The organism is Clostridium sp. KNHs214, assembly GCF_000744935.1.
Classification (GTDB): Bacteria; Bacillota; Clostridia; order Clostridiales; family Clostridiaceae; genus Haloimpatiens.
Window position 1 is genome coordinate 749,730 of the sequence record NZ_JQMW01000009.1, and the last position, 57,671, is coordinate 807,400.

Below are 57,671 nucleotides of genomic sequence, written 5' to 3' on the forward strand. Positions count from 1 at the left end.
AACTACACTTGATAAGATTGATGAATATGCTAGGGAATTTGAAAATGAAGATGAAGAGGACATGAAGAAAACAAACTTTAAGGAAATGTTTTATGCCGAAGCTAGAAAAGAATTTTTGAATTTTAGTAAAGAAATAGGAATTGATTATATTTATTGTGTGGATATGATAATAAAATATACTTATAAAACAAATGATTTAAAAATGGCTTTTATGTGGAATGTGTTTGGAGCTGCTATAATTAATAATTTAAATAGAAATATTAATAAACCTTTAGACAAGGGATATATGATGTGTAATGAATGTGGTAAAAGAGTTAAAAGAGAAACAAATAATCAAATTAGATGTAAAGCGTGTTCTAAAAAACAGAAAAATAATTCTAAAAAAGTGCTGAAAACGGCTTAATATCAACGTTTGCGAGGGTTTTAATTCAAAAAATAAATATTTACAAACCCTTACAAACATTATAAATATAAGGAAAATTACACTTTTAGAAATTCGTAAGATGGAAAGGGAGGGAGACCTCGTAATAAATCAGTAAGGTTAGAGAACTTACATTAGAGTAGGGTATTTATTATCCTACTCTTAAATGTGTAGTTTCTTTTATATTTTTTTAACATAAAGTAGTATAAACTTTAAGTATAACATATTACAATATAATATGTCAATACCTAATTTATAAATAATTTAAAAATAAAATAAAAATAATAGGAGGTATGTAAAATGACAAATGTAAGTCAATTTTTAGGAAAGGTAGAAGAGGTAGTAAATGAATATATTTATGAGGATTGTTTGAAGTTAGATTTAGAAGCAAACAACAATAAAATTCATTTAAGTATCATTGGAGAATGTGACAATAATGAAACAGAAATATTAGAAGAATACATGTGGGACATAGAAGAGGAAGCAACCAAAGAGGAAATTTTAAAACAAATAATTTATTGCTTTTATGATACGGAAATTAACTGGAGAAATACATATATAAATGGATGGAAAGCTTTTACAAAAAGAAAAATAAAAAGTATGTGTATTTGGAATGGAAGAGATAATGTAGAAAAAGTAAGAACTATAGAAAAAGAATTAATGGAAAGATATACAATTACAGAAAGATATAAGAATCAAGTTAATTATTATAAGAATTTTATAAGAGCTTTGTATGAAGCTAAAAATAAATTAATAGGAGAGGTGGCTTAATTATGGAAAATATAGAGAATAACAAAATGTATCAGGCTATCGTGGAATTAAGGACAAAAGGAAGTTTACAGGAACAGGCAAAAGAATTAAGAGAATTGGAAAAATTATATAAAAATTTATGGTATGAAACAGAGAACGAAATATATAAGAATAAACTAGATAATGTAAGATTAGAAATGTGTGAATTGAATAGTAAAGTACAAGAACATATCAAAGTGTTTGATGAACTTATAGAAATACAAGCCATGGATGTAGAGGTATTTTTAAATACTTTTGATATGAAGTGGGAAGAATGGGATGAAAATGAGGATTGTTATAATAATTTATTAGGTAGTAATACAGATATTGGACATTGTTTAAGAACGGCTTTAATTCATAGTGAGAAATTAATTAAGGAAATGATGTAGTAAGTACATATAAAAACCTGTTCCAGACAACATTAAGCCTTTATATTTACTACTAATATGGTTGTCTATTAGTAGAAGAATAAATATATTGTAGAGGTTTACAGGTATGCCCTCTTATTTTTTTGCAAAGGTTAAAGAAAATAAAATAATTATATATTGATATGGGACTCCACATCCCAATATTTTTGAGTATATAGAGTCTATCAGTTTGGGAGCTGGTAGGCTTTATTATGTTCAAAAAAGTGGAGTTTGATATGAGTATATAAGAGATTATTACTCAAAAATATAAAATGTGGAAAGGAAGTATGTAAAATGAAAAATGAATTAATGGTATTAAACATGACAGAAAAAGGAATGACAATTAAATCTACAGATTTGGTAGAAATTATTAACAAATTTAGAGAGGTTGAAGGTGGAAAAGCTGAACTAAGACATGATAGTTTTATGACTAAGATTAAAAAAGAATTAGAAACATTGAAATTACTTGGATTAGGAGGACAACAAAATTTTTTGGAGTCCTATTATATCAATAAACAAAATAAAAAACAACCATGTTTTGCACTAAATCGTGATGGAATGTTACAGATGTTAAATAGCGAGAGTACATATTGTAGATATAAGACAATAGAATATATAAATAAATTAGAACAGGATAATAAACAATTAGAAAATGACAAAGAAGAATTACATCAAATAGCTTTATCTTCTAAAGAACAAAAGAAAAGAAAATATGAAGCTGATAAAGTTTTATATGGTTGGAAGTCAATAAGAAGTTTATTAGAAAATTGTACATATAAAAATATAGAAGATACAGTTAATAATATAATAGATTTTCATGTCAATGTTTTGAAGAAAAATGACAGAGCTTATAGTTATAAAGATATGAGAAAGACAGAATATAAACAAGCTATAAGAGATAGAGTGTTTAACATATTAGAAGATATATATAATAAAACACTAGACGGAACTTTACGTTCAGTTGTGGGAGAATTAAGAGTTAATAATAGACAAAATGTAATAGAAACTAAGAATAGAAGTCATTCACATAAGATTACAGAATTAGAAAATAAAATAGAAAAGGTGTGTCCCACCAGAGAGTAGTTTTATTACATTAGATGTGCATCCATTTTCAAATAATTACATGTATACATATAATACTGATGGTACATATAAAACAAACGCTTATAGAAGTTGGATAAGGAATTTCCCAACAGAAGAAGTACCTTCCAGAGAAGATTATGAAATATGGGAAGGAATAGATTTTAATAAACCTATTGAATTATTTATAACTTATGTGTGTAAAGATGGATTTGATATAAGAAACTTCGATAAAGCTACAATAGACCAAATATTTAACCGATGTTTAGAAGTTGATGATAATATAGTTGAATCTGTACATAGTGAAAAAGTAGGAAGTTGTAATAATTATGAAGATGGTAAGATTTCATTTTTTATTAGGAATTTATAAAATAATATCTCAATATATATTATACATCAATGGTTAGGAGATGTCAACAAAAAATAAAAAATAATTTATAAAAATAATGGTTTTTTTGAAAATGTAATAATAATTAATTGTAAAAATTAAATTAATAGGAGGAGATAAAATATGAAAATGAAAGTGTGTGGAATTTATGGAGTTGAGGACGTAAAAACTGGAAATATATATGTAGGACGAACAGGTGATATAGGTAAAAGGTGGAGTAATCATTCATCTTTCTTAAAATCTGGAGTATATAGATATAAAGAATTACAAGAAGCTTATAACAATGATTGTAAGAGAATTAAGTATACTATATTAGAAGAATGTAACAAAAGTGAGTTACAAGAAAGAGAAGATTGGTGGATTAAATACATAGAGAAAATTGACGGTTGGACAGTAATAAACAAACAAAAACACGGTGGAAATCATGGTGGAAGTAAAGTTAAGGATACAAGTAAAATGTGTAAAGCTCAACAAGGGGAAAATAATGGACATTGTACTAAGTTATGTGAGAGTGATGTAAAAGAAATAAAAAAATTATTAAAAAAAGGTGTAAGTCAAAAAGAATTAGCTCGACAATATAATGTTAGTCCTACACATATCAATAATATATATAAAGGTAAACGTTGGGGAAGTGTAAAAATAGAAGAAAAAAGTGCATCTACGCCAATAGACACACTAGAAAAAATTTATATGTAAATTACATTAATTTAATTATTAAATATTATATCAAAATTACAGAAAAATATACATAGCGGGATAGAAATATTTAGAGGTGTTACCGTAAAAGTAACACCTCTTATTAAAACTGGAGGTGAAAAGGTGTTTGATAGAGAAAATTACATATATACAACAAGTTTAAATAAAGCAGCTTATGTTGGATTTGTAAATAATATATACATAGAGCAAAAGAGAATAGAAGGAATTATATATTTTCTAATACCAAAAACTAAAGAAAATATAGAAGAAGCAAATAAATATTATGATTCAGTTCATGAAAAAAAAGAACTATGTGTAGATATAATTGGATATAACAGATATATAAAAATGTTAAAGGATGATAATAGAAAATTAAGATTAGAAGAACAACAATAAAATAAAATGAAAGGTGGTAATTATAAATGGAGAATATATTAGAAAGATGTAATGAAATTGATAGGAGTTTAGATAAAATAGAAAGACAAATACATAGAGGAATAAAACAATATGAATATGAAGAGAAAATGGAAGATTTTAGAAAAATAGAAAAGTTACTTCAAGAAAAGTTAGATGATATGCACGAGATTTGGAGATTAAAGGATGAGATTAGCAGATTACAAAATATACTAATAGACAATAATATTAAGTTTAGATAGAAAGGTGATGTTTGTGAATGATAAGGATATAAACTATAAATATGAAGATTTAAAATTTGAATTAAATTGTTATAAAATATTATGTTATTCTATGTTAATAATGTTAATAACATTAAATATTATTTAAATAACAATTAAGAAGGATGGTAAATGATATGAAAGATAATAAAATGAAAGTATTTTTAGGTGGAACATGTAATGAAAGTTTATGGAGAAATGACTTAATTAAATTATTAAAAATAGATTATTTTAATCCAGTAGTTGAAGATTGGACAGAGGAATGTATGGCTGAAGAACGAAAGCAAAGGAAGGAATGTGACTATTGTTTATATACTATAACTCCTAAAATGATGGGAGTTTATAGTATTGCAGAGGTGGTGGACGATAGTAACAAAAGACCAAACAAAACTATATTTTGCTTACTTGAAACAGATGATAATGATATATTTACAAAGAGTCAGGTTTATTCTTTAAATCAAGTTGGAAAAATGGTAGAGAGAAATGGTGGAAAGTATTTTAATTCACTGAAAGAAGTGGCAAACTATTTAAATAACAATTAATAAAATTATTAAAATTATTAAATTTAGAGAATAGAAGGATTTGTATGGTTTATATAGAATATTACAGTATTACAATGTATTTGTTTGGATATGTTGTAAAATATTCTATTTGGAGAGAGGTGTAGAATATAAATGCCTTCATTTAACAATTTGGATGATTTAATGAGATATGTAAGAAATAATAAAAAAGAAGTTATAGGTGAATATATCGAAGGGGAAGTAATAGAGCGTGAATGTCCTCATTGCAAGGAAAAAACACAAATTGAAATACTTGAAGATGGAAATGGTAAATGTAAGAAATGTAATAATAAAATTGATATTACGTGGAATTAAAAGAATAAAATTATAATGGAGATGACAATATGAATTTTTATAATTTAGATATTGATTACGAAAAGTTTTTAAAAAATTTTAAGGGTGTAGATATTAATAAATCAAGCGAAGTAGATATTCTTAAAGCTATTGCTTATGAAAAAAATAATAACGTAGATGAAGAATTGTGGAAAGATTTTAATGAATTAATAAAAAATAATAAAGAGGAAATTATTAAAATGCTTAGAATAGAAGCTGCTATGAAAATATCAAAAGAACATTTTAAATAGTAATTATTAGAGTATCTGAAAAGGTACTCTTTTTATTTTGTGTAAATATAAGTATTAATGAGTAAGGATTTGTGATGAACAATCACCACCTTGCTCTTTTTTAATGTAAAAAATTAATTGAGAGTGAGGGATTTTATGGGGAAAATAACTATAGATTTAAAAGATAATATCTTTAATAATTCAAATGATTTTCCAAAAGAAAAAGATTTACAAAATTATTTAGATATTAACATGAAAAGTTTTGTTAGTGATATTTTGAATTTAGACTACAAAAATCATGAACGTGAAAGTTTTATTATTAATAAAAGGTTTGGAGGTAATAAACCTAGAATTGATTTTTTAATTAATTTAAAAAATAATGAATGTGTATTAATAGAATGTAAAAATCCTAAAAATAAACATAGAGAAATTATATCAGCATTAGGACAAATTTTAGATTATATATTATTAGCAGAAAAAGCAGGTAAAAAAATCAAAGATACATATTTAGTAACAAGTAAAATTAATCAAACTGCGTTAGATATAATTGATAGATTTAAATTACCTATAAAAGTATGCTTAATAAATAAAGAAAATTTGATGATATGTAACAATTAAATATGAAAGTGAGGTGAATAAAATGGCAAGCAAAATTGTAAAAGATAATATAAAAAGCAAATTAAACGATAAGCAGAAATTATTTTGTGTAGAGTATTTAAAAGATTTGAATATTACACAAGCTTATAAAAGAGTTTACAATTGTGCTGAAGAAGAAGCAAGTGCATCTGGTAGTAGACTGTTAGGAAATGTTAATATCAAGAAGTACATAAACGATTTATTAGAAGAATATAAGGATAACTGTGATATTACTATAGGTGAAATAGTAGATAATATAAAAAAAATAGCATTAGACGATGAAGCACGACATTCTGATAAATTAAAAGCACTGGAATTATTAGCACGATATAAACAAATGTTTATAGAAAAGAAAGAATTAACTATAAATGATAATAGTAATAAGTTATCTGAGGAAGATATAAACAAACAATTAGAAGAATTAGGTGTTAATGTAGAAGATAATAACACTAAATAAAAGAAAGATTTTAATGTGAATAATACCCTTTTATACTTGAATTTTATATATTCATGGTTTATACTATAAATATAAGTGAATAATACCCTGTAATATGTATTTTAGGGTAAAAAGTATAAAAGAGGTGTTAGTTTATGAGTAAAAGAAAAATACCAGAATTTTTAACAGAAGAAGAACAACAACAACTAATTAATATATTTAATGTAAGATACTTTAATAGTTATAGAAATAAAGTAATGATACAGTTATTTTTAAATACTGGATTGAGATTATCTGAAATGATTAATCTGAAATGGAAACACATTAATTTAGCTACAGGACAGTTAAAGGTGGTACAAGGTAAAGGTAATAAAGATAGAATAGTATGGATAGGAGAAGATATACTTGAAATACTAAGAGAATACAGGATTAAACAGAACGATAAGCTAGGTGTATGTGAATATGTATTTGTAACTAATACCAAGAAACAATTAGATGATAGAGGTATTAGAAGAATGATAGATACATATGCAACTAAAGCTGGTATAACTAAACATATAAGCCCACACACATTAAGGCACACATATGCAACGGATTTATTAAGAGATACAAAGAATATAAGACTAGTACAGAAAGCTTTAGGACATAGCGATTTAAGTACAACAATGATATACACACATATAGTTGATGATGAATATGAGGATGCATTAAAGAATTTTAGAAGGTAGATAAATAAGTCTATCTTCTTTTTTTATGTGTAGATATGGGGGTACATTCAATATGGGGAGAATTACCCTATATAAAAGCTAACAAAAAAATTTTCAAATTTTCAAAAGTATTCAAGGGAGGTGGTATGGATTGGATGAGTTAGCACGAAAACGTAAAATATTAGAATTATTGAAGCAAAAAGCTATATTAGAATCTAGAGAATCATTTTGGACATTCTGTAAAACCATTGCACCAGATTTCTATAAAGAAGACCGTACATATTTAAAAAATCTATGTAACACTTTACAAAAAATTTACGAAGGTAAATTAATTAATACTAAAACCAACAAACCATACCGTAATTTAGCTTTAAGTTTACCTCCACGACATGGTAAATCACGTACAATAGGCTTATTTACGGCTTGGTGTCTAGGAATAAATAAATCCAATTCCATAATGACCGCTTCATACAACGAATCTATCGGTACTATATTTTCTAGGAATTGTAGAGATTTAATTTCTGAAACTAAAAGTAGCAACAAAATAATTTATTCTAATATATTCCCAGACACAGTTATTAAAAAGGGTAATAGTGCCGTCAATGATTGGACTATAGAGGGAGGATATAATTCATATTATGGTGGAGGTTTTGGTTCAAGTTTTACTGGTAGAGGTTGTAATTTATTAATTATAGATGACCCCATCAAAAATGCTGAAGAAGCTTTAAACGATAATGTTTTAGAAAGTATATATACACAATATACAGATACTTTAATGAGTAGAGTTGAGGGTGATGGAATAACAATAATAATACAAACTAGGTGGAATAAGAAAGACTTAATAGGAAGAGTTTTAAGTAATGATAAAGATAATTGGTATGAAGTAAATCTAAAAGCATGTGACGAAACACGTAAGCAAGATAAAATGTTATGTTCTTCAATATTGAATTATGAAAAATACTTGATGCTTAAAAAGTCCATGTCAGATTTAATATTTATGGCGAATTATAACCAAATTTGCATAGACATGAAGGGTGCATTGTATCAAAACTTAAATAAATATGAAAATATACCTAAAGATGATAAGGGTAATAGCTTATTCGAATCTATAGTTTGCTTTGTAGATACTGCCGATACAGGAAAAGACTATCTTTGTGCTATCGTGGCAGGTATTTATAATCATCAACTTTACATTTTAGATGTTGTTTATACGCAAGAAAGAATGGAAATTACTGAAGGTTTAGTAACAGATTTACTATATGAAAATAAAGTTAATGTATGTATAGTTGAAGCTAATAATGGAGGTAAAGGTTTTGCACGTAGATTACAAGATTTACTTATAGAAAAATATAATACAAACCATACAGTTATTAAATGGAAACAACAAACTAAAAATAAACAAACTAGAATACTAATGGCTTCTAGTTGGATAGAGGAAAATGTATTATTTCCTAAAAACGTAAAAGAAAGATTTGAGGAATTTTGGGAACATATAATTACATTTTCTAAGGACGGAAAAAATAAACATGATGATGCTGAAGACTGTTTAACTGCTTTGTGTGAAAATTTTGGAGATGGCTGCAAACCAATAAATAAAGCAACAAGTATTAAAATACCAGGGATTTAGGAAGGGAGTGAAAGAATGATAGATAATATAAAAATAACTATGGATATTAAAGATAATGATATTACTACAGAATTAATAAATAAATTATTAAAAATACATGATCCTATAGTTAATGATAGATTTAAAAAATTAGATGATTGCTACAGGGGAAAACATGAAATTTTAAAAAGAACAATAGATGATGCGGACAAACCCAATAATAAACCTGTATCAAATTTTTGTTCTTACATAACAGATACATTAACAGGATTCTTTGTCGGTAAACCAATATCTTATACTTCTAATAATAAAGAATATCTTACTATATTAGAAGAAATATTTAAGGATAACGATGAGCAAACAGAAAACCATGATTTGGCACACAAGTCTAGTATAAAAGGACAAAGTTTTGAATTAGTATACTTGGATGAAGAAGGTAAAATATGTTTTGATTGCTTAGACACAGATAGTGTAATTATGATTTACGATACAACTATTAAAAATATACCTTGTGCCGCTATGAGATATTATAAAATACATAATTATATAGATGATAAAGATATTATAAAAATTGATATATATACTAAAACAAATATATATCATTACACAAAAAATGAAGATACTATAACATTTGATTGTGGAGAAGAACACTATTTCAAAGAAGTACCTATCGTAGAGTTTCCTAATAATCGTTATCGTCGAGGGGATTTTGAAAATATAATAACATTGAATGATATGTATAATAAAAACTTCGCAGATATAAGCAATGATATAGAATATTTTTCTAATGCTTATTTGATTTTGGAGAATATGAGTGGTACTACTGAGGATGATATAAAAATTATGAATAACAATAGAACTATTTTAACCTCTGAGAATGGAAAAGCTTATTTTCTTACTAAACAATTAAATGACCAAGTAGTTAATAATCATAGGAATAACTTGGCTGAAGATATACACAAGATGTCATATGTGCCAGACTTGTCAAAGGAAATTAATTCTAATGTATCTGGTAGTGCATTAAAAACTAAAATGTTTACTGCATCAGACATAATAATTAATAAGGAAAGAAAATTTTATAAGGGAATACAAACTAGGATTAGATTGATAACTAATATACTAAATCTTAAAGGTTATAATTTTAATTACAAAGATATAGGTATTCATTTCCACAAAAATCTACCTACAGGACTTTATGAAACCGCTGACGATATTGTTAAAATGAGTACAAATGTAAGTAAGAAAACATTATTAACAGAGATAGGAATTGAAGATGTGGACAAAGAATTAGAACAAATTAAATCTGAACAAAATGAAACATTTAATTTAGATATGATATCAGATACAGAAACAGAAGATAAGATTAATACTAATGGCTATACAGAACATAATCATGTAGGTGATACAGATGAATAACTTACAGTATTGGCAAAAAAGGCAAGAAAAATTATTGCACTCTATTTATAATAAACAAGAAACGAATACTGTTAAATTTCTCGGAGAATATAAAACTTCTTTGGAAGAGTTGTACATTGTTGTAGATACTTTATTCAGAAAATTTAGCACAAATGGTGAATTGTCTATGACGGAAATATATAAATATGATAGATACAATAAGATGATTAATAATATTAAGGATATAGTTAAATCTTTAGGTGGAAAAGAAAAATCATTTACTAAAAATGCTCTAATAGATAACTATGTAAATGCTTGTATTGGAAGTGGTAAATTATTAAATAAAAATGGAATTGAAATTGATTTTAGTATTATACCACAAAAGCAAATTGAAAGAAGTATTAATTATCCTTGGAGCGGTGCAGACTATTCTAGTAGAATTTGGGATAATAAAAAGAAATTAATTAAAAATTTAAGTGAGACAGTAACACAAGGAATAGTACAAGGTAAATCAAACACCGATATTGCTAGAGATTTAAAAGACAGAATGAATAAAGGTGCGTACGAGTGTAGGCGTTTAGTGAGAAGTGAAACTATGCATATAGTCAATAGTGCCACATATGATACTTATAAAAAAGCAGGACTTGAGAAAGTAGAATTAATAGTTGCAAATGATGAACGACTTTGTGATGATTGTAGTAGCATGGAAGGTATTTATAATATTGAGGATGCTCCTATGTTACCAATACATGCAAATTGTCGTTGTACATTAGTACCTTACATTGAATAGGAGGGTTAATATGGATATACCTAATGGAGTTAAAATAGGTTATAAAGATTACAAAATCAATATACAAGATGCCCCTATAATTGATGGAAATGAAGTTTGCTATGGAAATATTGAATATGATAATGGAAATATAAATATTTCTTCTTTCTATAGTGAAGACCAACAGAAATGTACTTTTATACATGAATGTTTACATGGAATAGATGAAATTGTAGAAAGTAATTTAGAAGAAGAACAAGTAAGAAAATTAGGAAAAGGAATATATCAATTTATAAAGGATAATAAAAAGTTATTCATAGACATTGATTAAATGTCTTTTTTATTTTGTCCAAAACTTACTTATGACATTAAAAGATGTATGGATCTAAAAAATAATAGTCATACGGACTTAAAACGGGGAGGTAAATAATTATGGAAGATAACACAAATTTAAATACAAATACTGAAACAACTGAATCTAGTGCAGTAGATTCTAAAACACAAGAAACTACTAAAACAGATGTAGCTACAGAAACAAAGGAAAACAATGAAAAGACTTTTTCACAGGAAGATATAGAAAAGATAATTTCTAAACGTTTGGAAAGAGAAAGAAAAAAGGCTGAAGCTGAAAAATTGGAAGCTGAAAAACTTGCTAAGATGAGCGAAGCAGAAAGACAACAAGCTTTATTTGACAAAGAAAAAGCCAAATTCGAGGAAGAAAGAAAGCAATACCAAAGAGAAAAAATGGAACTTGAAATAATTAAACAAATGAATTCTAAGGGATTACCTACAGAATTTGCAAGTTATTTGATAGCAAATGATGCTGAAACTGCTTTAGATAATATCAAAACATTTGAAGCAGAGTGGCAAAAGGCTATAGAAAAGGCTGTCAATGAAAAACTCAAGGGTAATACACCAAAAGCAGGTAGTAATACAAATATAACTATAACTAGAGAAGATTTTTTAAAAATGAATTTTAGTGAACAGAATAAATTTGCAAATGAAAATCCAGAACAATATAAACAAATAATGAAATAACTATAGAAGGTTGAAATGATATATACCTAATGTAGTTATTTTTTATTGTCTTGTAAACGGCTGAATAGACAAAAAACAACGCCTACTATAATTAGAAAGAAAGAGGTAGATATATATGGCTAATACACTAATTAATAACGTAGTTTTAGGAGAGGTTATAGGTGCTACTTTACCTAATAAATTAAAATTTGCACCAGTTTCTAAAGTAAATAATACTTTAACACATGTAGCTGGAGATACTATTAAAGTAGAAAAATATGGTTACATAGGAGAAGCCGTAGATGTTGCAGAAGGAAAGGAAATACCAATCTCTGACTTAGCAATGACTTCTCAAGATGTTACCGTTAAAAAAGCTGCTAAAGGAATTAAATTAACAGATGAAGAGGTAATAAGAAGAGGACAAGAAGTTGTAAACGAAGGAAAGAAACAATTAGAAATGTCCTTGGCAGATAAAATAGACTCTGATTGCTATACTGCTTTAAAAGGTGCAAAAGCTAAATACGATGGAACAAAAGACACAATTGGTTATGAATCTATCGTTAAAGCTACTGCAATGTTTGGAGAAGAGGACGATGAAGCAAAAGTATTATTTATAAATCCACTTCAAAAGGCTTCTTTACAATTAGACTCACTATTTACTAGAGCTTCTGATATGGGAGATAAAGTTGTTTCTACTGGTGTAATAGGAGAAATAGCAGGTTGTCAAATAATCGTGAGTGGTAAAGTAAAATCTTATAAGAAAACAATAAATTCTGCTTCAACTGACGTTTTTGATAACCCAATTGTTAAAGTTGGAGCACTAGGAATAGAAATGGCTAAATCTGTTAATATAGAAGAGGATAGACACGCTAACACTAAGTCTTCTGAATACTATGGTGACGAACATTATGTTGCTTATGTAAGAGATGAAACTAAAGTTGTATTAATGACTACTTTAAAAGACAAGCCAGTTGCTTAATTGATGAGGGGTAATTTAACCCCTCTAATTTTTTAATGAGGGGGTATAATAATGTTGGAAAATATAAAATTACTATTAAACATACAAGACAATTCTAAAGACAATCTATTAAGCTATCTAATCTCTAATGCCAAACAAAAAATACTATCTTATACAAACCAAACGGAAATCTTACCACAAATGCAATACTTAGTAGATGAATTAGTTATATTACGATATAACAAACTAGGTTCTGAAGGTCTACAAAGCGAATCTTATTCTGGAATTTCCCAAACATTTAACCAAGACATTCCTGCTGATATTAAATCCCAACTAAATCAATTTAGGAGATTAAGGACATTATGATTATTAATAGGAATATGGAAAAGTACACTCTACAAGAAAAGAAAAAAGTACAATCTAAAAGTGGACAGTGGAAAGAAACTTGGGTTGATGTAAAGGAAATTGATGTGGCTATATATCCCGCAAACTATACAATTCTCACTTCTAATAATATTAAATATTCTGAATCTACAAATACTGGACTATCTACAGAAAAAAATATTAAAGAAGTTGTAAATAGAATTGTTAGAGATAATGAAATATATGAAATTACTTTTGCTAATCCTATAGGGAAGTTTACACAGTTATACCTCAAGAGGGTGATATATAATGGCTGATGTAAATGTAGTACAGAGTGCTAGGGAAGCTATTTCCAAAATGGAAAGCAAGAAAGCTGAAATAGAAAAATTGCTTGAAAAAGGTATGGAGAAAGCACTATTAACCATTGAAGCAGATGCTAAAAAGAATTGTCCAGTGGATGAAGGACGATTAAGAGCTTCTATTACACACGATACCGAAGTAGGAGACGAAGAAGTAAAAGGTAGGATTGGAACAAATGTGGAATATGCACCCTACATTGAGTTTGGTACTGGAATATATGCACAAGATGGAAATGGTAGACAAACACCTTGGAGTTGGGAAGGTGAAGGGGTTAAGTGGGAAGGTAAACACCTTACACAAGGGCAAAAGGGTAAGAGGTTTATGCAGGATGCTTTAGATTCTAATAGAGATAAGATAGGAGAAATATTTGCTGACACGTTGGAGGGGTTAAAATGATATATGCTATTTTAAATAAATGACAAAATTAATCCCCATGCTATGCATGGGAGAATAGGGTAAGCAGTAGCGTTACATGGAATAATACAAAACCTCCTATGTTATAATGATATTGGTTTCGCAGGCCATATCAAAAACAGAGGAGGCGGTCCAAATGGACAATAGTAGTTTATCACATTGTAGATGGAATTGCACGTATCACATAGTTTTCATACCAAAGTATAGGAGAAAGATATTATATGGCAATATAAAAAGAGATTTGGGAGAGATATTGAGAAAGTTATGTGAAATGAAAAGAGTAACATTGGTAGAAGGGAAGATATGCAAGGATCATATACATATGTATGTAAGTATTCCACCCAAATTAAGTATATCAGAATTTATGGGTTATCTTAAAGGTAAAAGTGCACTTATGATATTTGATAAGTACCCAAATAAAACATCAAAGTGGGATAGACATTTTTGGGCAAAAGGGTACTATGTTTCAAGTGTAGGTAACGTAGACGAGGAAACAATATTAGAATATATAAAAAATCAAGAGGAGAAAGATAAGCAGGAAGATGGTTTAAGATAATACCTCTTTAGAGGTTGTAAGTACCATGGCCTGTGAAAGACACCTTTAGGTGTGGCTGGTAAAAAGCCCTTATAGGGCTGAAAATAAACCACCACTTGGAGTGGTGGTTGTTAACTTTGAATAATGATATTGAATTAAATTCCCTTCTAGGTTCTACGTTAGAGGATTCTAAAATATATCCACTATTTACAAGAAATAATGATACTTGTATTGTATATACAGATAGTATTGTTAGCGGTGGAGATATAAGGGAAAATAGATTGGAATTAAGAATTATATGTGATGATTATGACAAAATGATAGAAATTGAAAAGAGAATAAATAAATTGTTAGATATAAAGGAATATGAACAAACATTTACATATGAAAATATTAGTATTTTAAAATCTTCTTTAGTTGGTGGTGGAACATTGGAAAATGATGCTACACATACAATAGAGAGGATTTTGTTATTTCAAATAAAATGGAAAGAAAGAGAGGTAATATAATATGGCAGTTAAAGATGATGAAGTAATTTTAGGTAGTGGAAAACTATATATAAGCGAGTACGATGGAAAAGCTATACCAGAAGATAGTGTAATTGAAGTTGAAACAAATAGTGTTGGTAGAATAAAGGGTGGTGCTTCTTTAGAATACAAGCCATCCGAATATGAAGTTACAGATGATGACGGTGAGGTTGTAAAAAGATTTATAACTAAAGAAGAGGTAACATTTAAATCTGGAATATTAACTTGGGCGATAGAAAACTTAGAAAAGCTAACTCCTGCAAAAGTAAGTGATGATTCTACTAAGCATGTAAAAACATTAAAGATAGGTGGAGCAAAAGCACTTAAAAATCAAGTTCTTAGATTTGTACATACTAAAGATAATGAAAATAAACTAAGAATATCCATGGTTGCTACTGCGGGAAATGGTTTTGTGCTACAATTCAACGGTGATAAAGAAACTGTAATAGATGCTGAATTTAAAGCAATAAGCCAAACAGATGGAACACTTGTAGAAATAAAAGATGAATATACCGCAACAGTATAGTAGGGTAGTTTTAAGCTACCCTTTTTATAATTTATAAAAAATGAAGGGAGAATGATATAAATGAGTAAAATATTAGATTTAAGTGTATTCCAAGAGGAAACTTTTGACATAAAATTTAGTGAGGATGATGTATTGCATGTTAAGAAACCAAGTGAGGATTTGGCTATAAAAATATTGGCACATGTGAATATAAAAGGTGATATTGAACCACAAGAAATGTTAAAGATAACTAGAGACATGACACTTAGTATATTAAATCACAATAAAGACAATAGAAAATTTGATAGCAAATTTGTAAAAGAAAAATTACATTTGAATATGCAAATTGCTATTATTAAATCTTATACAGAATTTATGACTGAATTGGAGAATAACCCAAACTAGCAGTCCCCACTGTACCAAGCGTAAATAACTGTGGGGACTTTGATTTAATGGAATATATAATGTATAGAATACGTATGGTTATAAAATACACTAATATGACACAAGAACAAGTATTGCAAATGCCACATGATTTATTCTTAGCTAATTTTAAATATTCTTTTATCGAAGATAAAATGAGTACAGAGGAAGGTAGGGAATACTTAAAGAAAGCACATAGATTACAACAAGTAGAACCAGATTATGACAAAATACAAAAGCTAAAAGGTTACAAAAAAGAATAATTGTGGTATAGTTAATATCAATAGGAGGAGATAAAAATGAGTTGGCAATTTAGAAAAAGCAAAAGTTTAGGCAATGGAATAAGGTTAAATTTTGGCAAAAATGGAATAGGAATTAGTGGCGGGATAAAAGGATTACGATACAGTAAAGGTACAGATGGAAAAATAAGACGAACCATTTCTATCCCGCACACAGGATTAAGAAATACGGAAGTTATAAGTAATAATAAAATTGAAAACAATAAACATACAAATATATTAATTAGTGCTTTATTACTACCATTTAAATTAGCATGGTGGTTTACTAAATATTTAGTTTTAGGAATAACATTAGGTGCAATAGGAACACTAATTGGAACAAAAAATAAAAGAAGATAGAAAAATACACTCTTAAAAAAAGGGTGTATTTTTTATGCCTTTTTTGAAGGGAGTGATATATACATATGGCTATGATAGATCTAGGAAAACTAGGTTTTGATTTGGTATTAAATAAAAAAGGTTGGAACGAAAGTTTTGATGGTGCTAATGAAGACATAGAAAAAAATGAAAGTAAGTGGAAGAGTTTTGCTGGTAATATAGGTGGAAAAATAAAAACTGGAATAACGGGAGCAGTAGTTGGTATAGGTGCGGCAGTAGGTGGCATGGCAGTGGCAGGAATTAAAAACGTTGTTGAATTGGATGACCATATGGCAAAATTTCAAGCGCATACTGGCATGACAGAAGAAGAAACAAAAAAAGTAAAAGATACTGTAATGGATTTGTACAAAGTAAATGAGGATAGCTATGAAGATATAGCGAAAACTGCAGAGGCAATGAGCACGGCATTAGGTATGAATGCTGATGATATAAAAAAATACGCACAGAACTATATGAACTATGCGAAAGTAACGGGACAAGCTAATGATGAAGCGGTAGGGGCTATAGACGACCTCGGAGACGCGTGGGGGTTAACTTCGGACGAAGCTGTTCTTTCTATGGACAAGTTGCTTGTACTTAGTCAAGATTATGGCATGAGCGTACAGGATGCACAAGCAGGATTAACTAAAATGGCTCCTGCGGCAAAAGCAGTTGGAATGTCTATGGATGAAGCCACTGGTTATATGGCTATGTTTGCACAGACTGGTATAGATGCACAGACTGCAAGTACCGCATTTTCTAAAGCACTACAAAAAGTTAAATCTCCAGAAGAATTAAAAAAGCTAACAAAAGACATATCTGAATGTGAAGACCCCATGAAAAGAGCACAGATGGCAAGTGAAATTTTTGGTGCTAAAGCGGGTCCCCAAATGGCACAAGCTTTGGGAGAAAGCGACCTTGACATAGAAAAGTTTATAAAAAGTATGGGTGAAACGGAAGGTGCGGTATCCAAAGCTTCTGATTCTTATGACAAATCTCTTAAAGTACAGTTAAATTTGCTAAAAAAACAATTTATGGGATTATTTACGGAATTGGGAGAAAAGCTAAGTCCTTTGATAGAAAAATTCGTGGGATGGCTACAAGAAAATATGCCCATCATACAAGAAATTTTAACAAAATTATTTGAATCTGTTGGATATTTATTAGAAATTACAATAGGGAATGTAAGTAAATTACTACAAGCGTTTATTGATTGGTTTAATGGTTCAAGCGAAGGTGCAACAGAATTTAAAGAATTTTTAAGTAGTGTATTTGATTCTATTAAACAAATAATGGATGGATTAAAAACCTTTGTTGGGGAAGCTCTTAAAGCAATAAAGGATTTTTGGAAAAATAACGGTGAACAAATAAAGGCTATAGTAGTACCAATTTGGAATAGCATTAAGATAATAATAAAAACAGCGTTAGATATAATTAAAAATATTATAAAGGTAGCAACTGGAATTATAAAAGGTGATTGGGGACAAGTATGGGAAGGTGTAAAAGGTATATTTAAATCCGCTTGGGAAGGTATGAAAAAACTATTACCTAACTTACTTAAAGGATTAGTTGAAATAATAAAAGGTGCCGCTAAGTTATTCTTTGGCGCAGGTAAGGCAATTTTTAAAGGTGTATGGGAAGGTATGAAAAATATATGGAGAGACTTAACTGGTTGGGTAGGTAAAAAGGTTGAATGGCTAAAAGATAAATTAATGTTTTGGCGAAAAGGTAAGAATGAAATGAGTGATAGTGGTGGATATAATGGAAGTCACTATAACGGACTTGATTATGTACCATATGATGGTTATATAGCTAGATTACACCAAGGCGAAAGAGTTTTAACTAAAGAAGAAAATAAGGCATTAACAAGTGGAGATTTAGGTGGAAATGGTGGAATAAATATAACGATAGATAAATTTGTAAACGATAGAAAACAAAGTGTACAGAGTTTTGCTGAAGAACTTGAATTTTACAAAAAACAATATAATTTAAGTAGAGGAGGTGCTTATTAATGCAATCTTATTTTATTTTCAATAATACTAACAGCTTGGATATGGGGATAGTAGTTAATAAGCTACCCCAAATTATTAAATCAGAAAAAAATGTAGAAAAAATAGAAGTGCTAGGTAGAGACGGTTTTCTAACAAAAGATTATAAAACATATAAATCCACTGTTAAATCTGTAGAATGTACATTAATGGATGGAAATATAGATAAAATATGTGCTTGGCTAGATGGTAGTGATGAGGTTATATTTTCTAATGAATCTGACAAAATTTATAAAGCTACAATAATTAATCAGATACCTTTTGAGAAAATTATACCATTAGCATATAGATTTATAGTTCAATTTGAATGTCAGCCATTAAAACATTTAAAAGATGAAAATGAAATAAATTGGGAAGTAGAAACAACTAGCAATTCAGTTTTAGGAAATATAGTTAGTACGAATGCCACTTGTGATGGAATGATGAATATTGAGATAGGTGGTAATACATTAAAAAACGAAATACAGAATGGAGATTTTAGTAATGGAACTACTGGGTGGATGGGAAACTTATCATCTATTAGTGTTGAAAATAATGTTTTAACAGCATCTCCTAACGATGCTGGAGCTAGAGGTGTTTATACTATGATAAATGGTACAGCACAACACAAATACTATGTCAGTTGCAATATATACACTGATTATGCTGATTCAATTGAAATAGGGATAGAAGGTGCTAGAGTAAGCTGTGCAGATGTGCCAACCAATATTTGGAAAAGATATTCAGTTATCAGTTCCTTTAATAATTCTAATGCAGTAACTTTTTATCAAAGAATTCTAAATTGGAGTTCGGAAAAGAAAATTAAGTTTAAGGAAATGCTTTGTATAGACCTAACCGCCATGTTTGGAACAGGTAACGAGCCTACGAAAGAATGGTGCGATGCTAATATAAAGTGGTTTGATGGTATTAAATCAGTAGGCGAAGTTGAGGGCAATAAAATAGAAGCTTTATCGTGTGGGAAAAACTTAGCGAATTTTAATGATTGGTATATTGGATATGGAACAGGAATTAAAAATACAGATAGTTATACTTTAGATAATAATTCACATTTACGAATTAAGAAAAATGTTGTAATAGGTAAAACTTACACCATATCAAGTAATAATAACAATTTTATACTTAGACTTAGAGATAATAACCAAATATTACTACCAGAGGTTACTGGAAGAAGTTATACTGCAACACAAAATATAATAACATTTGAAATATTTAATAAAACAGGAATAACGCAAACTTATGGAGATTTACAGATAGAAGAAGGTACAACCGCAACACCATACGAACCTCACAAGAGCGATAAATTAGACATTTTAAACATTGTTTTAAGAGGTTTTAATAACGTTAGAGACCTTGCTAGTGGAGATACGATTACTAGAAAAATAGGTAAAATGGTACTAAATGGTACAGAAAGTAACTGGAGGTATTTCGGTACAAATACAACACATGCTTACATGGCTCTAGACCCTTGGAATGGTAAAAGTAATTCTGTGTTACTTTGTGATAAACTTCCGTATTTAACATATGATGAATATATGGCTAAAAATAAAAATGGGGTTTACGCCACAGCAAGTGGATTAGTATTTGTATATGAAAAAGGTGGTATAACAACAATAGAACAATTAAAACAAACATTAGCAACACTAGCACCTACAGTTTACTACGAACTAGCAACACCGTTTATAGAAAAATTACCACAACCATTAACATTACAGAGTTTTAAGGGCGGTACATTGCAAGTTAATACCGATATACCACCATACATTAAAGAATGGCATACGATTAACAAGAAGAAAATAAATATATGCAATAATGGTACACTTGAATGTAAACCGATTATATCAGTTGTAGGTACAGGAGATATAATACTTCATATTGAACACAACAATTCTACCAAAGATATATTGCTAAAAAATATAGAAGATTCCATAACAATTAATACAGATATAGAGGAATGTTACAAAGAATACAATGGAGTTTTAGAAGGACAAAACAATAAACTATATTCAGACTTTCCAGTTTTCTCGGTAGGAGAGTCTACCATAACATGGGAAGGGAATATACAATTAATAAAAATTAAAAAAAATGAATGTTATTTATAAGGTATTTCCGTTTTGGAAGTACCTTATTTGAATATTGGAGGTGAAAATAATACATGATTAATGTTTACGATAAACGTGAGAAAGATTTTGGACACATGGGATTATGTGTGTTGAATGAATGTATAAGTTGCGTTGTCACAGAAGAATTAAACGGATTATATAAATTAGAAATGGAGTATCCTATTACAGAAAGTGAAAAGTATAAATATCTTACAGAAGAAAATATTATAAAAGTACCTACACCCGAATATGGAAAACAGTTATTCCGTATAACTCACAAGAGGGAGAATGAAAAATCTATACACATTGTTGCTTATCATATTTTCTATGACCTTTTAGACAACATGGTACTTGACAGTAGACCAACAGATACATTAGCAGATGACGCTATAAAGAAATTACTAGCTGATTCTATAGTACAAATGGGATTTGTAGGTTCTAGTGATATTACTACAGTTTCTACTGGTTATTATATTAGAAAAAATATTGTTGATTGTCTATTGGGAAATGATGAAAATAGCTTTCTTAACCGTTGGGGTGGTGAAATAGTAAGAGATAATTTCAATATAATTATGAAAAATCATAGGGGAGTTGATAGAGGATTTACGCTCAAATATGGTAAAAATATAACTGGAATAGAAGTACAAACAGACACAACGGAACTATGTACGAGAGTAATATCAACTTGTCTAAACTCTATAAATAATACAGTTATAGAGCTACCCGAAAAATTCATAGACAGTCCTCTTATAAGTAATTATAGTCACCCATATATAGTTGAAAAAAGATTTGATGATATACAATTAGTTGCTGATAACCAAGAGGGAATACATGATATTAATGAAATATATAGGTTGCTAAGAGAAAAAACAAATAAACTATTCTCTGAACAACATATTGATGTACCAAAGAGTAACTTTAGAGTTGATTTTGTATCCCTCTTTGACACAGAAGAATACAAGGAATATAAAATATTAGAGAAATGTTTTATTGGTGATTCAGTAACAATTAATTATGAACCGCTTAGTATACACATACAAGCTAGGATAATAAGCTATCAGTATGATTGTATTTCTCAAAAGTATATAAAATTAGAATTAGGTAACTATGTTGACAAGTTTGGATCCGAAACTAAAAGAGAGATAAATAAATTAAGTAAGGATATAAACTATAGCAACAAAAGATTGACTAATCAGGAAAATGTATTAAATTCATATACTACAGAGTTAGCTAATTTGTCACAAATGCTAATAGTTGACAAAGAAAAATTAGTTGAAATGTTAAAAGCTGATGAAAAATTTCAAACATTAGAAGAAAATAAACAGAAAGAATATATAGATGAATTGAATAAAATAAACGAAAGTAGTGAAGATTATGAAATCGACTTAATAAATCTTAAAATTTGTAATTGGGACATAACATATGATACTTACATTGAACTTAAAAATATGTTAAATAATATAAAAAATAATGTAATGAAAAGATTAAATAGCGTACAAAATTCTGTAGATATGTTAAAAGAAAATCTACAGTCCACAAAATCTGAACTAGAAAAATCTATGAATGATTCTATTGATGTAATCCAAAAAGGACTCGGCGGCTATGTAGTTAAGCGTAATGGCGAAATTCTAATCATGGACACCGAAGACCCTTCAACAGCGACACAAGTATGGAGATGGAACAAAAATGGATTGGCTTATTCACGTGGCTATAACATCCCCGAATCTGAGTGGGAAACCGCTATCGACATGTATGGGAGAATTAATTGTAATTTCTTAGGAGCAGGACAGATAAAAGCCGTTGACATTGAGGGAAGTATAATCAAGGGTGGAACTTTTATTGCTACAGACGGAGAGAGGAGCATTCTTGACGAAAATGCTACAAGAAAATTGATAATGGACGCTGGTCATGTGTGGCTACAAGGTAAAGATAAAACATGGCTTGATTACAATAAGAAAATAGAGACATCCTTGGAACCCGCCCAAATTGTACTGACTAATACAATAGATATGCAAAATGGTTGGTTGAGCTCGAATAAACCAGCTCGTACCGAATATGAGCCTAATGGTATTTTTCAAGATGGTACACCAGGAACGGATGGAGAGTGGAAAAAAGCTATTGATTTTACAATAGCTACACCAAAGCTAAGTCTGCATACCGATGTAATAGAAACTGACCCAACGGGGCTATTTAACACACAAGTAGTAGCTAAATTTAATGAAAAATACGGCTTTTGGACAACAAACACAGGAGATTATTGGCATCCTATAATTCCGAATGGTGGCTGGGGTTGGTACGGTGGTAATTATAGTGATTTAGTTTGTAAAATGGAAGGATGTGGTGTTGTTAGATTGAGAGGTATGATAAGAAACAGTAACGGAACTGCTAGTAGTGGGAGCGTTATAGCTACATTAGACCCACCCTATAGACCAACATTCAGGGAGATATTTAGTGTTAATACGGGCGGAAATGTTGTTGGAAGAGTAGATATAGACCCCAATGGAGATATATGTTATATGAGTGGAAACGTGGAGTATATCAGTTTTTCTGGAATAACATTTGATTCAGTATCACAGATAGAGAATTAAAAAATATTATGGTGATTATACCGAGTGTGACGGTTAGAGTATTACTCACTAGTATGGTAAACTTTATTAAAATTAATATAGTCGGTATGGAGACGAAAAACCCATATCCATTGGTCGGTATGAAGACCTAAAACTCATTACCATTACAGAGTAAACTGCTAAAAATCAATGGAAGGATGACTTTTGTCATCCTTTTGTTTATGAGGGGGAAGAAATGAAAGAAACAACTTTCAAAGAAAGAGTAAAAAATAAAGCAATAGTAGAAGCAAAAAATTAAATAAAAATCAAAAATAATATTTAATTAATTTTAAAAATAGTACCAATAGGAGGTGGAAAATAATATATAAAAATATTAGAAATTTGGTATTGGGATTTTGATAATATTGAAGAAACATTAGAGAAAGAATTAAATATAAATAATAAAGAATAACTCAAAAACGTTATATAATTGAATTATTGCATAACTTACAATTTTACAAAAGTATGCCATAAAATACTTGACTTTGTGCACAATTAAATATATACTTAATATACACACTAAAATTAAATAGTTAATGTTGAGTGTTTCGCCACTTTAAGAGCGAACTTAATGACAAGTGTCTCACTACTTTAAAAGGTGAACTTAATGTTGAGTGTTTCGCCACTTTAAGAGCGAACTTAATGGCTTATTAAGGTGAGAATTAGAAAATATTCTTACCTTTTTTGCTGTTCTGAATATGGAGGATATGATGACCCAATTAAAATTTTATGAAGTTGATAAAAATTATTTAAATTTTTTACAAAAATCTGAATTAAAACATAGAGGATTTACCAAAGTGCCTAATCACAATTATGCCAACAATGAAGAAATTTGTGATGTGTATATTAGAGAAGATGACATACAAGATTGGCATTCAGATGGAAACGAAATCATATTATTTTTTGAAGACGATAATAATATAAGTATATCAGACATGACTGTATATTAATAAAATAAAGGTGAAAGACGTAAATAACTAGACTTCTTTAGTGGTACTGGAGGTTTAGTTATTTTCACCTCATTCTCCCATTTACCAGTTTGATATATTTACAATTTATGGTAATATATAGGTATGAATATAAATACCGATAAATATAAACATGAATAATAATTATCTACATGGTTAGCATAGTGAATATTGAAAATGAATTATATGCAAAAACATAAAAATTATTCATGTTTATCGTAAATATTTTGTTAAATATTGAAAATCGAGGGGTGAATGTGGTAGAATGATATTAAAGAGATGGACAAGTAAAAATAATGGAGGGGTAAATATGGGAAAGGTGATTAATTTAAGAGAGTTTAAAGCATCTAAAGAAGATAAAAAGCATTTTACTACTAAAAGTTACAAAAGTAAATATGATGAAGCTTTAGATAAATTAAATGAAAAAGATATAAAATTACTTAAGGAAATGATGGAAAATTAAATGGAATATAAAGATATAGAGTTAGTTTCTAATAATGAAATTAAACGAGGAAAAATATTTTGGTCAGCTATCCCATTTTCAGAACAAAGACCTTTAATTATATATGATTCAATTAAAAATGCTTCATATACTGGAAAAATACATGAAGAAAATAATTTAGATTTCAATAGTATCAATGAAAGAAAACAATCTAATGAGATTGATGTTATTATAAGACACAAAAGAAGAATGGCGTTAATCGTGCAAAATGATAAGTTTAATAATGATGCTGATTATCCGTTTGTATACGTTATACCAATAACAACTTTTGGTGGAAATAAAGAAAAAATAAATTATGTTAAAAATAATCCTGAATTGCCTAATTTTCATTATTTGGGAAATCTTACAGGCAAAGAATCAGTTATTAACATAAGTGATATTAAAAGAATACATAAATCTTTATTATTGGAAGATTCTAATTTTAAAATAAATGATGATGGTAAAATTATGATAGATGTTTGTAAAAAAATAGGATATTATATGAATATTCAACAAATTGAAAAGTGTAAAGAATGTAAATATAATTATGAAAATTACATTAAAATTGAGGACAAGCTTGTAAAGAAAGCTGAATAAAAACTGTATAATTAAAAAAATAAAACCCCTAACAAATAAAAGTTAGAGGTTTTTATTATGCAAAAAATCGAGTAAATATTTAAAATAGTACCAATAGGAGGTGGAAAATAATTAGAGGAGGTAAATGGAAATGAATAATGAAGTAATGGAAATAAAGATAAATGAACATACGGAAGAAATAAAAGAACATGACAGAAGATTGGATAAGATAGAACAGGATGGAAGGGAGTTTAGGACAGAAATTAAGAACTTATGTAAGGATTTAAAAGGATTAACAGTAACAATTAGATGGTTCATGGGATTACTTGTAGGAAGCTTTGTAGGCTTCTTTTTTTATGCAATTCAACATGGATTGTTTAAGTAGATTATTTGAGTAATAAATTTAAAAATAGAAAGGATGATGTATGAATGAATATTATAGAAACAGAAGTAAGTAGAAGGTTAAAAGGATTACCACATAATAATTATCCTAGTAGAATAGTTTTACACCATGCAGAAGCTACAAATTGTACCGTAGAAGATATAGACAGATGGCACAGAGGTAGAGGTTGGCAAGGCATAGGATATCACTATTTTGTTAGAAAAGATGGACAAATATACAAAGGTAGACCGGATTATACTATGGGCGCACATTGTTTGCATAACAACACTAATACAATTGGCATATGTGCCGAAGGAAAATATATGGTAGAAACAATGCCAGAAGTACAAAAACAAGCTATTATATCATTATGTAAATCACTAGGTATAAAAGATATTAAAGGTCACAGAGAATTAAATAGTACAGATTGTCCAGGGAGAAATTACCCACTAGAAGAAATAAGAAATGCAGTTGTTAATGGAAAAGCTTCCACTTCAACAACTAAAACTGCTCCCTCTGCAACTAGCGATACAAGTGTAAGAGATAAAATTGGAGTTATAACAGGTAATGGTGTTAATGTTAGATTAGATGCTGGTATGGATGGAGCTATTTTAGGAAGTGTTAACAAAGGTGACAAAGTAACCTTATGGAGTTTAGAGGGTGAGTGGTATCACTGCTATAGTTTGTATAAGGGATATAATAGATGCTATATACATAAAGACTATGTGAAAATAATAAATGAAGCTGCAATAAGTAAGCCAGTTCAAACCAAACAAGAAACATGGCAAGTAAATATTAATGGAGATATTATACGAGAACTTCAAAACGAATTAAATATACAATATAATGCTGGAATAAAAGTAGATGGATGGGCTGGAGATATTACAATTGACCATTTACCAGTAGTTAGGCAAGGAGCAAAAGGTAATATTACTAGGATTATACAGAAAATATTACTATTAAAAGGATACAAATTGCCTAAGTATGGAGCAGATGGAACATTTGGAGAGGAAATGAAAGCAGCAGTACTTCAATTTCAAAAGGCGAATGGATTAAGTGTAGATGGTGTTGTAGGTATTAATACATGGAAAGTATTATTAAGAGCATAGGAGGTATATATAATTATGAAGGAATTTATATTTAACTTTTTTCAGATTAAAAAGATAATAGCGTTAATGTTAACAATAGTATTTTGTATACTAGCTTTAGGTAAATATATTTCTAGTACAGAATTTTTAACTATATTTAGTATGGTTATAGGTACATATTTTGGACAGTCAAGTGTAAGACAAGCTACAAAAGAAGTACATGAACAAAAGTAAAGGGTGTAGGTTAAACCTACACCCTCACATTTTTTTAGTTAATTGCATCCGACAAGTTGGAGGGTACTCAAAGTTTGAGTACCCTTTAGTTCATTTTGTGAACTTGTTTAGGTTAGTACGTTTAATTTGACGCTCCCTTTTAAAAGGGTTCGTGAAATTAAACGTACCTAAGTTCATTTTGTGAACTTGTTTGTTAGTACGGATTTCGGAAATCACATTTTGTTATGTCTGAAATAGGATTTTCAAAACATAGTGAATTAATGTCACGCTGACAAGGTGAAACACCGGGGTAAGTTAAATTTAGTCAGTTAATTTTGAAGTCTTTTAAAAGGACTTCGAAATATACTTGTATTTTAGTTTAATATAGTGTTATAATAGATTCTAAATAAACGTATAAACATATACAAAATACACCTATAAAAATGAAAAAAATTTATTGGTATTTAATATATTAGAAATCGTAAACCGTTGATATGACTAGCTTTTAACTATACACAATGATAAAGGCAAGCCAACAAATAGTGAATTTATAGCTATGGTAGCTGATAAGCTAAGACTTAAAAATAAAGTTAGCTAGATTAAAATAATCTTCCTTATTTGTAAAGTAAACAATAAGGAGGATTATTTATTATATAAAATAGACAAAGATATATTTAAGTTATGTAAATTATGCTTGTAGTGACGTTGCGCTATATGTATACATAGTATAATATAGAGGTGATATGTATATGAAAATAGCCATTGATATGGGGCATTGTGTGTCTGGATATGATTTGGGAGCACGAAGTCCAGGAATTAAAGAAGAAAGTTTAACTAGAGAAGTTGGTAGAGAGATAGTTAAAAAGCTGCAGTCCATGGGTCATACTGTTGTAGATTGTACAAAAGAGACCTCCTATAGTGTAAGTGAATCTCTTTCTTATAGGGCAAATAAGGCTAATGCAAATAATACAGAACTATTTATAAGCATACACTTTAACGCCGGAGGCGGTAATGGTACAGAAATATACACTTATAAAGGAAGAAAGCTTAACAGTGCTAGAAATATATTAAATAATATGAGTAAATTAGGATTTAGGAATAGGGGAGTAAAAGATGGAGCTTGGATATATGTTGTAAGAAGAACTAAATGTCCAGCTATGCTCATTGAAATTTGCTTTTTAGATAATAAAAAAGATATGGAACTTTACAAGACTTTAGGGAAGAATGCAATTGCAGAAGCAATTGTACAGGGATTAGAATTGGAGGATTTAAATTCAAAGCAGGATAAAGATACGGTAGAAATTACTCCTATGCCAGAGTATAGGAAAAACACTATGATCTTAAGGCTTCAAAAACAACTAAATATTCAATTCAATTCAAAGCTTGTGGAAGATGGGATATTAGGACCTAGGACATTAGCTGCTTTAGTTATTGTTAGAAAAGGAGCTAAAGGTGAAATAACTAAAATAATTCAAGAAACATTGTTGAAAAAGCAATATAATTTAGGCTCATCAGGTGTAGATGGTGTGTTTGGACAATTTACTGAAAATGCAGTTAAAGCTTTTCAAAAGAATAAAAATTTAGTAGCAGATGGTATAGTGGGTATAAACACTTGGAAAGCTCTACTTGATTAAAGTAAATAGAAGTAATATTACTCCTCAGTTTGTCATAAATATAATATGATGATAAACTGAGGAGGATTTTATATATGACAAGTGGTGTGGGAAATAATTTAAATAAACACATAAAGGATAATACTTCATTATATTTACTCAGCATAGCTTGCATTTTTGTAGGAATGTTTTTGGGGGTGTACTGTGTTAAATACATGGGACAAGCTGAAAAAAATACTCTATATGAGTATTTGAATAAGTTTGTAGAAAATATGTCTTCAACCAGTGCAGAGCCTAAAGTTATTTTTATTGAATCTATAAAAAACATGCTGCCAATGATTTTGGGTATATGGTTTTTAGGATTAACAGTAATAGGAATCCCCATAATATTAATAATAGACATTATAAAGGGATTTACATTGGGATTTTCCATAAGTTCATTAATAAATGCTTTAGGCGTAAAAGGAATATGGGTGAGTGTACTTGGACTCATACCTCAAAACATAATATATATACCTTGTATTGTATTTATATCTGTATTAGCTATGCAGTTTTCTTTGTCCATGGTAAAAAATAGATTGAATAAGCAGTGGACTACAAACGTCATTGGTAAAATTGCTTCTTATTCTCTTATAATATTAATATGCACACTTATATGTTTTATTGGTTTTTTTATAGAAGGATATATAGTTCCAGTTATTATAAAAATAGTAGTTTAAATTTCACACATTTAAATTCTATTGAAAAAACAACAAAATTAGTTTAATATAATTTATGAGAGATTAGGTGATTACATATGAATGAATTAAATTTAATAGAATATGTAGAAAAATTGAGAAAAAAGAAATTAAGTGAAAATACTATAGAAGCCTATGAGCGAGACATAAAAAGATATCTAGAATTTTTAAATTCTAGAAATGAAAGTATACAAGAATCTGATACTATTACAATAATGGCATATGTACAGGAATTGCAAAAGAGTAAAATGGCAAATAGCTCTATAGTAAGAAGTATAATTTCTATAAGAGGATTTTATATATTTTTAATGAGTAAAGGATTAGTAGAAGATGATCCTACCTATAAATATGAAGTGCCTAAAATTAAAAGGGACATACCTAAAGTTCTTACGGTAGAAGAAGTAGATAAACTTTTAAACATGCCAGATTTAAACAGTCACAAAGGCATAAGAGATAAGGCAATGCTTGAAGTTATGTATGCTACTGGTATAAAGGTAACAGAACTTTTAAATTTAAACATTTATAGCCTTAATTTAAAACTAGGATATATAAAGTGCAAAGGAACTAAGGAAAAGGAAAGAATAATTCCCATAGGTTCTTATGCGGTAAATTGTATTGAAGAATACTTAAAAATAAGACCTGAGCTTAATATAAACAATTTAGATTACTTATTTTTTAATTCTCAAGGAAATAGATTAACGAGACAGGGATTTTGGAAAATAATAAAAGAGTATGCCAAGGATGCTAAAATAAAAAAAAATATAAACTTATATACTTTAAGACATTCCTTTGCTGTGCATTTACTTCAAAATGGTGCAGATATAAGGATAGTTCAGGAGTTACTAGGACATACAAGTATAGCAGCAACTCAAATATATAGTAGTATTACTAAAAAAAGTAGAATTGCTGAAATATATAATAAGACTCATCCTAGGGCATAATATAATAATGTATTTAAAATAGGTATGAAATATAACATATGATAATTTGATTGTGTCACAAAATTTAAATTACATGGTTAAATTTGATTTTTGTGACTTAATCATAATATAAATTATATATAAGATCAAGGAGGACTACATATGGAGCTATCAAAGTTAATGGAAAGTGTTGAATATGTAAAAAGCAAAATTAATGGTGAGCCTGAAATAGGAATTATATTAGGTTCTGGATTAGGGGACATAGCAGAGGAAGTAGAAGATAAAATTACAATAAAATATTCAGAAGTTCCAAATATGCCTGCATCTACTGTTAAAGGTCATGCTGGACAATTTGTATTTGGAAATTTAAATGGAAAGAAAGTAATAATGATGCAGGGAAGATTTCACTATTATGAAGGAAACCCTATGTCACTTTTATCATTACCAGTTTATATAATGAAATATTTAGGAGTTAAGAATTTAATAGTTACTAATGCAGCTGGTGGAGTAAACATGAGCTTTAATCCAGGAGATTTAATGATAATAACAGATCATATAAATTTTGCAAGTAATAACCCATTAATAGGTAAGAATGAAGATGAAATAGGACCAAGATTCCCAGATATGTCAGAAGCATATAGCAAAGAATTAAGAAATTTGGTTAAAGAAATAGCAGAAGGATTAAGCATAGATGTTAAAGAGGGTGTTTATGTAATGATGACAGGCCCAACTTATGAAACTCCTGCAGAAATAAGGATGATTAGATTTTTAGGAGGAGATGCAGTGGGAATGTCAACAGTTCCAGAAGTTATAGCTGCAAATCATTGTGGAATGAAAGTTTTAGGAATATCTTGTATAACAAATATGGCAGCTGGAATATTAGACCAACCACTAAACCACGCTGAGGTTATCGAAACGTCTAATAAGGTGAAAAGTAGCTTTATAGGTCTAGTGAAAGAAATAATAAAGAATATGTAAATTCATTTACATAGAATATTTTTAAAGTGGTGTATTTTTATTAAAAGTTGTGAAAGCGCTTACTTAACAAGGATTATAATGACTATTGTAAAATAAAACCTATATTTAATTATAGGTTTTATTTTATTTTCTGTGATAATATTTTGAACTATTGGTAAAAATAAAATTAGAAAAATATATGAAAGGAAGGATATATGTGAAGAGGTTTAATAAATTTGCTATAAGTTTATTTTTACTTTTATGCTTTTTATCTCAAAATGTTATAGTAGCGTTAGCACAAGAGCCTAGTTCAGGTGGAATAGATGTTGAAGCTAAAGCGGCATTACTTATGGAACCTACCACAGGAGAGATAATATATGAAAAAAACTCCAAAGAAAAATTTGCTCCAGCTTCCGTTACTAAAATAATGACTATGCTTATTACCATGGAGGCTATAGATGGTGGTAAAATAAAACTTTCAGATAAGGTAACTGTAAGTGAAAATGCTAAAAAAATGGGCCAAGGTGGCAATAGCAGTATGCTTTTAGATACTGGTGAAATGAGAACAGTGGAGGAGCTTTTAAAAGGTATTGCTATAGCATCAGGTAATGATGCTTCTGTTGCCATGGCTGAATATCTAGCAGGAAGTGAAGAAAATTTTGTAAAAATCATGAATAAAAGAGCTAATGAATTGGGTATGAAGGATACTACTTTTAAAAATTGCCATGGTATATCAGTAGATGGACATTTAACTACAGCTTATGATATATCTATAATGTCTAGGGAACTTCTAAAACACCCTAAAATACTTAAATACACAGGAACTTATATGGAAACTATATCTGAAGGAAGAAAGAGCCCTATAGGACTAGTAAATCACAATAAGTTAGTTAGATTCTTTAAAGGTTGTGATGGCTTAAAAACAGGATATACTAGTGAAGCTAAGTATTGTATATCTGCTACAGCAGTTAGAGATGGTGTGAGAATGCTTGCAGTAGTTATGGGATCACCTACATACAAAATACGCAATAAGGAAGCTACTAATCTTATGAATTATGGATTTTCTAAGTTTTCAGTGGAAAAAATAATTACCAAAGGCAGGGATTTAGGAAAAATAGATTTGAATAAAAAAGGTGATAGATTTTTCATGGTAAGATCTAATGATGATTTGAATATAGTAGTTCCAAAAGGTGAAAAATCCAAAATAGACAAAAAGTTTATAATAGATAAAGGTAAGAAGCAATATAAAAAAGGTGAAAAAGTAGGATATTGTGAAGTATATGTGGGAGGTAAATTGTATACTAAAATACCTATTTATAGTGATAGAGATATAAAAGCCAATACTATACTAGATAATATAAAAGAAAATATGCAAAAAATATTTGATAATGCAGTATAAAGTATTGTATTATTAAGATATAGTCGGCAAGAGAAACGGATTCTTTTGTCGACTTATTTTAATAAATATGAAGGGAACATATGAAGATGTTAAATTTTTCTATAACAGATTCTTTAAATGAAAATGAAAAATATATTTTCAATATTTTAGTGGAATATTTTAAAAGAGATAATATAAAATCTTATGTAGTAGGGGGCGCAGTTAGGGATAACTTATTAAAAATACCACCCAAAGATGTTGATATAGCAGTAGAAGGAGATTTTGAACTTATTATAAAAAAGCTCCCATTAGTGGAGAGAGTTATTTATCATGAAAGATTTAAAACTTCTAGTGTATATTTTAAAAATGGAGCTCAGTTTGACATAATAAGATGCAGAAAAGAAAGTTATATAAAGAATGGTTCATTGCCTGAAGTTTATCCTGCTACTATAGTCGAAGATTTGGCTAGAAGAGATTTCACAATTAATGCAGTAGCTTATGATATAATAAATAATTGTTTAATAGATCCATATAATGGTATAGAACATATCAAAAGAAAAATTATAAAAAAAATTAAAGATGACTCCTATAAGGAAGATCCTACAAGAATTTTTAGAGCAGTAAGATATGCAGTAAGATATGGGTTTATATTAGAAGATGAAGATGAAATATTAAGATGTGTAGAAAAAGATGTGTTCTCGACTATAAGTTATGATAGGATAATGAAAGAAATAATGCTTATGGCAGGAGAGAATGGATGGCAACAAAATATATATGAATGTTTTCGCCTAAATATAATAAAGTCATCAAAGAAATCTTTATTTCATAATAAAGTGGAGTTAAAGGATCATTTAAATATTAGACTTTGTAGTATATACAGAGTACTTAATGATTCTACCATAAAGAATGTATTTAAAAATAACTCAATACTAGAAAAAAATTTAAAGAAAGCTTTTCAGGAATATGAAGGAATAGAAATGGAGTTATTAAAATGCTGGGACAACAATCACATATTTAATATATTAGATAAGTGCAATTCTTATGATTTAGTACTTTTAGGATATAACACAAAACTTACTTATAAATTACTTAACTATATAAATTTAAAAGATAAATATAGAGAAATAAAAGCTAAATGTTTATTAGAGTTAGGAATAGAAAAAGGAAGACTAATTCGTGATATAATAGAAGAGATAAGAAGGGTAAGATTAAACACACTTTTAGAAATAGATGAAAATTATATAAGAAATAATATAGGAGAGATACTAAATGGCATTAAACATAAAAATACATAATTTTGAGGGGCCATTTGACCTTTTACTACACCTTATTAAAAAAAATCAAATGGATATATATCATATTAGAATTCATGAAATTACAAAGCAATATATGGATTATATAAATACCATGAAGGAAATGGATTTAGAAATTACATCGGAATTTATAGTTATAGCAGCAACTCTTTTGGAGATAAAATCCAGAATGCTTTTACCTAAAGTTACTGTGGACAAGGATCAAGAACCAGAAGAAGATCCAGAGGAATTCTTATTAAAAAAACTTATAGAGTACAATAAATTTAAAAAAGCTGCAGAATTTTTTAAGGAAAAAGAAATAGTAACAGGAGCAACTTTTGGAAAGAAACCAGAAATTATTGAAGAAAAGAAGAGTTATAATGAAGAGGATTTTTTAAAGAATATAACTATGTTGGAATTATTTAATATATACAGCGAGCTTATGAGTAATTATCTTAATAAACTAAATAAAAATAGCGCCATAGAAAAGGAACTTTTAATTGATAATTTTAAGGTGGAAGATAAAATGGCTGTTTTAAAATATAAAATGCAGCAAAACCATAAGCTGAAATTCTCAGATGTGATGAGAGAGTGTAGAAAAAAAATGGAGGTTATAGTGACATTTTTAGCTCTATTAGAATTGGTTAGGTTAAGAGTTGTAAAAGCATATCAACAGGATAATTTTAGTGAAATATTTATAGAAAGGATAGAAGAAAAAGATGGAATTTATGAGCCAGATGGAGATAGAGACAGTGTCTCAAAAGAATAGAATTTTTTCTATAGTGGAGTCCCTTTTATTTGTAAGTGGAGAGCCTATGAAATCCAAACATTTAGCTTCTATATTGGAGTATTCTAAAGATGGAATAGAAGATTTAATGCAGGAAATGATAGAAAGCTATGGTGATGATGCTAGAGGAATCAAAATAATTAAGATAGATGATTCATATCAAATAGTTACAAAGCCGGAAAATAGCGTATATATACAAAAATTATTAAATATAAATGTAAGACAATCTTTATCCCAAGCAGCATTGGAGACTTTAGCTATAATAGCTTACAAGCAACCTATAACTAGGATAGAGGTAGAAGAAATAAGAGGGGTTAAATGTGATAAAGCTGTGGTGAATTTAGTAGAAAAAGGGCTAGTAAAGGAATGCGGAAGAAAAGAAGTACCTGGTAGACCCATACTATATGCAACCAGTGATATATTTTTAAAGCATTTCGGACTAGAAAGCTTAGGGGATATGCCTGATTTAAGCGAATTTGCGGAACCAATAGCAGAGGAAGAGGAAATTAAAGATTCAGAGAATATGTTAGAATTACAATATAGGACAGGTAATATGGAAAATATAGATAAAGAGCCTATTATGGAAGATATAGAGATTATAGCCAAAGAACCTGTTATAGATAATATAGAAAACAGAGATAAAGAATCTGTGATAAATAATATAGATAATACAAACAATATAGAAAGTGTAGCCAATATAAAAGAAATAGAAGAGGAATAAAAGGACTAAAGCCTTTTATTCCTCTTCTTTACATTGCTCTTTCTTATCTTTTTTATTATTTTTTTTATCCTTAAATATAGGCATATCTTTTATGGTGTCTATGATTTGAGGCATAGAGTCTATTACTTTGTCATAAGTATTCTTTTGATCTAGGGAAAGAAGTCTTAAAGAATCTGGTTTAATTACTAAAAATGCTACAGGTTTTACAGTAACTCCAGCTCCTGAGCCACCTCCAAAGGGAAAATCAGGGTTATCGGCAGAAGCTTTACAATTTGCAAATTCACTACCTCCAGCTACAAAACCAAAAGATACTTTAGAAATTGGAAGTATTAAAGCTCCATCTTTAGATTCTATGGGTGTACCTACTATGGTATTTACATCTACCATGTCTTTAATATTTTCCATGGTGGTTTTCATAAAGTTTTCTATAGGATTGTTTTCCATTTATATTCCTCCTCCAAATTTAACTCTAGCTTTTTTATTTTTTCCTTTTTTCATAAATTTTTTCTCTTTAAAATACAAAAGGTCAAACTTTAATGATATATATATAACTTTAACTAAATTTACAAAAATTATACTACTAATTTCTATATATATGATTTCATTATTAAATACTGGTTGGACGTTAAATTTAAATTTCTTAATTTTAAAAAATTTGCATAGAATATTATATATAAATCCAGGAATGGCATTTACAAATCCATAAACCATGGCGGTGGCAGACGCATCATTAAATCCAAAATTTATGTTAAAGTCTATTTTTAGTGTAGGTTTAAAAAAGTTATTTAAACAAATATGAAAAAATGCTTTTGCAGAAGCCTTATTCTTTTGTTGTTTATTTTTAATTTCATGTTCAGTATCTTGTGTTTTACTTTCTTTATTTTTTAGTTTATCTAGAGTTTTATTTAAATCAAATTTATTGGAAGTTTTTACTTGCTTTTTATAAATGAAAATTTTTAATTCATTGTTATTAAATACTAATTTAAATTTTAAAGGTATGGGAAATAATAATATTATTAAAGATATTAAAAAAATATAAAACATATAGAATTCCTCCAGAGCATTTTAGAATTAATGATTAAGTATAAATTTTCACATATATTTTCACATATATTAAAAATTAATAGGCTATTTAATATCTTAACCATAAATTTCAAATATAAACATTTAATTATGATTGGCGAGGATTCTTAAATGACTCATGAAGGATATAAAATTTTTAGTTTATAGCGGAATCTTATTCACATAAATAAAATTATGTAAATAAGATTAAAAGTAAACTACTATCCTCATGGAAGGCTTTCATATCATATAATCAACAACTAATTCACGAAAGGAAGTGGCAAATATAGTGAATTTTAAAGGAAAATATAAGAAAGTTTTTAAATATAGGATTGTAAGTATTTTAACTTTAATTTTTATGCTTTCAGGGATAATTTCAGTTAAAGGGGAACCTATAAAAAATAAAGAAGGAAAAAGTATATATATAAATGCTAGATATGCCATTGCGATGGACGCCAAGACTAGAAGAGTTTTATTTGAAAAAAGTTCTTATGATTTAGTTCCAATAGCTAGTACTACCAAGATAATGACTTCTTTAGTAGCTTTGAACTATGGGAACCTAAAAGAAAAGGTAGTTGTATCTAAAAAAGCAGCTACTATTAATGGATCTAAAGTGGGATACAAGGAAGGGGAAGAGATTTCTATAGAGGAGCTACTATATGGTCTTATGTTTAGGTCAGGAAATGACGCTGCTATAGCTATAGCAGAAGGTATTGGAGGTTCTGTAGAAGGTTTTTGTAATCTTATGAATGAATATGCTTATTCTATAGGAGCATTAGATTCTCATTTTGAAAGTCCCCACGGATTAGACAGTGCTAACCATTATTCTACAGCTTACGATTTAGCTCTTATAACGGCAAAAGCTAAAGAAATAGATAAATTTAATGAAATAGTAGGAGATAAAGAAGTATCCGCTGAAGAAAAAGAATTTACTAGAGCATATAATAATATAAATAAAATACTTTGGCAAATACCAGAAGCTAATGGAGTTAAAACGGGATATACAGGAGGAGCAGGAAAATGCCTTGTAACATCAGTAAATATAGATGGCAATGATGTAATAATAGTGGTTTTAAATTCTCCAACTAGATGGAATGAAACAAAGAAAATATATAATAATATAAAAGAAAATTATGAATTTAAGGAAGTAGCCAAAAAAGATGAAATAATGGCTTCCATGAATATAAATAAGAGAAATAAAATAGATTTACTTTGCAGTGAAAACATTATATTACCTCTTAAAAAAGATGAAAATTATGTAAAAAATATAGTAGTAAAAGAAGACTTAAATAATCTACAAATTAGAAAAGGCGAAGAAATAGGAAAAATAATAATAGAGGATGAAAAGGGACTTTTAATATATCAAAAGTCATTGATATCAAGTAAAAATGTAAATTTATCAAATAAAACTAAAAGTAAATTGAGAAAACTAAAGGAAATTTTTCGATAATTTTAATGTACTTCAAGAAGCTATTATGCAATGCAGTAGCTTCTTTTTTGTTTATATTAAAAATACTTTAAGTTTTAAATTGGATAAAATTCCTAAAAAGTTAGCTATTCATATAAATATATAAGCTTAATTATAGGAATTGAATTTATAATAAAATATTAGAGTTCTTAATATTTTAGAATTGAAAAAAGAGTATTATTACATATTTAAAATTATGTAAACTTAATAAAAATGTAAACCTATATGTAACAATTTAATCCATAGATGGATATTCTATTATTAGAACGTTTTTTGGAGGATAGGCTATGGATTATGAAATAATCGACTGTATAGATGCTGGTAGTGAATTTTGCCCTTGTAAATTAGCCGAGAGCAATGAGTGCATACTTTGCTCCCAAATGAGTGGTAAGAAATTTTGTGATTGCATAAATTGGAAGGGAGTATGTATATATCAGGAATACTTCTGGAATGGTAATGAGGCTAAAGAAGAGAGGAAGGAATATATTTGCAAAGTAATTAGTAAAAAAAATTTGCAGCAGTGTGTAATAGAGTTAGGTATAGTGGTACCTCATAAGCTAGCAATAAATTTATGTCATCCAGGTAGCTTTATATTTCTTAAAATACCAAACACAAAAGAATTCTATAATACGCCAATATCTATAATGGATGTAGATACTCAGGAAAATTTAATAAAAATTATGATAGAAATTAAGGGTGTAAAAACTAAAAAAATAGATGAAATTCAAGAAGGAGGGAATATTTCTATTAAGGGGCCTTATTGGAATGGGGTTCAAGGCATTAAGAATATTTACTCAAGTAAAGAAAAAACTTCCTTAATTATATTTAGAGGAATAGGGCAGGCTCCGGCAGTTCCTGTTATTAAAAAACTTTATTCTAACGGCAATAATATAATTTGTATTGCAGATAAGGGTGGATATGGGGATATATATATAAAGGATTACCTTCAAATGTATAATTGTAAAGTTTATTATGCTGATATCTTTAAAAATGGTGAACTTACAGAAGAAGTAAAGGGGTTAATACAGAATATTTTAAAAGATAAGGATGTGAATTTAGTGCATATAGCAGCGCAGGATATACTTATATATTTAATAGTAAATTATATGGAGGATAAAAATATAAAGCTTTCCTGTTGTAATAACGCTAAAATGTGTTGTGGAGAAGGTGTGTGCGGTTGCTGTACTGCTAGGTATAAAGGTCATAAGATAAAAAGACTTTGCAAAGTTCAAACAGATCCTAGAAATTTATTTGAAGGGAGAAGATTTATATGAAGGTAATTATTATAGGAGGCGGTTGGGCTGGTTCTGCTGCAGCTATAACTGCTAAAAAAGCTGGTGCAGAAGTTTATTTATATGAAAAAACAGATATGCTTCTAGGCCTTGGAAATATAGGTGGAATCATGAGAAATAACGGAAGATTTACAGCGGCAGAGGAAATAATAGCTTTAGGAGCTGGAGATCTCATAGGTTTAACTGATATGAATTCAACCCATAGAAACATAGAGTTCCCGGGTCATAATCATGCATGGCTATATAACGTTAATAAAATAGAACCAGCTGTAAAAAATTATCTAATAAATATGGGAATCAATTTAAATTTAATTTCCAGAGTTATTGATGTAAAAAAGGGTAATGGTAAAATTGAAGGTATTTATTTATCTAATGGAGATTATGTTGAGGGAGATGTATTTATAGAAACCACTGGTTCTACAGGACCTATGGGTAATTGTTTAAGATACGGCAATGGCTGTTCCATGTGCGTTTTAAGATGCCCATCCTTTGGTCCTAGGGTAAGCCTAAGCTCCAGAGCTGGAGTTGAGGATTTACAGGGTGAGAGAGAAGATGATGTCCTAGGTGCTTTCAGTGGCTCTTGTAAGCTTTGTAAGGAAAGCATATCAAAGGAAATACTAGAGGAGTTAGAAGAAACAGGAGTAGCAGTTTTAAAAATTCCTAATGAAGATATAAATTTAGATAAATTAAAGATAAAAGTATGTCAGCAATACGCCTTAAAGGAATTTGCTGAAAATGTAATTTTGTTGGATACAGGCCATGTTAAGTTAATGACATCATATTATCCATTAGAAAAATTAAGAAAAATAAAAGGGCTAGAAAATGCAAAATACATTGATCCATATGCTGGAGGCAAGGGCAATTCCATAAGATATCTTTCCGTAGCACCAAGAACAGATGACATGAAGGTAAAGGGCATAGAGAATTTATTTTGTGCCGGTGAGAAATCTGGGCTGTTTGTGGGGCATACAGAGGCCATTTGTACAGGAAGTTTAGCTGGTCATAACGCCGTAAGATGGGCTCTTGGCATGCCACCTTTAATTCTTCCAAAAGCTACAGCTATAGGGGACATAATATCCTATGCCAACTACAAAATGACCACTAAAGAAGGACGAAGGAAGAGATACACCTTCGCTGGCGCCGAATATTTTACTAGAATGAAGGATTTGGGGCTTTACACTATAGATGTAGATGAGATTAAAAAGAGGATAAGCAAGTTAAATTTAAGTGGAATAATGAGTGAGAAGTTAATTTGAGTTTAGCCTAAATACGGAGCTGTTCATAGGGAGTTGAAAAATCACTAAGGCAACAGCTCCATCTTATTTATTTTTATAATATTGAAATACATAAATTATGGTTACACACAAATTTAGATAATGAAAGTATGTGTTTAAAGCAAATGTAAATATAAAAATAATAGGATAATGTTGGAGCCTATTGCTAAAGAAGTTACTGAGTTGATAAATAATTCAGAACTTACTGATAAGCAAGGGCTCTTTTGTGTTATATACAGTAGATGCTAAATGCAATTAAAACATATAAAAAGGCATATTTTAGAGTGGGGGATTGTGCCTCATTTTTATGCAAATTATAATAAAAGAGTAATATTTTAAAATAAATAACAGATATGGTATAATGAGATATGATGCAAATGTAAAATTAATTACATTTGTATTTTGTATTATATTGCTAACAAGCATTTCTCAATAATTAAGGAGGTATCCAAAAATGAAAAATTACTTTTTAAAACCTAAGGTGCTTCTTGTTGGAACATTTCATATGGGACAAACCCCAGATATGTATCATACAGAAGTAGGCAATCTTTTTTCAAAAACAAGACAGCAAGAAATACGTGATGTTGTAGATAGGCTAAAACGTTTTAATCCAACCAAAGTGGCATTAGAAATTGTCACAGAAGATGATGAAGTTATAAATAATAAATACAAGGCATATGTCAATGGACAGTTTCAATTAGAAGGAAGAGAACAACATCAGTTGGGATTCCGAATAGCTTCAGAATTAGGTCACGAAAGAATATATCCTATTGATTGGATGGGTGTAGGCGTTGATACTAGACCTTTTGGTGAGGTATATGAATGGACAAAAACAAATCAACCGAAATTATTTGATGAAGTTTTTCAAAAAGAAGTTTTTAATATTAATAAAAATAAAAGTATATTAGAGATGTATCAAGGTTATAATGAACCAGATAAAATTAAAAAAAGTCATGAACTGTATATCAATATGGCTCGTATTGGCTATGTGAGAGAGTATGTTGGTATTAGTTGGTTAACATGGTGGTATCAACGTAACTTAACATTGTTTTCAAACATTTGTCGTTTGGCAGAATCAGCTGATGACAGGATACTAGTCATCATAGGAAGTAGCCATATCTATTTATTAAATCAATTCTTGCGAGAAAGTAATATGGTTGAATTAGTAGATGTTAATAAACTGCTTCTATCTTAAATTTTTTCTTTGTCTCTATTACTTAAGAAATTTTTGATTAATTACTAAGCTGTATAAAATAACGTTACAGCAATTATGTAGATCTCTTAGAACGCAATTGTGAAATTTGATACTTCTAGATGCTTTCTAAACATATGGAATTATTTAATAGATTATTTATAAAAAAGTAGTATTAGGATTAAGGAGTTATCTGGGTACCCCATTAAATATTAAAGTCCTTGCGTATATATTATATGGAGGGATTCAAAATGAAAGTTAATAAAATAATAGAAACCAATGAATATTATGAGCAAAGACTAAGAGTTGAGCCTAAACCTAAAAGGGAAAATGGCAATAACAAAGAGATATCATTTTCAGAAATTTTAAAGAAAAATATCTGCAAGAGCAGAGCTTAAATAATATTTAAAACTAAACCTAAAAAATAATAGGGGGAAATAATAAATGAGAGACTTTTGCAAAACTTGTGCCGAATTTGCAGATACGCTTGGAGTTGAAATTCTAAGTACAGCGGATAATGTTTGCACAGTAACTTTTATGAGAGATTATGAAAGTTACTAAAAGTAAATAAAAGTAGGTAGCTTTACTTTTAACTGCAATTCGTAATTTAAAATTCAAGCGAAAAATTTTTAATGAAATAATGCAGTTTTAGGGTATTATTACAATCAATATTTATCCAAAAACCTATGTAGATTTAGTGTATAAATTGTATATTACGAATTGAAGTACTTTTAAGAGTGTACTTGAAAATGTTATTATTAATGATATAATATTCCTAGAACATTTGAATATAATGTCTTCAGGGCAGGGTGAAATTCCCGATCGGCGGTATAGTCCGCGAGCATGAAAATGCAGAACTTGGCATATGTCCAAGTTAGGACTTGGTGAAATTCCAAGACCGACAGTATAGTCTGGACGAGAGAAGGCGTGTTAATTGATTGTAATAAATGATTACTTTTTTTGTGTTTCATTTTTCTACAATTCTAATTGTCCACCTAATTGCAATTAACACCTGAAAGACATTTCTTTCAGGTGTTACTATTTTTGGGGGGAATTTAAAATGAAAACAAACACTAAAAAACTTACAACATTGGCAATGCTAAGTGCAATTGCCTACATTATTATGGCTGTAGGACGTGTTCCTATAGTATTGTTTTTAAAGTATGAGCCTAAAGATGTTATTATTACCATTGGAGGATTTATTTTTGGCCCCTTATCAGCATTCATTATTTCAGTACTAGTTTCTTTTGCGGAAATGTTTACTGTTAGTGATACTGGTTTCATAGGTTTTATTATGAATATAATTTCTACATGTGCTTTTGCATGTACAGCAGGTTATATTTACAAGCGAAACCGTACACTTAAAGGAGCTGTATATGGACTTATTACTGGAAGTTTTTTGATGACAACAGTTATGCTTCTTTGGAATTATCTTATTACTCCAATTTATTTAGGCTATCCTAGAGAAGCTGTTGCAAAACTATTGATTCCAGCATTTTTACCTTTTAATCTTTTAAAGGGTGGATTGAATGCAGCCTTAACTATGCTTTTATATAAACCTTTAGTAAATTCCTTGAGAAGAAGCAACCTTATTCCAAAATCATCAAAATCTAATTCAGTTAAAAAAATCAACTTTGGTGTGATACTTGTTTCCGGTTTAATAATAGTTACATGTATTCTTTTTATATTGGTATTAAATAGAAAAATATAATTGGTTTATTGCAGTAATTAGTATAGATTTAAAGGAGTTAATTAAAAAATTAAAATAGTGATATTATGTATCCATATAAGTTAGTTGTTATATAAAATTCAGTGTTATTAATTGAGTATAGAAAAATTAATGCTAAAAAGACTTATACTTAAACTCCTAGTTGGTTAATACTCCTAATTATAGAATAAATCGTATATAATTTAATTATATGATATATTAGGGGGAATTGTTGTGAAAAGAACAGCTGAATTTGTACTAGGACTTATAGCTGGAATAATGTGTCTTACTAGAAAAATGGAATCTGAAAATGAGAAAATAATATAATAGTTTATAAAAAAGAATTGCTAATGCGGTTCTTTTTTTAGTCCTTGTATGTGCTATTTTTTTAGATTTTTATTTGGATTATGAAAAAGCTGTTGATATTTAATTAAAATTTGTTACAGCAATTTGTAAAAGGGATAAAATACCTTTATGTTGCATTTAAAAAATTTATATGATACAATTTCTAAAAAGGGGAGCTTGGTTGCAGGCTGAGAGGAAGTTTATGCTTCGACCCATAACTTGATTCGGATAATGCCGACGTAAGGAAATATTTGGTTTATACTATTTGTTATATTATGGGTGTAAATGAGATGTGCCTTATTCGGTGTATCTCATTTTTTATACTTCAAAGAGAATATCTTTGATTGGCTAAGGGGGAGCGCCCGAGGCTAATATGGAAAAATACAACTAAATAGCGAGGGAACTTGTGTTTCAAGGTGAGAGGAAGCTTTTGAGCTTTGACCGACCAGTATGGCTTATGTCATATAGGGAATTGCTATTTAGTTACGATAAAACTATACCTCGATAATGGTATTTATTCCCTATATAACATATTGGAGAAATAAATATTATTAGGGAGGTATTTTATTATGGAAAAAAACTCAAAATTATTAAAAAAACTTATGCTTGCAATGTTGGTGGCAATGGGGGTAGTAATTTCACCAATTCTTCGTATTGAGGGCATGTGTCCTATGGCACATTTTATTAACATAGTATGTTCTGTTATTCTTGGACCTTGGTATTCACTGACTTGTGCTACATTGATTGGTGTCATAAGAATGTTTTTTTTAGGAATTCCACCTTTAGCTTTGACTGGAGCAGTTTTTGGCGCTGCTTTATCTGGAATTTTATATAGGGTATCTAAGGGAAATTTGTTTTGTGCTATTATAGGTGAAATTATAGGAACTGGTATTATAGGAGCAACTAATAGTTGTATAAAATATAAACATGTGTAGACAATCAAAGTTAAATGTATATATTTTATTAAAAAGCTCCCTACATTCGTAAAGAGTGTAGAGTGATGTTTAAAAAAACATCCAAAACTCCTTTAACTGCTGGAAGTCCCTAAAGCTACATTAACCACAACGTAAGAATGAAATAAGTCTAAGCGTGAAGGTGACGAAAGTAGAAAAAATAATGTAGATAGTGCAAGGTTAAATCCTAAACACGGTGACAATGGGTAATCAGCAACCAAGTTCCGAAAAGGAAAAGGCTCAACGACTAGAGAGTAATCTCGTACCTTCAAGTGAGGGGAAATGGGGAGGGTCCTAAATAATTAGGATTGTGATATAGTCTGTGCTTATATGAAAGTATAAGAAGTTCATAAACAGAGCTCTTAGCTTCAGATGGAGTTTTTACTCCAACTGAAGGTTAGAGATCGTTATCCAGGGACGTAGCTGCCGTTATCTCCCACTTTGTTAGAAGTGGGAGTGTTACGGCAGGTAGTCATCGGATAAAAGAACTGCATAGGAGTAACGACCTTATGTGAACACTCTAAAAACAATACAAATGTGCATTAGATAATTTATTAAAACAACCGTATTTTAAAATTCTATAATTTATTTATTTCTTAAATCTTTAACAATTAAAGTATAAACGTAATTATTTACAAAATGTTGTTCTTTATTAAACTTTAATTTTCAATTGTTCATTAATTTCTTTTGGAGTAGTAACCTTAATTTAAAAAAATCACCTTATAAAATAAGTGCATTATTTTTATAATGTTTCAAATAAAAGGGCTAGGATGGGTATACTATAATATAATAGTGTAGTATACAAGCGAGGTGAATAATAATGGGTACTATTATTAAAACAGTAAAACAATATTCCTATGAATTAGATGATAATATAATAAAAGAATTATCATTTATAGGAAACAAATATAGAAATGTAAAGAACTATGTATATTCAAGGTATAGCGGAATTAATAGTATCCCATTATTAAAAAAAGATAGGCAAATAAGAGATGAGTGGATTAAAAGTAAATTTTATGAACAATGGAAATTACCTGCGAGATATTGGAAATTAGCTTTAAGTGAAGCCTTTGGAAATATTAAAGCTGAGTGGACTAATATCAAGAATAGAGTTAAAGAGCAATGTAAAGCAAATAATAATTTATCAAATGAAGATAAGCATTATATTAATTATATTCTTAAATTCAATGATGATTATTATAAAGTAGTAACGAATAAATCTTTTGAAATTCCTAAAATATTTAAGGATAAAGACTTAAATTATAAATATCTTAATAGTGTTATTAAAAGATATTCAAGAAGATATAAAGGACAGATACCATATTCTAAAAATGGAAGAATATTTTCTATTGATACAGGTTTATATAGGTATAAAGATGGAGGTATAAATATTACATCTACTAAGAAAGGTAAAAGATTATCTATTAAATTAACTGATAACAATCAATATGATAGAACTATGATAGTTAAAAGAATAGATAATAAAATAGAAATTCACTGTCCTTTAAAAATTAAAACAAAGGTAAATCACAATAAAGAAAATATTATAGGAATAGATAAAGGTTATAGGTATTTATTTGCAGTATCAAGCGATGAATTTTATGGTGAAAATCTTAATAATTATCTTAATAAGGAAACTGAAAGATTAAATAAAGTTAATGAAAATAGAAATAGGTTTTGGGCTTTATACAATCAATATTTAGAACAAAATAATATTGAGAAAGCTAACACCATAAAAGAAAATAACTTAGGTAAAGTAAAATATAATCACAATAAAAAGAAGCATGACCAAACTGTTAAATCTTATATAAATTATTCACTAAATGGATTAATAAATAGAGAAAAGCCTACTGAAATAGTTATGGAAAATCTAGATTTTGTTAATTGGAATGATAGGTATCCTAAATCAGTAAAACGTAAATTATCAAGGTGGATAAAGGGGTATATAAGAGAAAGGCTAGAGTATAAGTGTGATTACAATAGTATTAAATATACTTATATTAATCCAGCTTATACAAGCAAAGTTTGTAATGTATGTGGAAGTTTTGGTAAAAGAGATGGTGATGTGTTTACTTGTCCTAAATGTGGTGAAATTCATTCTGATACTAATGCAAGCAAAAATATATTAAAAAGAAAATATGATAAAGAAATTACGTTATATACAAATTATAAAAAAGTTAAAGAGATTTTAGAAAATAGAGTTAGTTAATTTAAATTGCCGTTAATTTAAATTGATATAAATATAAAAGAATATTTAATCACAAATGTATGTACCCTATGAAAATAGAGCATGCATTTTATCAGAAATGAGGGTTAAATAATTCTTTCATTGTAAAATTTTAAAATACGGTTGTAGGATAGTAAATAATTTTAAATTGAAAAATTTAAAAGATTTTACGAACTGGTACATCCAAGACTTTAAGCCACCATAAGGTGTGATAAGTGCGAATTATCTAATATGAGTACATTTGTACATGTTTTTAGAACCAGCTGTAGTTTCATATCCTATTATGACATTTATTTGGGGTAGAACAGGACTTACATGGATGTTCTATGTCCCTTCATTTATTATGGGTACACTTATTGGTGGAACCATTGCGTTTGTTTTTCTAGCAGCATTAAGCAGGATGGGAATGCTTGCAAAAATTCAAAAAAGTTTGGGGGCAAAAGTTTATGACAAACCAAGAAATAACAATAAACAAACTATTGCAAATAAGACAGAGTGTTAAATTGAAAAAACCGTTAATTCATTGTATTACAAACCCTATTTCAATAAATAATTGTGCAAATATAGTACTTGCAGTTGGCGCAAAACCTATTATGGCTGAACATCCTTTAGAGGTTCATGAAATTACCACTGCTTCTAAGGCACTTGGTGTTAATCTTGGAAATATAACGGACATAAGAATGAAATCCATGTTGATTTCAGGTAAAGTGGCTTTTGAAAAGAAGATTCCACAAGTAATTGATCTTGTAGGTGTGGGATGTAGTAAACTTCGCTTAGAGTATGCAAAAAAATTTATTTCTCAGTGTCATCCAGATGTTATTAAGGGTAACATGTCTGAAATAAAAGCAATTTATGGTATAGAGAGTAATTCAAAGGGCATTGATGTGGGTGAATTTGACATGGTAACAGAAAAAAACTCTGAAAGAAGTATAGAAATGTTAAAAAAAATGTCTTTACAAACCCGTGCTGTTATTGCAGCAACAGGAGTGGTAGATATAATAACAAATGGTATTGATACATATTTAATAACAAATGGTTGTGAAATGCTTTCAATGGTAACAGGTACAGGCTGTATGCTTAATGCACTTATAGCAAGTTATATTTCTTCTAAAAATATATTTGGAGGTACTGTTCTTGCTGTAGCTCTTATGGGAATATGTGGTGAACTTTCTCAACATGTTAAGGGGACTGGAAGTTTTAAAACTGAACTTATAGATAATATGTTTAGTATTTCTGATGATATGATAATAGAAAAAATAAAATATAAATTAAAATAAAGATAGAAAATAGCATTTGCTTAGTGAAGTGCAGACTAGATGTTATGCATATGATATATTATATGCATAACATTTAGAGCTGTAATTCGTTATAGACATATGCTTTTTATTATGGTTAAAATTTAAAAATCAATCAAATAAATAATAAAATGTGATATATTTAATATAGAAATTTAATAGAAGAAAACTTTGATGAGAAATCTCCAAGGTTCTGGACATATAAAGTATTCCATGAATATGTAAATATAAAATTTATAAAGATTAATTATAAGGGAGGGATTAGCATGAAACCTAAAGTATATATTGCTCGAAGAGTTTCAAAGGAAGTTCAAGAATACATTTCAAAATTTTGTGATCTTGAAATGAATGAAAGTGATGAAATATTATCTAGAGAAAAAATAATGGAAAGATATAATCATATAGATGGTTTAATAACCATTGGAACAAAAATAGATGGAGAATTTTTAGATTCTATGCCTAATCTAAAAGTAGTAAGCAACATATCTGTAGGATATGATAATTTTGTAATAAAAGATATGAAAAAAAGAAAAATAATAGGTACTAATACGCCAGATACATTAAATGATACAGTGGCAGATTTAGCTTTAGGGCTTATATTGTCAGTGGCAAGAAGAATACCAGAACTTGATAAAATAACTAAAGATGGAATGTGGACAAAGGTCTATCCAGAAGCATATGTAGGCACAGAAGTACACCATAAAACCTTAGGCATAATAGGCATGGGTAGAATAGGTGAAGCTGTGGCTAAAAGAGCTAAATTAGGATTTGATATGGATGTATTATATTATAATAGACGCAGAAAAGAAGAAATGGAAAACAGGCTGGGAGTAAAGTATTCTTCTAAGGATGAATTAATTAAAAACTCTGATTTTATAGTGATATTAACTCCTCTTACTAAGGAGACATACCATTTTATCGACGAAAGGGAATTTAACTTAATGAAAAATTCAGCAATAATTATTAATGTGTCTAGGGGACAAACTATTAATGAACTAGCTCTAATTAATGCTCTAAAAACTGGAAAAATAGCAGGGGCAGGATTAGATGTGTTTGAAAAAGAACCTACAGACAAAAACAATCCTCTTCTAAAAATGGACAATGTAGTGACCTTGCCACACATAGGCTCAGGCACCTGGAATACAAGAAACCATATGAGCATGGTGGCAGCGGAAGACATGGTTTCAGTATTACAAGGAAATACACCTAAAAATTTAGTAGAGGAACTTAGGTAAAAGTTTTTTGAAAATATTTTATTATATAAATTATTTGGTCTTAAGAAAAAATAGCATAGAGTAGATTAATATTTTATAGAACCGTAAGGTTCTCTTTTTTATAAATAATTTTAAACGAGAAATCTTTACTTTAACCTATGAAAGTGAATATAGGGTTCACTTAATGTTCATATATGTAAGATTAAAATAATAGTATAATGAAAAAAACATAAGTAGATGCATTCATTATTAAAGATAGCTGTAAGGAGGTGAACTGGGTCATAAATCTATAAAACATAGAAAAATGAAATATAGTAAATAGAAAATTAAAAAACTTATAGATTAGTGACAATGGGAATTTATGAACATATACTTAAAGTATTATTTTATTTTTTTCAACTTATTAGGATTCATATGCATGTATATTGATAAAGAGAAAGCTAAAAGAAATAAATGGAGAATAAAAGAAAGTACTTTGTTAGCAATAGCAGCATTTGGAGGAAGTGTAGGAGCTTATTTAGGTATGAAGATATTTAGGCACAAAACTAAACATACTAAATTTAAATATGGTATTCCCATTATAATGTTAATTCAACTATTAGTACTTTTATATTGGAATAATAAAATATATAAATAAAAAATCAATATAATAATTAAAAAAATTAAAATCAGAACTCCCAAAAGGAAATATTATTTCTTAGCACTGTTATATTATATAAATAACATGATAAAAGAAATTTTAAATGACATGGAGCTATAGAAGTTAATATAATATTCAATACATCTTTAAGGAGCCTTAGGGTTCTCTTTTTTTTTCTATAAATACTTTTAATAATCTACATTTAAGGTTAAAATAATAACATATATAAATAAAGGTAGGTGTATTCTTTGGAAGGAAAGTGCTATTATTGTAAAAAGGAATTTAGTAAATCAGGTATTTTAAGACACATAAAAAGTTGTTCGGCTATGAAAGAGTGCATGGGAGAAGACATATCAGCTTCTAAATCTAAAAAGAATAAATTTATATTGAGTATAGCATCTAAATATGAACCTAGTGTGTATTGGTTGTATATAGCTATAGATAAAACTGCTACTTTAAAGGAATTAGATCAATTTTTAAGAGATATATGGCTAGAATGTTGTGGGCATTTAAGTAGTTTTGAAATAAATGGTGAGAGATATGAATCGGAAGTGGATGATAGCTGGGGATGGGGTTCTTCTGCAGAAAATATGGATGTAAAGCTTAAGAATGTAGTATCACTAAATGATAAAATGAATTATGAATATGATTTTGGTTCTACAACTTATTTGAATATAAAGGTTGTAGGAGAATTATCTAGTTCAACCACAGGAAATAAAATTGAAATAATGGCCAGAAATAATAAACCTGAAATAAAATGTTCTAATTGCGGTGATAAGGCGTTATATTATGATTGTGAATATGAAGAATATTTATGCGAGGAATGTTTAAAAAATAGTACTCAAGAAGACAGTGAAATGATAGAGGAAATAGGATACTGGAATTCTCCTAGGGATGGTGTATGTGGATATTGGGGTGAAAAGGAAGCTGATGAAGCATATATTCCTTTAAATAATGACCAACATGTAAATATTAAACAAATAAATGATTGAAATTTGATTTAGATTTTTATCCTTTTACTAAGGATGAATTATTTAATGTAGCTGTTGTAGATTATGAGGAGGAGAGTAATGCATGTAAAAAACTCTTAGGTATTTATCTGGTAATTTCAATATAGATAGTGATGAAGCAGATGACTTAGTGCTTAATTTAGTGGGTCCTATTCCCATTATTATATTAATTTAAATATTTATATTTTTATATAGTAGTATTAATTATGTGGTATTATTTTGGAGATAAGATACTGAAAGCAGCACAAATAGTAAATTATATTAAGGATTATAAAAATGTGTAGTGATGGTGCCAGGCACCTACCGAATTTTGTTGAAAAAGCAGAGGTTTTGGATAAGTAGATGTGGAACAGTTGGAGTTGTTTTAAAGCAAGAAATATAATAATTTTACAAAAGGTACACTAAATAAAACTAGTGTATCTTTTAATTTTTTGTAAATATATATTGCAAAATAATTAAGTGAATGTTAGAATAAAAATGAAATTGAAAATCATTATCATTTAATGAATGGAGGGTTAATATGAAGAAAATTAATATAATATATTGGAGCGGTACAGGTAATACTGAAAAGATGGCAGATGCCATTAAAGAGGGAGCATCTTTAAATGATGTAAAAATAAATTTATTAAATGTAAGTCAGGCAGAAGTTGAAGATATAATAAGTGCAGATGTTATTGCATTGGGATGCCCAGCTATGGGTGCTGAGGAACTGGAAGAAGGTGAAATGGAGCCATTTATAGAAAGCATTGAGTCAAAATTAAATGGAAAGAGAATAGCTTTATTTGGGTCTTATGGCTGGGGGGATGGAGAATGGATGAGAAATTGGAAGAATAGAATGGAAAATTTAGGTGCAGAGCTATTGGAAGAAGGATTAATAATAAATGAGGAACCAGATGAAGAAGGACTAAAAAAATGTAGAGATCTTGGAAAAAAATTAGCTGATATTTAGAGGAAAGTTTGTTTTATGAGTGAATTAGAATCTAAAAAATATATTAAAATCATGAATAATGTTAATGAACTAGAATATTTACTTTTTACTATAGTGTATAATGCATCGCCAGCAATAGCTGGAGAAAAAGCATCTTCTCTTTTGGTATTTAGAAATAATGGAAAAAACCTATATAAATTATGGTTAGAGAATAAAGAGGAAATTCAAAATAATTTAAAATTAAGATACTTTACTTTAAAAAACACTCATGATACTTGTGTAGTTTTATTTTATAATGAAGATATGCTGAACAAAATCCTTCAAGAGCGGAAGACACAAAGATTTTTAAAAAGGTTTAATTATTCTAATTTTAATTCAACACTAAGTTGCTTAAGACTATTAAAAGAGAGATATGAATATGCATGTCCACACGAAATTGGAATATTTCTTGGTTATCCTCTAGAAGATGTAGTTGATTTTATAGAGTGCCCAAATAAGCAATGTCTTTTAAGAGGTTATTGGAAAGTGTATAATAATGAGGAATTTGCCAAAGACAGATTTTATATATATGATTCCATAAAGAGTAAAGTCTTAAATCTTTTATATAAAGGAGAAAACCCTAAAAGTATATTAATGGGTAAAATATAAATTTTCTTTGGATTAAGGAAAGGATAGTTTATACATGCTAGCCTTTCTTCTTATTATTTTTATTTCATGTTTTTGTTGAGTTTTACGACTTTTTTTCATTTTACATCTCCTTTTTCTAAAGTAATTGATTTATATGTGTTAATTTTTACTTTTATAAAAAGATAGATATTTTATAAACATTTATTTACAAATTATGTAAAAAATAACGTTAAAATAAAATTCAACTTGTAAAATTTTCATATTATAGTATGTTTTTTGTATTTTTGCCTTTACTTTATTTTGTTATTGAAATATAATAGAAAATGTTGGGATTAGAGATTTAATATATTAGGAGAGGGAGAAACTATGGAAGAAGTTAGAACATTATTACATAAGATAATAAATGATACCAATTTAGCTTTAAGTAGCGAAGAAGTGGTAACCATTAGTCAACAATTGGACAAGCTTATCTTAAAATTTTATTCAGAGCAAAATGAATAAGGAAAATTTAAATTTAAAATGGAAAAGGTAAATTTAAATTTAAGAGAATTATAAAGTTTGTAAGAGTTTTTTCTTTTGCAAACTTTATTCATATTATGATTACATATATGAAAGCTTATATTTATATTGTAAATTTTTTATTTGCATGATACTATTAACTTTATACTTTTAATTATATTGTAGTAAAATAAAAGTATAAAGGAGGGCATAAATTGAAATTTAATAAAAATAAAATCAAGTATTTTGATTTAATAGTAGCAGTTTTTATAATTTTTATAGGTATTGAGTTAGTTTTAAATTATAAAACTGCATTTTACTTATTAGGTAAAGTAGTTAAAATTTTAAAGCCTTTTATTATAGCATTTATAATAGCCTATGCATTAAATCCTGTAATTAAATTTTTAGAGAAAAAATTTAATTTAAAAAGAAGCTACAACATACTTATAACATATGTTTTTTTAATAGGAATTATAGTTTTGTTTTCAACAATAGTAATCCCTAAAATATTTTATAGTGGTATGGATATGCTACATAATATTCCTAATTTCGTATCAGAAATTAGTCAGTGGATAGATATAAATTTAACTGGTAAGATAGGTGATTTAGGAAGCTTCTTCAATAACAATGCGGGCGGATTGCTGAAAAAATTTAGTACAATATCATCATCTTGGCTAAATATGGGGTTATCAAAGTTATTTAATTTTACAAATTCATTAATAAACTTAGTCTTTGGATTAATAATAGCTATATATATTTTAGCAAGCAAGGAAAAATACAAAGAAATTTCTAAAGATTTTGTATATGTAATTTTTAAAAAAGAATGGGGAAATAAAATAATTGGATTTATAAAAAATGTTAATAGAATGGTGAGTTTATATATAGGAATAAAGGCTTTAGACTCTTTAATAATAGGAGCTATAGCTATAGTAGGTTTAATAGTATTTAAATCTCCATATGCTCTTATATTGGGTTTAATAGTAGCTGTTACAAATATGATACCTTATTTTGGACCTTTTGTAGGTATGATACCACCTTTTATAATAAATATTTTTTATTCACCTAAGAAGGCGGTATTTATATTATTATTTTTAATTCTTCTTCAACAATTTGATGCCTGGTACTTAGAACCAAAATTAGTAGGGGATAAGGTTGGATTAAGTCCATTTTTAATTATATTAGGCATAACCGTATTTGGAAGCTTATTTGGTATATGGGGAATGTTATTGGCGTCACCTATAATGGCAGTATTTAAAATATATATAGGTGGGTGGTTTACAAGAAAAGTAGAAGAATATAAGAATTCATAATTTATAGTAAATAAATTCATATAAGGAGGGGCTTTTATGTGGGGGATTATAGGTACTTGGGAAATGGCATTAGAAGGTATAAGGAAAGCTTCTGGATTATTGGAAACTGGAAGTAACGCTGATATATCTATTGTAGAAGCTATAAAAAATATAGAGGATAATCCAAGCTATACGTCTGTAGGTTATGGCGGGTTTCCAAATGAAAATGGTGAAGTAGAATTAGATGCTGCTTTTATGAGTGGAAATGATTTATCCTTTGGTGCAGTAGCAGGTATAAAAAATTTTAAGAACCCTATAGCTATAGCAAAAGCACTTAGTAAGGATAGATTTAATATTTTTTTAGTAGGAAAAGGTGCAGAGAGCTTTGCAGAAAAAAATGGTTTTGAGAAAAAACATATGTTAACTTTAAAAGCAAAGAAAGCTTGGGAAAAACGATTAAAGGATATTAAAGAGAAAAATTTAAGTCCCTATGATGGTCATGACACTGTGGGAATGGTATGTTTGGATAAATATGAAAATATGACAGCTGGTACATCTACCAGTGGACTTTTTATGAAAAAAGAAGGTAGAGTTGGAGATTCGCCTATGCCTGGATCTGGTCTTTATGTAGACAGCAAAATCGGTGGTGCCACTGCCACTGGGTTGGGTGAGGATATTATGAAAGGATGCATTTCTTACGAAACTGTGAGACTTATGGAAGAAGGATACACCCCTCAGGAAGCTGCAGATATAATCACAGAAAAATTTAATAAAAAACTTATAGACAGAAGGGGCGTTTCAGGTGCCTTTTCTATAGTTTGTATGAATAAACAAGGTCAATGGGGAGTTGGAACTAATGTGGAGTTTCCATTTGTGGTATCCACAGCGACAGAAGGAACTAAAGTCTATATTGCCAATTTTAAAAATAACAAAACTGCATATGAAGAGTTAGTTTAAAATATAAATAGTATTTTTATGACTTTAAATACCATACCAATGCACAAATAAATTACAATTATCAACGACTTAGATAGTTTATTGGTAATTGTAATTTATTTATATCTAAAATTTTTTCGGAATTTTAACTTGATTTTTGGGAGTAGATATTAGCGATTGGGACTAATATTATAAAGCATACTATTAAAATAATTATTTCAATATTTCATAACTGCTTACTATTACAGGTAATTTTAATGTATCTAAAACCTTTTCTAAAAGTACTCCTTCTCTATTAGGATATTTAAATCCATAGCTAGCTTTAATACTTGTATTGATAAATTGTACACCTCTATCTAAAGCTATAGGTAAACTGTCTCCTTGAAGAAGACTTCCTATGAGCACACTAGTAAAAGAATCACCGGTTCCGGGATAAAAAACAGGAATGTATTTACAACTAACTTTCCAAAAAACATTATCTTCCTTATTGTAGGCAACTACACTAGTATTTTTATCATTAGATGAATCTGGAACACTAGTTATTATTACTATATTAGGTCCTAAATCAGCTAGTCTAATGCACCAATCTTTAATTAAGTCCTCAGTAATATCTAAATCTTTATTTAACGTTTCCCCTATAATATAAGCAGCTTCTGTAATATTAGGAGTTATTATATCAGCTTTTTTTATAAGACTTATCATATTTTCAATTATTGATATATCCATTGTATTATATAGTTCTCCATTGTCACCCATAACTGGATCTATTACTACCAAGGTATGTTCTGTATTAAACAAATCTATAAAATTAGATATTATGTTTATTTGTCTAGTAGAGCCTAAAAAACCACTATATATACAGTCAAAATCTATTTTAAGTTTATGCCAGTGGTTTATGTATTCTTCCATAGAATCTGTGAGATCTAAAAAGCTATAGTCCTCAAAACCGTTGGTTTGAGTAGAAAGTATAGCTGTAGGTAATGGACAAACTTGTAATCCCATGGTGGACAGTATTGGTATTATAGCCGTCAATGAAGATCTTCCAAAGCCTGATAAATCATGTATAGCTGCAACTCTTTTTACTGGTTTAATCATATAAAATTCCTCCTTATTTTACGCGAAGTTCTAATTAGAGTATCTTGTGCTCTAATGCTCATATAGGGGTACATTTTTATTATTTCACAAAAATATATGCTTTTCAAATGTATGGATACAATTTTAAAATTACAATATACAATAAATAATATATCATGTGAGAAGGAAAAATAATATCATTATTGAATAATTAATATATACAAAAAAGTAAGATAGACATTTTATAAATAAATTGAAAAGGCAGGTGAGAGTCTGAGAAGAATTATTTCAGACGAAGATATGAGAAATACTTTTATTGTTTGGCTAATTTTTGCATTGCTTGTAACTATTTTTACAATTCAAAATGCTACAGTTATAACTGTAAAATTGTTTATGTGGCAATTTAATATTTCACTAGCGGTGATAATTTTATTATGTATAATTATAGGAGCTGTAGTAGGTACATTATTGGGATTGAAAAAAGAGATGAATTTAAAAAAGGAAAATAAAAAATTAACAAATGAAGTTGTGAGCTTAGAAGAAAAAATTAAAGATATAAAATATAATAAGGAAGTTGCAACTTGTAGTGAAAAATTTGAAGATTCTAGCACAGATAAAGAAAGCAAGAGCAGCTGTAATGAGAAAAATAATATAAATAGTAGAAATTAAAATATAAATAACATAAATTAAAAGGGACCATTAATAGTATGGTCCCCTTTAGAAATTCAAAGTAATTATTTAGTTGTTTTATTAATTATTTTATATTTCTTTCGTAAGATTCAACCATTCTTTTTACCATTTCGCCACCAACAGAACCGTTTTGTCTAGAAGTAAGGTCTCCGTTGTAATCGCTTAGAGGTACGTTTAATTCATTTGCTACCTCCATTT

General features: G+C 28.7%; 66 protein-coding genes, 4 pseudogenes and 2 riboswitches (2 of these 72 cut by a window edge). Of the genes and pseudogenes, 66 read left to right on the top strand and 4 right to left on the bottom strand.

What is annotated here, in order from left to right; translation table 11 throughout:
* From CC89_RS05975 to scpB, 47 genes and pseudogenes are all read left to right on the top strand, one after another.
* Positions 1–403, top strand: partial view of a hypothetical protein gene (locus tag CC89_RS05975; protein WP_035290224.1) — the 3' portion only. The gene continues 2,342 nt to the left of window position 1, outside the view; the window shows 403 of its 2,745 coding nt (coding positions 2,343–2,745); the start codon falls outside the window, past its left edge; its stop codon occupies positions 401–403.
* Between the two features lie 318 nt (positions 404–721).
* On the top strand, positions 722–1,192 hold the full coding sequence (locus CC89_RS05980) for a hypothetical protein (protein WP_035290227.1): 471 nt from the start codon (positions 722–724) through the stop codon (positions 1,190–1,192).
* 2 nt (positions 1,193–1,194) lie between these two features.
* Positions 1,195–1,599, top strand: coding sequence for a hypothetical protein (locus tag CC89_RS05985; protein ID WP_051931526.1), 405 nt, complete (start codon positions 1,195–1,197; stop codon positions 1,597–1,599).
* Between the two features lie 312 nt (positions 1,600–1,911).
* Positions 1,912–2,700 carry a hypothetical protein gene (locus CC89_RS19455; RefSeq protein ID WP_051931528.1) on the top strand — a complete coding sequence of 263 codons (789 nt, stop codon included), beginning with the start codon at positions 1,912–1,914 and terminating at the stop codon, positions 2,698–2,700.
* Between the two features lie 40 nt (positions 2,701–2,740).
* Positions 2,741–3,067: a hypothetical protein gene (locus CC89_RS05995; protein ID WP_185750685.1), complete on the top strand. Its 327-nt coding sequence runs from the start codon at positions 2,741–2,743 to the stop codon at positions 3,065–3,067.
* Between the two features lie 141 nt (positions 3,068–3,208).
* Positions 3,209–3,781, top strand: a complete 573-nt coding sequence (locus CC89_RS06000; protein WP_051931530.1) for a GIY-YIG nuclease family protein — start codon at positions 3,209–3,211, stop codon at positions 3,779–3,781.
* A gap of 123 nt (positions 3,782–3,904) precedes the next feature.
* Positions 3,905–4,177: a hypothetical protein gene (locus tag CC89_RS06005; RefSeq protein WP_035290232.1), complete on the top strand. Its 273-nt coding sequence runs from the start codon at positions 3,905–3,907 to the stop codon at positions 4,175–4,177.
* Between the two features lie 26 nt (positions 4,178–4,203).
* Entirely contained in the window at positions 4,204–4,437 is a 234-nt protein-coding gene (locus tag CC89_RS06010; protein ID WP_035290235.1) for a hypothetical protein, read from the top strand.
* Positions 4,438–4,592: 155 nt separating this feature from the next.
* A complete protein-coding gene (locus tag CC89_RS06015; protein WP_286161310.1) occupies positions 4,593–4,997 on the top strand; it encodes a nucleoside 2-deoxyribosyltransferase domain-containing protein in 405 nt (134 codons plus the stop codon).
* Positions 4,998–5,147: 150 nt separating this feature from the next.
* Positions 5,148–5,330 carry a hypothetical protein gene (locus CC89_RS06020; protein ID WP_207641499.1) on the top strand — a complete coding sequence of 61 codons (183 nt, stop codon included), beginning with the start codon at positions 5,148–5,150 and terminating at the stop codon, positions 5,328–5,330.
* A gap of 29 nt (positions 5,331–5,359) precedes the next feature.
* Positions 5,360–5,599, top strand: a complete 240-nt coding sequence (locus CC89_RS06025) for a hypothetical protein (protein ID WP_035290240.1) — start codon at positions 5,360–5,362, stop codon at positions 5,597–5,599.
* A 135-nt stretch (positions 5,600–5,734) separates the two neighbouring features.
* Positions 5,735–6,196 (top strand): hypothetical protein, encoded by a 462-nt coding sequence (locus CC89_RS06030; protein WP_035290243.1) that lies wholly within the window; start codon positions 5,735–5,737, stop codon positions 6,194–6,196.
* Between the two features lie 22 nt (positions 6,197–6,218).
* Positions 6,219–6,671: a terminase small subunit gene (locus CC89_RS19460; RefSeq protein ID WP_051931532.1), complete on the top strand. Its 453-nt coding sequence runs from the start codon at positions 6,219–6,221 to the stop codon at positions 6,669–6,671.
* 134 nt (positions 6,672–6,805) lie between these two features.
* Positions 6,806–7,378 carry a tyrosine-type recombinase/integrase gene (locus tag CC89_RS06040; protein ID WP_035290246.1) on the top strand — a complete coding sequence of 191 codons (573 nt, stop codon included), beginning with the start codon at positions 6,806–6,808 and terminating at the stop codon, positions 7,376–7,378.
* Positions 7,379–7,508: 130 nt separating this feature from the next.
* Positions 7,509–8,984, top strand: coding sequence for a phage terminase large subunit (gene terL, locus CC89_RS06045; RefSeq protein ID WP_051931534.1), 1,476 nt, complete (start codon positions 7,509–7,511; stop codon positions 8,982–8,984).
* Between the two features lie 15 nt (positions 8,985–8,999).
* Positions 9,000–10,379 carry a phage portal protein gene (locus CC89_RS06050; protein ID WP_035290249.1) on the top strand — a complete coding sequence of 460 codons (1,380 nt, stop codon included), beginning with the start codon at positions 9,000–9,002 and terminating at the stop codon, positions 10,377–10,379.
* A complete protein-coding gene (locus tag CC89_RS06055; protein ID WP_035290252.1) occupies positions 10,372–11,148 on the top strand; it encodes a minor capsid protein in 777 nt (258 codons plus the stop codon). Before CC89_RS06050 ends, CC89_RS06055 begins: the two co-directional genes overlap by 8 nt.
* A gap of 10 nt (positions 11,149–11,158) precedes the next feature.
* Positions 11,159–11,458: a hypothetical protein gene (locus CC89_RS06060; RefSeq protein ID WP_035290255.1), complete on the top strand. Its 300-nt coding sequence runs from the start codon at positions 11,159–11,161 to the stop codon at positions 11,456–11,458.
* Between the two features lie 101 nt (positions 11,459–11,559).
* Positions 11,560–12,165 carry a DUF4355 domain-containing protein gene (locus tag CC89_RS19465; RefSeq protein ID WP_051931536.1) on the top strand — a complete coding sequence of 202 codons (606 nt, stop codon included), beginning with the start codon at positions 11,560–11,562 and terminating at the stop codon, positions 12,163–12,165.
* Between the two features lie 115 nt (positions 12,166–12,280).
* A complete protein-coding gene (locus CC89_RS06070) occupies positions 12,281–13,123 on the top strand; it encodes a N4-gp56 family major capsid protein (protein ID WP_035290257.1) in 843 nt (280 codons plus the stop codon).
* Between the two features lie 51 nt (positions 13,124–13,174).
* A complete protein-coding gene (locus tag CC89_RS06075) occupies positions 13,175–13,468 on the top strand; it encodes a phage head-tail connector protein (protein WP_051931538.1) in 294 nt (97 codons plus the stop codon).
* Positions 13,465–13,782: a hypothetical protein gene (locus CC89_RS06080; RefSeq protein WP_035290260.1), complete on the top strand. Its 318-nt coding sequence runs from the start codon at positions 13,465–13,467 to the stop codon at positions 13,780–13,782. The genes CC89_RS06075 and CC89_RS06080 overlap by 4 nt, the downstream gene beginning before the upstream one ends.
* Positions 13,775–14,221, top strand: coding sequence for an HK97-gp10 family putative phage morphogenesis protein (locus CC89_RS06085; RefSeq protein WP_035290263.1), 447 nt, complete (start codon positions 13,775–13,777; stop codon positions 14,219–14,221). Before CC89_RS06080 ends, CC89_RS06085 begins: the two co-directional genes overlap by 8 nt.
* Positions 14,222–14,375: 154 nt before the next feature.
* Positions 14,376–14,795: an IS200/IS605 family transposase gene (gene tnpA / locus CC89_RS06090; RefSeq protein ID WP_035288110.1), complete on the top strand. Its 420-nt coding sequence runs from the start codon at positions 14,376–14,378 to the stop codon at positions 14,793–14,795.
* A gap of 116 nt (positions 14,796–14,911) precedes the next feature.
* Positions 14,912–15,283: a hypothetical protein gene (locus CC89_RS06095; protein WP_035290266.1), complete on the top strand. Its 372-nt coding sequence runs from the start codon at positions 14,912–14,914 to the stop codon at positions 15,281–15,283.
* Position 15,284: 1 nt separating this feature from the next.
* Positions 15,285–15,827: a hypothetical protein gene (locus tag CC89_RS06100; RefSeq protein WP_035290268.1), complete on the top strand. Its 543-nt coding sequence runs from the start codon at positions 15,285–15,287 to the stop codon at positions 15,825–15,827.
* 60 nt (positions 15,828–15,887) lie between these two features.
* Complete coding sequence (locus CC89_RS06105; RefSeq protein ID WP_035290271.1) at positions 15,888–16,211, top strand: hypothetical protein; 324 nt, start codon at positions 15,888–15,890, stop codon at positions 16,209–16,211.
* A gap of 47 nt (positions 16,212–16,258) precedes the next feature.
* Entirely contained in the window at positions 16,259–16,492 is a 234-nt protein-coding gene (locus CC89_RS06110) for a hypothetical protein (RefSeq protein WP_035290274.1), read from the top strand.
* Positions 16,493–16,528: 36 nt separating this feature from the next.
* Positions 16,529–16,867, top strand: a complete 339-nt coding sequence (locus CC89_RS06115; protein ID WP_035290277.1) for a DUF4236 domain-containing protein — start codon at positions 16,529–16,531, stop codon at positions 16,865–16,867.
* 65 nt (positions 16,868–16,932) lie between these two features.
* Positions 16,933–18,897 carry a phage tail tape measure protein gene (locus tag CC89_RS06120; RefSeq protein WP_035290279.1) on the top strand — a complete coding sequence of 655 codons (1,965 nt, stop codon included), beginning with the start codon at positions 16,933–16,935 and terminating at the stop codon, positions 18,895–18,897.
* Entirely contained in the window at positions 18,897–21,032 is a 2,136-nt protein-coding gene (locus CC89_RS19470; RefSeq protein WP_051931540.1) for a hypothetical protein, read from the top strand. The genes CC89_RS06120 and CC89_RS19470 overlap by 1 nt, the downstream gene beginning before the upstream one ends.
* Before the next feature lie 53 nt (positions 21,033–21,085).
* Entirely contained in the window at positions 21,086–23,620 is a 2,535-nt protein-coding gene (locus tag CC89_RS19475; RefSeq protein ID WP_051931542.1) for a phage tail spike protein, read from the top strand.
* 728 nt (positions 23,621–24,348) lie between these two features.
* Positions 24,349–24,588 carry a hypothetical protein gene (locus CC89_RS06140; protein WP_035290282.1) on the top strand — a complete coding sequence of 80 codons (240 nt, stop codon included), beginning with the start codon at positions 24,349–24,351 and terminating at the stop codon, positions 24,586–24,588.
* Between the two features lie 328 nt (positions 24,589–24,916).
* Positions 24,917–25,069, top strand: a complete 153-nt coding sequence (locus CC89_RS06145; protein ID WP_185750687.1) for a hypothetical protein — start codon at positions 24,917–24,919, stop codon at positions 25,067–25,069.
* The gene (locus CC89_RS06150; RefSeq protein ID WP_035290288.1) at positions 25,070–25,684 is read left to right on the top strand and encodes a type II toxin-antitoxin system PemK/MazF family toxin; all 615 of its coding nucleotides are present in this window, start codon (positions 25,070–25,072) and stop codon (positions 25,682–25,684) included. It abuts the gene before it with no gap.
* Positions 25,685–25,814: 130 nt separating this feature from the next.
* Positions 25,815–26,048, top strand: a complete 234-nt coding sequence (locus CC89_RS06155) for a hemolysin XhlA family protein (RefSeq protein ID WP_035290290.1) — start codon at positions 25,815–25,817, stop codon at positions 26,046–26,048.
* A gap of 44 nt (positions 26,049–26,092) precedes the next feature.
* Positions 26,093–27,154 carry a peptidoglycan-binding protein gene (locus CC89_RS20420; RefSeq protein ID WP_185750688.1) on the top strand — a complete coding sequence of 354 codons (1,062 nt, stop codon included), beginning with the start codon at positions 26,093–26,095 and terminating at the stop codon, positions 27,152–27,154.
* 15 nt (positions 27,155–27,169) lie between these two features.
* The gene (locus CC89_RS06165; RefSeq protein ID WP_035290293.1) at positions 27,170–27,367 is read left to right on the top strand and encodes a hypothetical protein; all 198 of its coding nucleotides are present in this window, start codon (positions 27,170–27,172) and stop codon (positions 27,365–27,367) included.
* 487 nt (positions 27,368–27,854) lie between these two features.
* A pseudogene (locus tag CC89_RS20425) lies at positions 27,855–27,944 on the top strand (sporulation transcription factor Spo0A); the annotation flags it as partial.
* A 151-nt stretch (positions 27,945–28,095) separates the two neighbouring features.
* The gene (locus tag CC89_RS06170; protein ID WP_035290296.1) at positions 28,096–28,980 is read left to right on the top strand and encodes an N-acetylmuramoyl-L-alanine amidase; all 885 of its coding nucleotides are present in this window, start codon (positions 28,096–28,098) and stop codon (positions 28,978–28,980) included.
* A gap of 74 nt (positions 28,981–29,054) precedes the next feature.
* Positions 29,055–29,678: a stage II sporulation protein M gene (gene spoIIM / locus CC89_RS06175; protein WP_035290299.1), complete on the top strand. Its 624-nt coding sequence runs from the start codon at positions 29,055–29,057 to the stop codon at positions 29,676–29,678.
* A gap of 77 nt (positions 29,679–29,755) precedes the next feature.
* On the top strand, positions 29,756–30,637 hold the full coding sequence (gene xerD / locus CC89_RS06180; protein WP_035290301.1) for a site-specific tyrosine recombinase XerD: 882 nt from the start codon (positions 29,756–29,758) through the stop codon (positions 30,635–30,637).
* Positions 30,638–30,778: 141 nt separating this feature from the next.
* Positions 30,779–31,594 (top strand): purine-nucleoside phosphorylase, encoded by an 816-nt coding sequence (locus CC89_RS06185; protein WP_035290304.1) that lies wholly within the window; start codon positions 30,779–30,781, stop codon positions 31,592–31,594.
* Positions 31,595–31,772: 178 nt separating this feature from the next.
* Positions 31,773–32,972 (top strand): D-alanyl-D-alanine carboxypeptidase family protein, encoded by a 1,200-nt coding sequence (locus CC89_RS06190; RefSeq protein WP_081896982.1) that lies wholly within the window; start codon positions 31,773–31,775, stop codon positions 32,970–32,972.
* 80 nt (positions 32,973–33,052) lie between these two features.
* Positions 33,053–34,246: a tRNA nucleotidyltransferase/poly(A) polymerase family protein gene (locus tag CC89_RS06195; RefSeq protein ID WP_051931543.1), complete on the top strand. Its 1,194-nt coding sequence runs from the start codon at positions 33,053–33,055 to the stop codon at positions 34,244–34,246.
* Positions 34,221–35,012, top strand: a complete 792-nt coding sequence (locus CC89_RS06200) for a segregation/condensation protein A (protein ID WP_051931545.1) — start codon at positions 34,221–34,223, stop codon at positions 35,010–35,012. Before CC89_RS06195 ends, CC89_RS06200 begins: the two co-directional genes overlap by 26 nt.
* A pseudogene (gene scpB / locus CC89_RS06205) lies at positions 34,963–35,544 on the top strand (SMC-Scp complex subunit ScpB); the annotation flags it as partial. The gene CC89_RS06200 and the pseudogene scpB, both read left to right, overlap by 50 nt.
* Positions 35,545–35,766: 222 nt before the next feature.
* Here the strand turns inward: scpB and ytfJ are convergent.
* Positions 35,767–36,195, bottom strand: a complete 429-nt coding sequence (ytfJ, locus tag CC89_RS06210; RefSeq protein WP_035290310.1) for a GerW family sporulation protein — start codon at positions 36,193–36,195, stop codon at positions 35,767–35,769.
* The gene (locus CC89_RS06215; protein WP_035290314.1) at positions 36,196–36,795 is read right to left on the bottom strand and encodes a DUF2953 domain-containing protein; all 600 of its coding nucleotides are present in this window, start codon (positions 36,793–36,795) and stop codon (positions 36,196–36,198) included.
* Between the two features lie 307 nt (positions 36,796–37,102).
* Between CC89_RS06215 and CC89_RS06220 the strand changes: the two genes are divergently transcribed.
* From CC89_RS06220 to CC89_RS06295, 18 genes and pseudogenes are all read left to right on the top strand, one after another.
* On the top strand, positions 37,103–38,263 hold the full coding sequence (locus CC89_RS06220; protein ID WP_035290317.1) for a D-alanyl-D-alanine carboxypeptidase family protein: 1,161 nt from the start codon (positions 37,103–37,105) through the stop codon (positions 38,261–38,263).
* A gap of 305 nt (positions 38,264–38,568) precedes the next feature.
* Positions 38,569–39,555, top strand: coding sequence for a sulfide/dihydroorotate dehydrogenase-like FAD/NAD-binding protein (locus CC89_RS06225; RefSeq protein ID WP_035290320.1), 987 nt, complete (start codon positions 38,569–38,571; stop codon positions 39,553–39,555).
* On the top strand, positions 39,552–40,829 hold the full coding sequence (locus CC89_RS06230; protein ID WP_035290323.1) for an FAD-dependent oxidoreductase: 1,278 nt from the start codon (positions 39,552–39,554) through the stop codon (positions 40,827–40,829). Before CC89_RS06225 ends, CC89_RS06230 begins: the two co-directional genes overlap by 4 nt.
* Positions 40,830–41,301: 472 nt before the next feature.
* Entirely contained in the window at positions 41,302–42,042 is a 741-nt protein-coding gene (locus tag CC89_RS06235; protein ID WP_035290326.1) for a DUF5694 domain-containing protein, read from the top strand.
* Positions 42,043–42,290: 248 nt separating this feature from the next.
* Complete coding sequence (locus CC89_RS20430) at positions 42,291–42,437, top strand: hypothetical protein (protein ID WP_185750689.1); 147 nt, start codon at positions 42,291–42,293, stop codon at positions 42,435–42,437.
* Positions 42,438–42,830: 393 nt separating this feature from the next.
* Positions 42,831–42,970: riboswitch (FMN riboswitch) on the top strand.
* Positions 42,971–43,099: 129 nt separating this feature from the next.
* Complete coding sequence (locus CC89_RS06240; protein ID WP_035290329.1) at positions 43,100–43,750, top strand: ECF transporter S component; 651 nt, start codon at positions 43,100–43,102, stop codon at positions 43,748–43,750.
* 501 nt (positions 43,751–44,251) lie between these two features.
* Positions 44,252–44,357, top strand: a riboswitch (TPP riboswitch).
* A 304-nt stretch (positions 44,358–44,661) separates the two neighbouring features.
* Positions 44,662–45,003, top strand: a pseudogene (thiW, locus tag CC89_RS06245) (energy coupling factor transporter S component ThiW); the annotation flags it as partial.
* Positions 45,004–45,865: 862 nt separating this feature from the next.
* A complete protein-coding gene (locus CC89_RS06250) occupies positions 45,866–47,254 on the top strand; it encodes an RNA-guided endonuclease TnpB family protein (RefSeq protein WP_035290331.1) in 1,389 nt (462 codons plus the stop codon).
* Between the two features lie 280 nt (positions 47,255–47,534).
* Positions 47,535–47,774: pseudogene (locus CC89_RS06255) on the top strand (energy coupling factor transporter S component ThiW); the annotation flags it as partial.
* Positions 47,752–48,549, top strand: coding sequence for a hydroxyethylthiazole kinase (gene thiM, locus CC89_RS06260; RefSeq protein ID WP_035291269.1), 798 nt, complete (start codon positions 47,752–47,754; stop codon positions 48,547–48,549). The pseudogene CC89_RS06255 and the gene thiM, both read left to right, overlap by 23 nt.
* Positions 48,550–48,833: 284 nt before the next feature.
* Positions 48,834–49,802, top strand: coding sequence for a 2-hydroxyacid dehydrogenase (locus CC89_RS06265; protein WP_035290333.1), 969 nt, complete (start codon positions 48,834–48,836; stop codon positions 49,800–49,802).
* Between the two features lie 340 nt (positions 49,803–50,142).
* On the top strand, positions 50,143–50,418 hold the full coding sequence (locus tag CC89_RS06270) for a DUF1294 domain-containing protein (protein WP_035290335.1): 276 nt from the start codon (positions 50,143–50,145) through the stop codon (positions 50,416–50,418).
* Positions 50,419–50,669: 251 nt separating this feature from the next.
* A complete protein-coding gene (locus CC89_RS06275; RefSeq protein ID WP_051931547.1) occupies positions 50,670–51,413 on the top strand; it encodes an IS1096 element passenger TnpR family protein in 744 nt (247 codons plus the stop codon).
* Between the two features lie 538 nt (positions 51,414–51,951).
* Positions 51,952–52,380 carry a flavodoxin gene (locus tag CC89_RS06280; RefSeq protein ID WP_035290336.1) on the top strand — a complete coding sequence of 143 codons (429 nt, stop codon included), beginning with the start codon at positions 51,952–51,954 and terminating at the stop codon, positions 52,378–52,380.
* 15 nt (positions 52,381–52,395) lie between these two features.
* Positions 52,396–53,007: a DUF3793 family protein gene (locus CC89_RS06285; protein WP_035290338.1), complete on the top strand. Its 612-nt coding sequence runs from the start codon at positions 52,396–52,398 to the stop codon at positions 53,005–53,007.
* Between the two features lie 345 nt (positions 53,008–53,352).
* A complete protein-coding gene (locus tag CC89_RS19905; protein WP_081896984.1) occupies positions 53,353–53,487 on the top strand; it encodes an aspartyl-phosphate phosphatase Spo0E family protein in 135 nt (44 codons plus the stop codon).
* A 212-nt stretch (positions 53,488–53,699) separates the two neighbouring features.
* Positions 53,700–54,794 (top strand): AI-2E family transporter, encoded by a 1,095-nt coding sequence (locus tag CC89_RS06290; protein WP_035290340.1) that lies wholly within the window; start codon positions 53,700–53,702, stop codon positions 54,792–54,794.
* 36 nt (positions 54,795–54,830) lie between these two features.
* Positions 54,831–55,730, top strand: coding sequence for a glycosylasparaginase (locus CC89_RS06295; RefSeq protein WP_051931549.1), 900 nt, complete (start codon positions 54,831–54,833; stop codon positions 55,728–55,730).
* 192 nt (positions 55,731–55,922) lie between these two features.
* On the opposite strand, the gene CC89_RS06300 is transcribed toward CC89_RS06295, so the two are convergent.
* The gene (locus CC89_RS06300) at positions 55,923–56,804 is read right to left on the bottom strand and encodes a pyridoxamine kinase (protein WP_035290343.1); all 882 of its coding nucleotides are present in this window, start codon (positions 56,802–56,804) and stop codon (positions 55,923–55,925) included.
* A 279-nt stretch (positions 56,805–57,083) separates the two neighbouring features.
* Between CC89_RS06300 and CC89_RS06305 the strand changes: the two genes are divergently transcribed.
* A complete protein-coding gene (locus tag CC89_RS06305) occupies positions 57,084–57,452 on the top strand; it encodes a LapA family protein (RefSeq protein ID WP_051931551.1) in 369 nt (122 codons plus the stop codon).
* An 85-nt stretch (positions 57,453–57,537) separates the two neighbouring features.
* Here the strand turns inward: CC89_RS06305 and CC89_RS06310 are convergent, their stop codons facing one another.
* Positions 57,538–57,671, bottom strand: the 3' portion of a protein-coding gene (locus tag CC89_RS06310) for an alpha/beta-type small acid-soluble spore protein (RefSeq protein WP_035290345.1). The gene runs 61 nt beyond the window's last position; 134 of the gene's 195 nt are visible here — the last part of the coding sequence; its start codon lies beyond the right edge, outside the window — the gene reads right to left on this strand; it ends in the stop codon at positions 57,538–57,540.

What these genes read in the sequence shown, in the direction of transcription:
- CC89_RS05980 (WP_035290227.1), top strand. Translation starts at nt 722, where the DNA reads ATGACAAATGTAAGTCAATTTTTAGGAAAGGTAGAAGAGGTAGTAAAT.
- CC89_RS05985 (WP_051931526.1), top strand. Translation starts at nt 1,195, where the DNA reads ATGGAAAATATAGAGAATAACAAAATGTATCAGGCTATCGTGGAATTA.
- CC89_RS19455 (WP_051931528.1), top strand. Translation starts at nt 1,912, where the DNA reads ATGAAAAATGAATTAATGGTATTAAACATGACAGAAAAAGGAATGACA.
- CC89_RS05995 (WP_185750685.1), top strand. Translation starts at nt 2,741, where the DNA reads ATGTATACATATAATACTGATGGTACATATAAAACAAACGCTTATAGA.
- CC89_RS06000 (WP_051931530.1), top strand. Translation starts at nt 3,209, where the DNA reads ATGAAAATGAAAGTGTGTGGAATTTATGGAGTTGAGGACGTAAAAACT.
- CC89_RS06010 (WP_035290235.1), top strand. Translation starts at nt 4,204, where the DNA reads ATGGAGAATATATTAGAAAGATGTAATGAAATTGATAGGAGTTTAGAT.
- CC89_RS06015 (WP_286161310.1), top strand. Translation starts at nt 4,593, where the DNA reads ATGAAAGATAATAAAATGAAAGTATTTTTAGGTGGAACATGTAATGAA.
- CC89_RS06025 (WP_035290240.1), top strand. Translation starts at nt 5,360, where the DNA reads ATGAATTTTTATAATTTAGATATTGATTACGAAAAGTTTTTAAAAAAT.
- CC89_RS06030 (WP_035290243.1), top strand. Translation starts at nt 5,735, where the DNA reads ATGGGGAAAATAACTATAGATTTAAAAGATAATATCTTTAATAATTCA.
- CC89_RS19460 (WP_051931532.1), top strand. Translation starts at nt 6,219, where the DNA reads ATGGCAAGCAAAATTGTAAAAGATAATATAAAAAGCAAATTAAACGAT.
- CC89_RS06040 (WP_035290246.1), top strand. Translation starts at nt 6,806, where the DNA reads ATGAGTAAAAGAAAAATACCAGAATTTTTAACAGAAGAAGAACAACAA.
- CC89_RS06050 (WP_035290249.1), top strand. Translation starts at nt 9,000, where the DNA reads ATGATAGATAATATAAAAATAACTATGGATATTAAAGATAATGATATT.
- CC89_RS06055 (WP_035290252.1), top strand. Translation starts at nt 10,372, where the DNA reads ATGAATAACTTACAGTATTGGCAAAAAAGGCAAGAAAAATTATTGCAC.
- CC89_RS06060 (WP_035290255.1), top strand. Translation starts at nt 11,159, where the DNA reads ATGGATATACCTAATGGAGTTAAAATAGGTTATAAAGATTACAAAATC.
- CC89_RS19465 (WP_051931536.1), top strand. Translation starts at nt 11,560, where the DNA reads ATGGAAGATAACACAAATTTAAATACAAATACTGAAACAACTGAATCT.
- CC89_RS06070 (WP_035290257.1), top strand. Translation starts at nt 12,281, where the DNA reads ATGGCTAATACACTAATTAATAACGTAGTTTTAGGAGAGGTTATAGGT.
- CC89_RS06075 (WP_051931538.1), top strand. Translation starts at nt 13,175, where the DNA reads ATGTTGGAAAATATAAAATTACTATTAAACATACAAGACAATTCTAAA.
- CC89_RS06080 (WP_035290260.1), top strand. Translation starts at nt 13,465, where the DNA reads ATGATTATTAATAGGAATATGGAAAAGTACACTCTACAAGAAAAGAAA.
- CC89_RS06085 (WP_035290263.1), top strand. Translation starts at nt 13,775, where the DNA reads ATGGCTGATGTAAATGTAGTACAGAGTGCTAGGGAAGCTATTTCCAAA.
- tnpA (WP_035288110.1), top strand. Translation starts at nt 14,376, where the DNA reads ATGGACAATAGTAGTTTATCACATTGTAGATGGAATTGCACGTATCAC.
- CC89_RS06100 (WP_035290268.1), top strand. Translation starts at nt 15,285, where the DNA reads ATGGCAGTTAAAGATGATGAAGTAATTTTAGGTAGTGGAAAACTATAT.
- CC89_RS06105 (WP_035290271.1), top strand. Translation starts at nt 15,888, where the DNA reads ATGAGTAAAATATTAGATTTAAGTGTATTCCAAGAGGAAACTTTTGAC.
- CC89_RS06110 (WP_035290274.1), top strand. Translation starts at nt 16,259, where the DNA reads ATGGAATATATAATGTATAGAATACGTATGGTTATAAAATACACTAAT.
- CC89_RS06115 (WP_035290277.1), top strand. Translation starts at nt 16,529, where the DNA reads ATGAGTTGGCAATTTAGAAAAAGCAAAAGTTTAGGCAATGGAATAAGG.
- CC89_RS06120 (WP_035290279.1), top strand. Translation starts at nt 16,933, where the DNA reads ATGGCTATGATAGATCTAGGAAAACTAGGTTTTGATTTGGTATTAAAT.
- CC89_RS19470 (WP_051931540.1), top strand. Translation starts at nt 18,897, where the DNA reads ATGCAATCTTATTTTATTTTCAATAATACTAACAGCTTGGATATGGGG.
- CC89_RS19475 (WP_051931542.1), top strand. Translation starts at nt 21,086, where the DNA reads ATGATTAATGTTTACGATAAACGTGAGAAAGATTTTGGACACATGGGA.
- CC89_RS06140 (WP_035290282.1), top strand. Translation starts at nt 24,349, where the DNA reads ATGACCCAATTAAAATTTTATGAAGTTGATAAAAATTATTTAAATTTT.
- CC89_RS06145 (WP_185750687.1), top strand. Translation starts at nt 24,917, where the DNA reads ATGGGAAAGGTGATTAATTTAAGAGAGTTTAAAGCATCTAAAGAAGAT.
- CC89_RS06150 (WP_035290288.1), top strand. Translation starts at nt 25,070, where the DNA reads ATGGAATATAAAGATATAGAGTTAGTTTCTAATAATGAAATTAAACGA.
- CC89_RS06155 (WP_035290290.1), top strand. Translation starts at nt 25,815, where the DNA reads ATGAATAATGAAGTAATGGAAATAAAGATAAATGAACATACGGAAGAA.
- CC89_RS20420 (WP_185750688.1), top strand. Translation starts at nt 26,093, where the DNA reads ATGAATATTATAGAAACAGAAGTAAGTAGAAGGTTAAAAGGATTACCA.
- CC89_RS06165 (WP_035290293.1), top strand. Translation starts at nt 27,170, where the DNA reads ATGAAGGAATTTATATTTAACTTTTTTCAGATTAAAAAGATAATAGCG.
- CC89_RS06170 (WP_035290296.1), top strand. Translation starts at nt 28,096, where the DNA reads ATGAAAATAGCCATTGATATGGGGCATTGTGTGTCTGGATATGATTTG.
- spoIIM (WP_035290299.1), top strand. Translation starts at nt 29,055, where the DNA reads ATGACAAGTGGTGTGGGAAATAATTTAAATAAACACATAAAGGATAAT.
- xerD (WP_035290301.1), top strand. Translation starts at nt 29,756, where the DNA reads ATGAATGAATTAAATTTAATAGAATATGTAGAAAAATTGAGAAAAAAG.
- CC89_RS06185 (WP_035290304.1), top strand. Translation starts at nt 30,779, where the DNA reads ATGGAGCTATCAAAGTTAATGGAAAGTGTTGAATATGTAAAAAGCAAA.
- CC89_RS06190 (WP_081896982.1), top strand. Translation starts at nt 31,773, where the DNA reads ATGAAAGGAAGGATATATGTGAAGAGGTTTAATAAATTTGCTATAAGT.
- CC89_RS06195 (WP_051931543.1), top strand. Translation starts at nt 33,053, where the DNA reads ATGAAGATGTTAAATTTTTCTATAACAGATTCTTTAAATGAAAATGAA.
- CC89_RS06200 (WP_051931545.1), top strand. Translation starts at nt 34,221, where the DNA reads ATGGCATTAAACATAAAAATACATAATTTTGAGGGGCCATTTGACCTT.
- ytfJ (WP_035290310.1), bottom strand. Translation starts at nt 36,195, where the DNA reads ATGGAAAACAATCCTATAGAAAACTTTATGAAAACCACCATGGAAAAT.
- CC89_RS06215 (WP_035290314.1), bottom strand. Translation starts at nt 36,795, where the DNA reads ATGTTTTATATTTTTTTAATATCTTTAATAATATTATTATTTCCCATA.
- CC89_RS06225 (WP_035290320.1), top strand. Translation starts at nt 38,569, where the DNA reads ATGGATTATGAAATAATCGACTGTATAGATGCTGGTAGTGAATTTTGC.
- CC89_RS06230 (WP_035290323.1), top strand. Translation starts at nt 39,552, where the DNA reads ATGAAGGTAATTATTATAGGAGGCGGTTGGGCTGGTTCTGCTGCAGCT.
- CC89_RS06235 (WP_035290326.1), top strand. Translation starts at nt 41,302, where the DNA reads ATGAAAAATTACTTTTTAAAACCTAAGGTGCTTCTTGTTGGAACATTT.
- CC89_RS20430 (WP_185750689.1), top strand. Translation starts at nt 42,291, where the DNA reads ATGAAAGTTAATAAAATAATAGAAACCAATGAATATTATGAGCAAAGA.
- CC89_RS06240 (WP_035290329.1), top strand. Translation starts at nt 43,100, where the DNA reads ATGAAAACAAACACTAAAAAACTTACAACATTGGCAATGCTAAGTGCA.
- CC89_RS06250 (WP_035290331.1), top strand. Translation starts at nt 45,866, where the DNA reads ATGGGTACTATTATTAAAACAGTAAAACAATATTCCTATGAATTAGAT.
- CC89_RS06265 (WP_035290333.1), top strand. Translation starts at nt 48,834, where the DNA reads ATGAAACCTAAAGTATATATTGCTCGAAGAGTTTCAAAGGAAGTTCAA.
- CC89_RS06270 (WP_035290335.1), top strand. Translation starts at nt 50,143, where the DNA reads ATGAACATATACTTAAAGTATTATTTTATTTTTTTCAACTTATTAGGA.
- CC89_RS06280 (WP_035290336.1), top strand. Translation starts at nt 51,952, where the DNA reads ATGAAGAAAATTAATATAATATATTGGAGCGGTACAGGTAATACTGAA.
- CC89_RS06285 (WP_035290338.1), top strand. Translation starts at nt 52,396, where the DNA reads ATGAGTGAATTAGAATCTAAAAAATATATTAAAATCATGAATAATGTT.
- CC89_RS19905 (WP_081896984.1), top strand. Translation starts at nt 53,353, where the DNA reads ATGGAAGAAGTTAGAACATTATTACATAAGATAATAAATGATACCAAT.
- CC89_RS06295 (WP_051931549.1), top strand. Translation starts at nt 54,831, where the DNA reads ATGTGGGGGATTATAGGTACTTGGGAAATGGCATTAGAAGGTATAAGG.
- CC89_RS06300 (WP_035290343.1), bottom strand. Translation starts at nt 56,804, where the DNA reads ATGATTAAACCAGTAAAAAGAGTTGCAGCTATACATGATTTATCAGGC.
- CC89_RS06305 (WP_051931551.1), top strand. Translation starts at nt 57,084, where the DNA reads ATGAGAAATACTTTTATTGTTTGGCTAATTTTTGCATTGCTTGTAACT.